The sequence below is a fragment of the Sphingomonas natans genome (assembly GCF_030546695.1).
Taxonomy (GTDB): Bacteria; Pseudomonadota; Alphaproteobacteria; order Sphingomonadales; family Sphingomonadaceae; genus Sphingomonas_I; species Sphingomonas_I natans.
Genome location: NZ_JAUOTP010000005.1, coordinates 345,271 through 392,663, shown reverse-complemented (window position 1 = coordinate 392,663; position 47,393 = coordinate 345,271). Strand labels below are relative to the sequence as shown.

52 protein-coding genes and 1 pseudogene (1 of these 53 running past the window's edge) are annotated in these 47,393 nt (G+C 65.2%); 23 read left to right on the top strand and 30 right to left on the bottom strand.

From position 1 onward, the window contains the following. Nucleotides 1-234: 234 nt before the first annotated feature. The 4 genes from Q4F19_RS13535 to Q4F19_RS13520 all read right to left on the bottom strand — a co-directional run bounded on the left by Q4F19_RS13535 (nucleotide 235) and on the right by Q4F19_RS13520 (nucleotide 5,621). A complete protein-coding gene (locus tag Q4F19_RS13535; protein WP_303543388.1) occupies nucleotides 235-1,008 on the bottom strand; it encodes an alpha/beta fold hydrolase in 774 nt (257 codons plus the stop codon). Nucleotides 1,009-1,157: 149 nt separating this feature from the next. After that, nucleotides 1,158-2,333: a zinc-dependent alcohol dehydrogenase gene (locus tag Q4F19_RS13530; protein ID WP_303543386.1), complete on the bottom strand. Its 1,176-nt coding sequence runs from the start codon at nucleotides 2,331-2,333 to the stop codon at nucleotides 1,158-1,160. Between the two features lie 284 nt (nucleotides 2,334-2,617). Then, a complete protein-coding gene (locus Q4F19_RS13525; RefSeq protein WP_303543384.1) occupies nucleotides 2,618-4,363 on the bottom strand; it encodes a transglycosylase domain-containing protein in 1,746 nt (581 codons plus the stop codon). A 493-nt stretch (nucleotides 4,364-4,856) separates the two neighbouring features. After that, the gene (locus tag Q4F19_RS13520; RefSeq protein WP_303543383.1) at nucleotides 4,857-5,621 is read right to left on the bottom strand and encodes a TetR/AcrR family transcriptional regulator; all 765 of its coding nucleotides are present in this window, start codon (nucleotides 5,619-5,621) and stop codon (nucleotides 4,857-4,859) included. Here Q4F19_RS13520 and Q4F19_RS13515 point away from each other — a divergent pair, their 5' ends adjacent. After that, nucleotides 5,622-6,740 carry an FAD-dependent oxidoreductase gene (locus Q4F19_RS13515; RefSeq protein ID WP_303543381.1) on the top strand — a complete coding sequence of 373 codons (1,119 nt, stop codon included), beginning with the start codon at nucleotides 5,622-5,624 and terminating at the stop codon, nucleotides 6,738-6,740. A 248-nt stretch (nucleotides 6,741-6,988) separates the two neighbouring features. Here the strand turns inward: Q4F19_RS13515 and Q4F19_RS13510 are convergent, their stop codons facing one another. The 3 genes from Q4F19_RS13510 to Q4F19_RS13500 form a co-directional block, all read right to left on the bottom strand. After that, a complete protein-coding gene (locus tag Q4F19_RS13510; RefSeq protein ID WP_303543379.1) occupies nucleotides 6,989-7,303 on the bottom strand; it encodes a hypothetical protein in 315 nt (104 codons plus the stop codon). Nucleotides 7,304-7,815: 512 nt separating this feature from the next. Then, entirely contained in the window at nucleotides 7,816-9,414 is a 1,599-nt protein-coding gene (locus tag Q4F19_RS13505; protein ID WP_303543378.1) for an ABC-F family ATP-binding cassette domain-containing protein, read from the bottom strand. 5 nt (nucleotides 9,415-9,419) lie between these two features. Beyond that, on the bottom strand, nucleotides 9,420-10,079 hold the full coding sequence (locus Q4F19_RS13500; protein WP_303543377.1) for a TetR/AcrR family transcriptional regulator: 660 nt from the start codon (nucleotides 10,077-10,079) through the stop codon (nucleotides 9,420-9,422). 5 nt (nucleotides 10,080-10,084) lie between these two features. Between Q4F19_RS13500 and Q4F19_RS13495 the strand changes: the two genes are divergently transcribed. From Q4F19_RS13495 to Q4F19_RS13475, 5 genes are all read left to right on the top strand, one after another. Further along, nucleotides 10,085-10,825: an SDR family NAD(P)-dependent oxidoreductase gene (locus tag Q4F19_RS13495; RefSeq protein WP_303543374.1), complete on the top strand. Its 741-nt coding sequence runs from the start codon at nucleotides 10,085-10,087 to the stop codon at nucleotides 10,823-10,825. After that, nucleotides 10,818-11,918, top strand: a complete 1,101-nt coding sequence (locus Q4F19_RS13490; protein WP_303543372.1) for a cytochrome P450 — start codon at nucleotides 10,818-10,820, stop codon at nucleotides 11,916-11,918. The genes Q4F19_RS13495 and Q4F19_RS13490 overlap by 8 nt, the downstream gene beginning before the upstream one ends. A gap of 40 nt (nucleotides 11,919-11,958) precedes the next feature. Next, on the top strand, nucleotides 11,959-12,771 hold the full coding sequence (locus Q4F19_RS13485) for a MipA/OmpV family protein (protein WP_303543371.1): 813 nt from the start codon (nucleotides 11,959-11,961) through the stop codon (nucleotides 12,769-12,771). A gap of 37 nt (nucleotides 12,772-12,808) precedes the next feature. After that, a complete protein-coding gene (locus tag Q4F19_RS13480; RefSeq protein WP_303543369.1) occupies nucleotides 12,809-13,594 on the top strand; it encodes an alpha/beta fold hydrolase in 786 nt (261 codons plus the stop codon). 472 nt (nucleotides 13,595-14,066) lie between these two features. After that, nucleotides 14,067-14,300 (top strand): hypothetical protein, encoded by a 234-nt coding sequence (locus Q4F19_RS13475; protein WP_303543367.1) that lies wholly within the window; start codon nucleotides 14,067-14,069, stop codon nucleotides 14,298-14,300. A gap of 137 nt (nucleotides 14,301-14,437) precedes the next feature. Here Q4F19_RS13475 and Q4F19_RS13470 read toward each other — a convergent pair whose 3' ends face one another. The 3 genes from Q4F19_RS13470 to Q4F19_RS13460 are packed head-to-tail and all read right to left on the bottom strand — an operon-like array spanning nucleotide 14,438 to nucleotide 16,358. Beyond that, nucleotides 14,438-14,800: a helix-turn-helix domain-containing protein gene (locus tag Q4F19_RS13470; protein ID WP_303543365.1), complete on the bottom strand. Its 363-nt coding sequence runs from the start codon at nucleotides 14,798-14,800 to the stop codon at nucleotides 14,438-14,440. Further along, complete coding sequence (locus Q4F19_RS13465) at nucleotides 14,800-15,729, bottom strand: phytanoyl-CoA dioxygenase family protein (RefSeq protein WP_303543364.1); 930 nt, start codon at nucleotides 15,727-15,729, stop codon at nucleotides 14,800-14,802. The genes Q4F19_RS13470 and Q4F19_RS13465 overlap by 1 nt, the downstream gene beginning before the upstream one ends. 2 nt (nucleotides 15,730-15,731) lie before the next feature. Beyond that, the gene (locus Q4F19_RS13460) at nucleotides 15,732-16,358 is read right to left on the bottom strand and encodes an acyl-homoserine-lactone synthase (protein WP_303543361.1); all 627 of its coding nucleotides are present in this window, start codon (nucleotides 16,356-16,358) and stop codon (nucleotides 15,732-15,734) included. A 223-nt stretch (nucleotides 16,359-16,581) separates the two neighbouring features. On the opposite strand from Q4F19_RS13460, the gene Q4F19_RS13455 reads away from it, so the two are divergent. The 5 genes from Q4F19_RS13455 to Q4F19_RS13435 all read left to right on the top strand — a co-directional run bounded on the left by Q4F19_RS13455 (nucleotide 16,582) and on the right by Q4F19_RS13435 (nucleotide 21,102). Next, on the top strand, nucleotides 16,582-17,043 hold the full coding sequence (locus tag Q4F19_RS13455) for a hypothetical protein (protein ID WP_303543358.1): 462 nt from the start codon (nucleotides 16,582-16,584) through the stop codon (nucleotides 17,041-17,043). Between the two features lie 157 nt (nucleotides 17,044-17,200). Continuing rightward, nucleotides 17,201-17,965 (top strand): DUF7146 domain-containing protein, encoded by a 765-nt coding sequence (locus Q4F19_RS13450; protein WP_303543356.1) that lies wholly within the window; start codon nucleotides 17,201-17,203, stop codon nucleotides 17,963-17,965. Nucleotides 17,966-18,064: 99 nt separating this feature from the next. Then, nucleotides 18,065-20,071, top strand: a complete 2,007-nt coding sequence (locus Q4F19_RS13445) for a ParB/RepB/Spo0J family partition protein (protein WP_303543354.1) — start codon at nucleotides 18,065-18,067, stop codon at nucleotides 20,069-20,071. Between the two features lie 435 nt (nucleotides 20,072-20,506). Continuing rightward, on the top strand, nucleotides 20,507-20,905 hold the full coding sequence (locus Q4F19_RS13440) for a thermonuclease family protein (protein ID WP_303543352.1): 399 nt from the start codon (nucleotides 20,507-20,509) through the stop codon (nucleotides 20,903-20,905). Further along, entirely contained in the window at nucleotides 20,884-21,102 is a 219-nt protein-coding gene (locus Q4F19_RS13435) for a DUF6961 family protein (RefSeq protein WP_303543351.1), read from the top strand. The genes Q4F19_RS13440 and Q4F19_RS13435 overlap by 22 nt, the downstream gene beginning before the upstream one ends. Before the next feature lie 254 nt (nucleotides 21,103-21,356). On the opposite strand, the gene Q4F19_RS13430 is transcribed toward Q4F19_RS13435, so the two are convergent. Next, nucleotides 21,357-21,845, bottom strand: a complete 489-nt coding sequence (locus tag Q4F19_RS13430; protein ID WP_303543349.1) for a Ros/MucR family transcriptional regulator — start codon at nucleotides 21,843-21,845, stop codon at nucleotides 21,357-21,359. Between the two features lie 205 nt (nucleotides 21,846-22,050). Between Q4F19_RS13430 and Q4F19_RS13425 the strand changes: the two genes are divergently transcribed. After that, nucleotides 22,051-23,241, top strand: coding sequence for a DUF932 domain-containing protein (locus Q4F19_RS13425; RefSeq protein ID WP_303543347.1), 1,191 nt, complete (start codon nucleotides 22,051-22,053; stop codon nucleotides 23,239-23,241). A 39-nt stretch (nucleotides 23,242-23,280) separates the two neighbouring features. After that, the gene (locus Q4F19_RS13420; protein ID WP_303543344.1) at nucleotides 23,281-23,829 is read left to right on the top strand and encodes a DUF5983 family protein; all 549 of its coding nucleotides are present in this window, start codon (nucleotides 23,281-23,283) and stop codon (nucleotides 23,827-23,829) included. A 108-nt stretch (nucleotides 23,830-23,937) separates the two neighbouring features. Here the strand turns inward: Q4F19_RS13420 and Q4F19_RS13415 are convergent, their stop codons facing one another. The 5 genes from Q4F19_RS13415 to Q4F19_RS13395 all read right to left on the bottom strand — a co-directional run bounded on the left by Q4F19_RS13415 (nucleotide 23,938) and on the right by Q4F19_RS13395 (nucleotide 30,999). After that, nucleotides 23,938-24,789 carry a Ros/MucR family transcriptional regulator gene (locus Q4F19_RS13415; RefSeq protein WP_341850189.1) on the bottom strand — a complete coding sequence of 284 codons (852 nt, stop codon included), beginning with the start codon at nucleotides 24,787-24,789 and terminating at the stop codon, nucleotides 23,938-23,940. A 194-nt stretch (nucleotides 24,790-24,983) separates the two neighbouring features. After that, nucleotides 24,984-25,262 (bottom strand): hypothetical protein, encoded by a 279-nt coding sequence (locus Q4F19_RS13410; protein ID WP_303543342.1) that lies wholly within the window; start codon nucleotides 25,260-25,262, stop codon nucleotides 24,984-24,986. A 1-nt stretch (nucleotide 25,263) separates the two neighbouring features. After that, nucleotides 25,264-28,524 carry an error-prone DNA polymerase gene (locus tag Q4F19_RS13405; protein WP_303543339.1) on the bottom strand — a complete coding sequence of 1,087 codons (3,261 nt, stop codon included), beginning with the start codon at nucleotides 28,522-28,524 and terminating at the stop codon, nucleotides 25,264-25,266. Next, a complete protein-coding gene (locus Q4F19_RS13400) occupies nucleotides 28,521-29,966 on the bottom strand; it encodes a Y-family DNA polymerase (protein WP_341850188.1) in 1,446 nt (481 codons plus the stop codon). Before Q4F19_RS13400 ends, Q4F19_RS13405 begins: the two co-directional genes overlap by 4 nt. Before the next feature lie 268 nt (nucleotides 29,967-30,234). Continuing rightward, complete coding sequence (locus tag Q4F19_RS13395) at nucleotides 30,235-30,999, bottom strand: ImuA family protein (RefSeq protein ID WP_303543337.1); 765 nt, start codon at nucleotides 30,997-30,999, stop codon at nucleotides 30,235-30,237. Between the two features lie 175 nt (nucleotides 31,000-31,174). Between Q4F19_RS13395 and Q4F19_RS13390 the strand changes: the two genes are divergently transcribed. After that, nucleotides 31,175-31,483 carry a hypothetical protein gene (locus Q4F19_RS13390; protein ID WP_303543335.1) on the top strand — a complete coding sequence of 103 codons (309 nt, stop codon included), beginning with the start codon at nucleotides 31,175-31,177 and terminating at the stop codon, nucleotides 31,481-31,483. Nucleotides 31,484-31,792: 309 nt separating this feature from the next. Here the strand turns inward: Q4F19_RS13390 and Q4F19_RS13385 are convergent, their stop codons facing one another. The 12 genes and pseudogenes from Q4F19_RS13385 to Q4F19_RS13330 form a co-directional block, all read right to left on the bottom strand. Further along, entirely contained in the window at nucleotides 31,793-32,356 is a 564-nt protein-coding gene (locus tag Q4F19_RS13385) for an alpha-ketoglutarate-dependent dioxygenase AlkB (RefSeq protein WP_303543405.1), read from the bottom strand. Beyond that, complete coding sequence (gene dinB / locus Q4F19_RS13380) at nucleotides 32,356-33,483, bottom strand: DNA polymerase IV (protein ID WP_303543333.1); 1,128 nt, start codon at nucleotides 33,481-33,483, stop codon at nucleotides 32,356-32,358. The genes Q4F19_RS13385 and dinB overlap by 1 nt, the downstream gene beginning before the upstream one ends. A 162-nt stretch (nucleotides 33,484-33,645) precedes the next feature. Continuing rightward, on the bottom strand, nucleotides 33,646-34,218 hold the full coding sequence (locus Q4F19_RS13375; protein WP_303543331.1) for a 3'-5' exonuclease: 573 nt from the start codon (nucleotides 34,216-34,218) through the stop codon (nucleotides 33,646-33,648). Between the two features lie 256 nt (nucleotides 34,219-34,474). Beyond that, on the bottom strand, nucleotides 34,475-34,657 hold the full coding sequence (locus Q4F19_RS13370; RefSeq protein ID WP_303543329.1) for a DUF3606 domain-containing protein: 183 nt from the start codon (nucleotides 34,655-34,657) through the stop codon (nucleotides 34,475-34,477). Nucleotides 34,658-34,783: 126 nt separating this feature from the next. After that, the gene (locus Q4F19_RS13365) at nucleotides 34,784-34,975 is read right to left on the bottom strand and encodes a hypothetical protein (RefSeq protein ID WP_303543327.1); all 192 of its coding nucleotides are present in this window, start codon (nucleotides 34,973-34,975) and stop codon (nucleotides 34,784-34,786) included. Nucleotides 34,976-35,089: 114 nt separating this feature from the next. Then, entirely contained in the window at nucleotides 35,090-35,782 is a 693-nt protein-coding gene (locus tag Q4F19_RS13360; protein WP_341850191.1) for an SDR family NAD(P)-dependent oxidoreductase, read from the bottom strand. A 14-nt stretch (nucleotides 35,783-35,796) separates the two neighbouring features. Continuing rightward, nucleotides 35,797-36,294 carry a DUF427 domain-containing protein gene (locus Q4F19_RS13355; protein WP_303543322.1) on the bottom strand — a complete coding sequence of 166 codons (498 nt, stop codon included), beginning with the start codon at nucleotides 36,292-36,294 and terminating at the stop codon, nucleotides 35,797-35,799. Further along, nucleotides 36,291-36,653 (bottom strand): DUF393 domain-containing protein, encoded by a 363-nt coding sequence (locus tag Q4F19_RS13350; RefSeq protein WP_303543320.1) that lies wholly within the window; start codon nucleotides 36,651-36,653, stop codon nucleotides 36,291-36,293. The genes Q4F19_RS13355 and Q4F19_RS13350 overlap by 4 nt, the downstream gene beginning before the upstream one ends. Continuing rightward, complete coding sequence (locus Q4F19_RS13345; RefSeq protein WP_303543318.1) at nucleotides 36,650-37,186, bottom strand: TspO/MBR family protein; 537 nt, start codon at nucleotides 37,184-37,186, stop codon at nucleotides 36,650-36,652. The genes Q4F19_RS13350 and Q4F19_RS13345 overlap by 4 nt, the downstream gene beginning before the upstream one ends. Further along, nucleotides 37,183-37,428, bottom strand: coding sequence for a glutaredoxin domain-containing protein (locus Q4F19_RS13340; protein WP_303543316.1), 246 nt, complete (start codon nucleotides 37,426-37,428; stop codon nucleotides 37,183-37,185). The genes Q4F19_RS13345 and Q4F19_RS13340 overlap by 4 nt, the downstream gene beginning before the upstream one ends. Nucleotides 37,429-37,549: 121 nt before the next feature. Continuing rightward, nucleotides 37,550-39,443: pseudogene (htpG, locus tag Q4F19_RS13335) on the bottom strand (molecular chaperone HtpG). Nucleotides 39,444-39,663: 220 nt separating this feature from the next. Further along, nucleotides 39,664-40,248: an SOS response-associated peptidase gene (locus tag Q4F19_RS13330; RefSeq protein ID WP_303543314.1), complete on the bottom strand. Its 585-nt coding sequence runs from the start codon at nucleotides 40,246-40,248 to the stop codon at nucleotides 39,664-39,666. Nucleotides 40,249-40,289: 41 nt separating this feature from the next. On the opposite strand from Q4F19_RS13330, the gene Q4F19_RS13325 reads away from it, so the two are divergent. From Q4F19_RS13325 to Q4F19_RS13315, 3 genes are all read left to right on the top strand, one after another. Then, on the top strand, nucleotides 40,290-40,814 hold the full coding sequence (locus Q4F19_RS13325; protein ID WP_303543311.1) for an SOS response-associated peptidase family protein: 525 nt from the start codon (nucleotides 40,290-40,292) through the stop codon (nucleotides 40,812-40,814). A 177-nt stretch (nucleotides 40,815-40,991) separates the two neighbouring features. Beyond that, on the top strand, nucleotides 40,992-41,138 hold the full coding sequence (locus Q4F19_RS13320; protein ID WP_303543309.1) for a hypothetical protein: 147 nt from the start codon (nucleotides 40,992-40,994) through the stop codon (nucleotides 41,136-41,138). A 6-nt stretch (nucleotides 41,139-41,144) separates the two neighbouring features. Next, the gene (locus tag Q4F19_RS13315; protein ID WP_303543307.1) at nucleotides 41,145-41,531 is read left to right on the top strand and encodes a hypothetical protein; all 387 of its coding nucleotides are present in this window, start codon (nucleotides 41,145-41,147) and stop codon (nucleotides 41,529-41,531) included. Between the two features lie 255 nt (nucleotides 41,532-41,786). Here the strand turns inward: Q4F19_RS13315 and Q4F19_RS13310 are convergent, their stop codons facing one another. Then, entirely contained in the window at nucleotides 41,787-42,143 is a 357-nt protein-coding gene (locus tag Q4F19_RS13310; protein WP_303543306.1) for a hypothetical protein, read from the bottom strand. 437 nt (nucleotides 42,144-42,580) lie between these two features. Between Q4F19_RS13310 and Q4F19_RS13305 the strand changes: the two genes are divergently transcribed. The 4 genes from Q4F19_RS13305 (at nucleotide 42,581) to Q4F19_RS13290 (ending at nucleotide 45,655) form a co-directional block, all read left to right on the top strand. Next, nucleotides 42,581-43,039: a DUF736 domain-containing protein gene (locus Q4F19_RS13305; RefSeq protein ID WP_303543304.1), complete on the top strand. Its 459-nt coding sequence runs from the start codon at nucleotides 42,581-42,583 to the stop codon at nucleotides 43,037-43,039. A 73-nt stretch (nucleotides 43,040-43,112) separates the two neighbouring features. Beyond that, on the top strand, nucleotides 43,113-44,147 hold the full coding sequence (locus tag Q4F19_RS13300) for an SLOG family protein (RefSeq protein WP_303543303.1): 1,035 nt from the start codon (nucleotides 43,113-43,115) through the stop codon (nucleotides 44,145-44,147). Further along, the gene (locus Q4F19_RS13295) at nucleotides 44,134-44,355 is read left to right on the top strand and encodes a DUF6117 family protein (protein WP_303543302.1); all 222 of its coding nucleotides are present in this window, start codon (nucleotides 44,134-44,136) and stop codon (nucleotides 44,353-44,355) included. Before Q4F19_RS13300 ends, Q4F19_RS13295 begins: the two co-directional genes overlap by 14 nt. A 328-nt stretch (nucleotides 44,356-44,683) precedes the next feature. Continuing rightward, nucleotides 44,684-45,655 (top strand): DUF2493 domain-containing protein, encoded by a 972-nt coding sequence (locus Q4F19_RS13290; protein ID WP_303543301.1) that lies wholly within the window; start codon nucleotides 44,684-44,686, stop codon nucleotides 45,653-45,655. An 86-nt stretch (nucleotides 45,656-45,741) separates the two neighbouring features. Here the strand turns inward: Q4F19_RS13290 and Q4F19_RS13285 are convergent, their stop codons facing one another. Further along, on the bottom strand, nucleotides 45,742-46,092 hold the full coding sequence (locus Q4F19_RS13285; RefSeq protein ID WP_303543300.1) for a hypothetical protein: 351 nt from the start codon (nucleotides 46,090-46,092) through the stop codon (nucleotides 45,742-45,744). Between the two features lie 540 nt (nucleotides 46,093-46,632). Here Q4F19_RS13285 and Q4F19_RS13280 point away from each other — a divergent pair. Both Q4F19_RS13280 and Q4F19_RS13275 read left to right on the top strand, forming a co-directional pair. Next, a complete protein-coding gene (locus tag Q4F19_RS13280; protein ID WP_303543299.1) occupies nucleotides 46,633-46,845 on the top strand; it encodes a cold-shock protein in 213 nt (70 codons plus the stop codon). A 395-nt stretch (nucleotides 46,846-47,240) separates the two neighbouring features. Beyond that, nucleotides 47,241-47,393, top strand: the 5' end (the start) of a protein-coding gene (locus tag Q4F19_RS13275) for a carbon-nitrogen hydrolase family protein (RefSeq protein ID WP_303543298.1). It continues 774 nt past the right edge of the window; 153 of the gene's 927 nt are visible here — the first part of the coding sequence; it begins with the start codon at nucleotides 47,241-47,243; the stop codon falls past the right edge of the window.

The window sequence follows — 47,393 nt, the reverse complement described above, 5'->3', positions numbered from 1 at the left end:
GACCTCGTCCGTCTGGCAGCTTTCGGTTGCGGATGCAGCCTGCCGGCCGATGCTGGCCAATCTGAGCCGATAGTCGCAAATGAACCAATGTCCGGTTTGGGACAGCGCTCAATCGGCCCTGAATGTCCGCAAATGGGTCGTACTGCATGTTGATCACGCGCGATCGGCTGGGCGAGAAGTAGCGGCGACGCCTAACCCAAGCCTCATCCCGCCTGGCCGGCCGATCCGTTACGTCTATCGTGTAGCGCCGAAGATGACGTCGACCGTCTCCTCCGGCATGTCCCACATCGGAAAATGGCCGCTGGACTCGAACCAGTGCAGTTCGGCGGACGGGAACGCAGCTTTTGCGCGCGCCGCCTGACCCGGCAGGCAGAGCCTGTCGTGCCTGCCCCATCCGATCACGATCCGGCCAGTGCTGTTGGCAGCAGGACCAGTTTGCTCGGGCCCGGTCGCAAGGCCATGGACCAGCGCGTCGAACGTCTGTGTCGTACTGAGACCGGTCAGCTCGGTCGCCACCATCTGCGGATCAAGCGCCCAGGGATGCGCGGACAATTGGGCGAGCAGGGCGGTGCGCGAGGCGACGTTATGGCTCAGCGTCGGCAGGGCGGGTCGGATCGCCCGCAACAAGCGGCCCGACACGCCGATCGTTGTCTTGAAGAACGTGCGCTCCCAACCACGCCAGAACCCACCTGGATCAAGTGCGACGACGTTGCCGACGACGCCACGCCTGGCAAGTTCGAGCACCATCCGGCCACCCATCGAGCTGCCGACGACGTCGATCCCGGTCAGATCGTGTTCCACGATATAGCGCTGGACGCTCCCGACCAGGCCGTCGAACGTCTCGCTATCGTGTTCCGCCGGGGTCGCGCCATGTCCGGGCAGGTCGATCGCGATCACCGTTCGACTGGCGCCGAGCGAGTCTAGAATGGGGCTCCATGATCGCGAGCTTCCGCCCAGACCGTGGACAAGCAGCAGTTTGCGGCCGGAGCCGCGGTTGATCTGGTGCATCTCGTTCCATTTCGGTTATCTGAAAAGACTCAACGAGCACCGTCCGTGCATGGCACCAGTTAATCTGCGAGCTGTCGTGCGCCGGTCGTCGCGGCGTTCGATCCTCAACGAGGGATCGCACGCCGCCACGACGATGAGGGTTGCGCCGTTCAGCCGTGCGGGCGCATGACCACCTTGATGACGCCGTCTTCCTTGTCGCGGAACTTGGCGTACATCTCAGGCGCATCCTCGAGGCTGGCCGGATGGGTGATCACGAAGCTGGGGTCGATCTCCCCGGCCACGATCTTCTCCAGCAGCGGCTTAGTGTAGCGCTGCACGTGGGTCTGACCGAGCTTGATGGTCAGCCCCTTGTTCATGGCCGCACCAATCGGCAGCTTGTCTCCCATGCCGACGTAAACGCCGGGTACCGAGACCGTTCCGCCCTTGCGGCAGCTCATGATCGCTTGCCGCAGCACGTGGACCCGATCGGTGGCAAGCATCATGCTTGCCTTCACTTTGTCCATGAGGGCGTCTGCCGCCCCGTGAGCGGCGGCCTCGCAGCCCACGGCATCGATGCAGCTGTCCGGCCCGCGCCCCTTCGTGCGCGCCTGCAGCTCTTCATAGACGTCGGTCTCGGCGAAGTTGATCGTCTCGGCGCCGCCGGCTTCGGCCATGGCGAGGCGCTCGGGAAGCTCGTCGATTGCGATCACGCGACCCGCGCCCATCATCAGGGCAGAGCGGATGGCGAACTGACCGACCGGCCCGCAGCCCCAGATGGCGACGGTGTCACCGCGCTCGATCTGGGCGTTCTCGGCGGCCATGTAACCGGTCGGGAAGATGTCGGAGAGGAACAGCGCCTGGTCGTCGGTGACGCTGTCGGGGATCTTGATCGGGCCGATATCGGCCATTGGCACGCGCAGATATTCCGCCTGCCCGCCGCAATAGCCACCCAGCATATGGCTGAAGCCGAACAGGCCGGCGGGCGAATGGCCCATAGCTTTGGCGGCCATCTCGGCATTGGGATTGGTCCGGTCGCACGCGGCGAACAGGCCCTTCTTGCAGAACCAGCAATCGCCACAGCTGATCGTGAACGGCACCACGACGCGGTCGCCGATCTTCAGATTGGTGACTTCCGAGCCCAGGGCCACCACCTCGCCCATATTCTCGTGGCCGAGGATGTCGCCCGCCTCCATCGTTGGCTGGTAGCCATCGAGCAGATGGAGATCCGACCCGCAGATCGCACAAGCGGTTACCTTGATGATCGCATCGCGCGGATGTTTGATCTCGGGGTCCGCGACGGTATCGACGCGGACGTCGCCCTTACCGTGCCAGCATAGTGCGCGCATGTCTCATCTCCGTGTGAGCAGGGGCTCCTCCGGGATCGGGAAAGCGACTGAACCACCTCAACGTCTCTGCGCGCCTGATGGGCTCGTACCTAGATCTGCCTAAGTGAACGAACGTCCAGTTCCCAGGAGCAGGTCGTTTGGTAGGAACGTCCGGATCTGGGTCAATTCAGCCGGAAGCCCCCGAATGACTGCCGCCCAAGTTCGCGCGCCGCGACCGTCCGTGATGCAACAACGATGTAGACGCCTGTGCGCCAGTGTGAGCGCAGCTGCAGCGGAGCCTCGTATTAGAAGTGGAAGACGTGGCGCAGCCGATCGAACACTGAGTCGATGACGCCTCCCAGGCCATCATCAGGATCGACAGATCGGGGCAATTTCGCCTTAGCGGGACGTGCCCCGATCGCATTGCCCATGAAGGTCTGCCATACGTGCGCGGGCAGTCCGCCGCCGGCCACTCCCGGAAGCGGCTTGTTGTCGTCGCGGCCTATCCAGACGGCGGTCACAAGTCCGCCAGCAAACCCGACGAACAGTGCATCGCGGTTGTCCTGGGATGTGCCCGTTTTGCCAAAGACCTGAGTGGTCAGTCCCGCGCCGCGGGCGGTGCCGGTGTTGACGGCAGCGGCGAGCAGATCGAGCAGCATCTCGCGCTCGCGCTCATCAAGATGTTGCAGATTTGCATGTGATCGATCCGAAGATTGTGCCGCGAGACCATAAGGGCGCACCGGGTACGCGCCTCCCGAGACAGCAGCATAGGCGCTTGCGAGCTCGATGAGCGTGGTTCCGGACGTGCCAAGCGCTATGCCGACATCAGGTTGCAGCGCGCTCCGAACCCCAAGATCGTGAGCAGCTGTGATGACCGCTCTGGGGCCAACACGCTGGCTGAGACGGACAGCGGCGACGTTGCTCGAACGGGCGAAAGCCTCTCGTAAGGGGATCTGACCGAGATACTGTCCATCGCTGTTTCTTGGTGACCAGTTCCCGATCGTGATCGGGCGATCATCGACCAGATCGTCCGGCGTCATGCCGGCGCGCAGTGCGGCGAGGTAGACGAAAAGCTTGAACGTCGAGCCGGACTGACGTTTCGCCTGGGTTGCCCGATTGAAGCTGCTCACCCGATAGTTGCGTCCGCCCACCATCGCGACGACCCTGCCATCGGGTCGCATCGCTACCAATGCGACCTGCGCGCCGGGCGCGCGGACCTGCTTCACAGCGGCTTCTGCCAAGCGCTGAAGGTGAACGTCTAGGGTCGTGCGGAGGATGGTCCGCGCGTAGACATCGTCAGCGTTGGCCGGGGCCGACGGGAGCACCCAATCGCTGAACCAGCTTCCTTGCACCGGCTCGTCAGCCGGCTTCAGACGAAGCTTGGCGGTAGCGCGTTCGGCCTCGACCCGGTTGATGAAGCCGGCCTCGACCATGGCGTTGGCCACGAGCGCGGCTCGCGCACGGGCACCGGCGAGGTTGGTGCTGGGCGCGAGCCGTGACGGCGCCTTCATGAGACCTGCGAGCAACGCGGCCTCGCCGACCGTCAAACGCTCGGGCGTTTTGCTGAAATAGTGACGGGCGGCGGCGCTCAGGCCATACACATTGTCCCCAAAATACGCGTCGGACAGATAGCGCGAGAGGATCTCATCCTTGTTGAGCCATGCCTCCAACCACAGCGCGATCAGTGCTTCCCGCGCCTTCCGGCCGACCGACCTGTCCGAACTCAGATACACCAGCTTGGCGAGTTGCTGAGTGATGGTGCTGCCGCCTTCGCGCATGCGGCGTTCGCGCAGATCATGCCATGCGGCGCGTGCCAGCCCACGCGGGTCGAGCCCGTGGTGATGGTAGAAGCGTCTGTCCTCGATCGCGACAAAGGCCTTGCCGACATGATCTGGCAAGGCGCGGACATCGACGGGCCGATCGGTGATTGCGCCTTTTCGCGCGATCACCGTGCCGTTCGCCGCCAGCAAGGTGACGCTGGGCGGTACGATTGGACGAGCGGTCTTGGATGGGCTGATTGTGAGGGCGAGCCACACGACGGTCGCGCCCATCGCGAATAAGAGAAGCCCCGCTATCCAGATTGCGATCTTCCGGCGAAAGCCCGGCCGTTTCGATGGCCCAGGACCGGCACGGACCGGATCAGGCGGTGCACTTTGCCGCACCGAGTTTGAGCGAGTGATCCCATCAACGCGTGGATCAGAACGATAGTCGTTTAACATCGGAGTGTTCTATAGGGATAGGACGCTCATCCCGAAAGCGCCGTCTTCCAAGCGCTTGGGTTGGCGGGGCTCGGTCAGAGCAACGCGGCACCGTGGGCGTACACAACCGCTATCCTATAGGGTTGGTCCACTTGGGAGCAGCCTCCGTTTGGATGCCGCTTTCGAGATGAACGAGTGGCAGAAGTTGGGAAGGGGCTAGGCGGCCTCGACGGTCCGATTTTGGGTCATCGGGGTGGGGTGGGGCTATAGCAGCTTCCGACCAAACCTGGTCGTTCACGTCCGTAGCTATGAACGTCGGGCCCTGACGAAAGCGGTCGTCGCCCGATCAGAACCAAATGCTTTGAATACCGGCCAGGACAAGATTGACGCCGGCGAGGAACTGTTCGCGGTCGTCATGCCCTGGCAATTGGGCCGCAAGCCGCCGTACGAAAGAGTACTCCAACGGGTCGAGCAGCGCCCAGCCCTCGGCGATCGCCGTGAGATGGGCAGATCGCTCGGTGTTGCGCGGCAGGCGGGCCGCCGCGGCGTGCTGTGCCGCTACGCCGAGCACGCAGTTCATGAGCGCGGTGGTGGCATTGAACAATGCGGCTTCAGGCATGCCGAGCAGTTGAACCTGCCGGCCGATGCTCTCCATGATACGCAGCACGGCGTGCTGCCATGGATCGCCCGATAGCTGCGCGCCGATCCATGGGTGCGCGTATATCGCGTCGAACGCGCCAAGCGCTATGGTACGGATCGCATCCTGCGGCTTTGAGCGCATTGTCACCTCGGACATTACGCCGGCAATGATATGGTCCGCGGCCGCTGCCAGCAGCGCCTGCCTGTCGGCAACATGCCAGTAGATCGCGCCGCTGCCGGTCGCCAGACGTGTCGCGAGCGCGCGAAAGGTCAGCGCGCCTTCTCCGTCCGCATCGAGGATCTGGATCGCGGCTTCGACGATCCTCGCTTTCGATAGTGCATCGGTGCGCCGCTCGGCGCGCTGGGAATTGAAAGGCATCGCCCAATCTTGACAGAAATGGAACGATGTTCCAACAGCCCAAATTTGGAACAATGATCCATTCTTGATCGAAAGGCTTATATGTCCGTTCATGTGGCAATCATCGGCGCGGGGCTTGGCGGCCTCGTGCTGGCCCGCGTACTTCACGTCCACGGTATCGTCGCAACGGTCTACGAAGCCGAACCGTCGGCGATGGCGCGTACCCAGGGTGGCCAACTCGACATACACGAGCAGGACGGACAGGTCGCGCTCGCTGCAGCCGGTCTAACTCGGGAATTCCGCGCGATCATCCATCCGGGCGGAGAAGCCACGCGCGTGCTCGATCGAAACGGCGCGGTGCTGCTGGACTCGCCTGACGACGGGACGACGGGGCGCCCAGAAGTGCTGCGCGGTGATCTGCGGTGCATCCTGCTGGACTCGCTGCCTGGCGGAACCGTTCAGTGGGGCAAGAAACTAGCCAGTCTCGCGGCGCTTGGCGGCGGACGGCATGAACTGCACTTCACCGATGGATCTACCGTGACGACCAGCCTCCTTGTCGGTGCCGATGGCGCCTGGTCGAAAGTCCGCCCGCTGCTGTCGAGCGCGACGCCCGACTATATTGGCACGACCTTCGTCGAAACCTATCTTCACGATGTCGATACCCGGCATCCCGCGACGGCTGTCGCGGCGGGCAGCGGTGCCCTTTTCGCGCTCGACCCAGGCCAAGGCATCTTCGCCCATCGCGAGGCGGGCGGCATCCTCCACGCCTATGTGGCGCTGAACCGCCCGGTAGAGTGGATTGCCGGTATCGACTCTAACGATACAGTCGCAGTCCGGGCGCGCGTCGCGGCGGAATTCGATGGCTGGGCGCCTGCGCTTACCGCGCTTGTCAACGATGGAGAGACGGCCCCGGCCCTGCGCCCGCTCTACACGCTCCCGACTGGCCATCGCTGGGAGCGCGTGCCCGGCGTGACGTTGCTCGGGGACGCCGCACATCTCGCGCCGCCGGCCGGCGAAGGTGCGAACCTCGCGCTGCTCGACGGGGCCGAGCTCGGCCATGCGATCATCGCGCATCCCGACGACATCGAGACCGCACTCGCCGTCTACGAAGCCGCGATGTTCCCGCGCAGTGCCAAGGCCGCCGCAGACGGGCACGACATGCTGGCGCTGCTGCTCGGCGCACGCGCGCCATTCGCGCTCCTCGATTTCTTCTCCGGCGCATTTGTCGCGTGACTGATCAGAGGAGCGATTCCATGCCTTACGATGTGGCGATTGCGGGTTGGCTCCTTGCCGGCGACCTGCGCTTCGCCCGCCTCTCGGTGTTGGCGCGCCGCTCCCGTCGAGAGCTGTTGAGATCCGGCACGCAGTTCCGGCAGAGGCCGCCCCAATCAAGACATTTGGCGGCACGCGCGGCAACGACCGCTACTGCCGCACGGCCGTTCCCGCGTCCAATAGCGCTACCAATTGCGCAGGTACGCTTGTCAGCGCCTTTCGTAAACCACGTCGAGCAGCGTCACAGGCATGGAGTTGACCGCCCGCCCGCTAAACCCGATTGACCAACCTCTGGCATCATCGGCATAACCTCGCCATTGACTGAGTACATCGGGTCGCTTCGAAAAGCACGCGATCACCGGGTGGCTGTTGAGTTGCTTAGGTGAGAGATAGTCGTCAACACGATCAAAGAAGTTGGCATCAAGTCTGTCGAGCGCAGCGCGATCAGGCACCATCTTGAGCAACGCCGTAGCGGCCTGTTGGAAGAGTCCGTAGCAATATCTCCCCTCGCGCGGGTCGATCATTATGTTAATATCACTAAAGCGAAGCTTTCCATGCTCCAAGATCGGAAGCAGCGTTGCTGTGCTACAATAGTGGTAGAGAACCGTCTTCGGACCTGAGCGCAGGATGCGATCGTAGGTCAGAGCAAATCTGCTATCCGAATTGTCTGTCAATGCCACCTCCCCAAACCCGCGATTTAGCCATTCCATCGCTGGAGTGTTGACGCAATAGCTTGCTCTGATGAGGCGATCGGACGACCGCTTTCGCAATCTGCTCGGAGCCTTCCGAATGACAAATTAGGGCGCAGGGATGCCCGGCATCGCCGCTGCTCGGAAATGGCGAATTTCGACAGAAGCTGACGTTGCGCGGTTGGTTTGGCAATGGCAGGAAAGTCCCAGTTCCCGCCGTCGCGGCCGGTCGAACAAGCCTGATGAATGAATGTCCGAAGTTGGGACGCGGGCAAGGCGGCCTGAACGACCGCGTATGGTCGATTCGGCCCGCGATAACCGGACCTTTGGGGGGGCATAATAGCAACTCAGGTTTGCACACCTGCCGGCAAACCGTCGATCTTGATTTTTCGCGTCACGCGCACGGCATCGAGGAACTGAAAATCATGACTGACAATGATCAGCGCGCCATCGAAGGCTTGAAGCGCCCGCTCTAGGATCTCCATCGAGGCGATATCGAGATGGTTAGTCGGCTCGTCGAGGATGAGCAGCCAAGGGGGCAGGGGGCCGGACAGGGCGGCCGCCAACCCCGCGCGCAGGCGCTCTCCGCCCGACAGGGTGCCGACGAGGCGTTCTGCATCGCGGTTCCGAAAAGCAAAACGGGCGCAGGCGGCGTGGGCCGCCTCGTCGTCGAGGGTCGGGTGCAGACGACGTAGGTTCCCAAGGATCGTGCCGCCGTCGTCGAGCAAGCCTATATGCTGATCAAGCATCGCCAGTCGCTCGCGCCGTCGGCGGACCGAGCCCGTCGCCGGCGCGATGTCGCCGATGGCAAGGCGGAGCAGGGTCGACTTGCCCGCGCCGTTCTGCCCGGCGATCGCGACGCGCTCGGGGCCGTGTAGGGCCAGCGTCCAGGGACCGAACCGGCGGCCGCCAAGGTCCACCGTCGCATTTTCCATTGCCAGAACCTCCGCCTGCGACGGCAAGCCGCTTGCGGGTAGCTCGATCGTCAGAGGCGTCAGCACCTCGATCCGGGCTCGCGCTTGATCGCGCGCGCGGGCGGCGTCCTCGATCTGCCGGTCGGCCAGACGCCGGACGTGTCCACCGCTATTCTCGGCTCGCTCCGCGCGCGCGCCGAGCAGGATTTTCGGCTCCGATCCTTTGGCGGCGAAGGCGCGGCCCGCCTTGTCGCGGCGCTCCTTCGCCTCACGCGCCGCTTGCGCGGCGAGGCGGGTAGATCGCAGGGCGAGGTCGCTGCGCTCGACCTCGGCCTCGGCCAGCGCCCGCTCGGCCTCGCGCGCGGCGGCGAAGGCCACCCAGCCTCCGCCGACGATGCGAATCCCGACGGGGTTCAGTTCGACAATACGGTCCATATGTTCCAGCAGAGCCCGATCGTGGCTCGCGACGAGCAAGCCGCCGTGCCAGCGGTCAATCAGTCGATCGATCGCGGCGCGCCCCTCGCGATCGAGATTGTTGGTCGGCTCGTCGAGCAACAGCAGATCGGGACGCTCGATCGCAAGACGGGCAATGCCGACTCGCGTCCGTTCGCCGCCCGACAGGGTGCCCATGCGCCGGTCGAGGTGCAGGCCCGCAAGCCCAATATCGGTGAAGACGAGGTCGATCGACGCGGGAAGCGTCCAGTCCGCCGCTTCCAGGTCGGTCGCGGTGCCGTTGCCGGCCTCAATCCGAGCAAGCGTCGCGAGGCGAACGACGACGCCGAGGGCTTCGGCGATCGTGTCGTCGTCACGCCAGCGCTGGACGAGCATACCGACGGTCCCTGTACGGCGCACGCGGCCGGAAAGCGGCGCGACCTCGCCTGCGGCGATCCGAAGCAGCGTCGATTTGCCCGATCCGTTACGGCCGACGAGGCCGATGCGCTCGGCTCCGACCGACAGCGTCAGATGGTGGAAGAGCGCTTTGCCCCCCGGCGTGGCGGCGGAGAGACCAGACAAGGTAAGGACCCCGGACAAGGTGGTCAGCCTTCTATCACCGACTGGATCGCAGCGGCGAGCAACTGCCTGGTCCGGTCCTGCGGCCCATTTTCGAACAACTCTGATCCGAGTGCGAAGCGGAGCGTCGCGAAGCCGAGCACCTGTGCGGCAATCAAGGCTGCCCGCACTTCACGATCAGGCCCCGTGAAATGCTTTGCGAGCCCTCCTATGAACTTCTCGTGGAGCGCCACAGATAGAAGGGGCGCGGCCGTCACGCTGGCGGCCGATCGGAGCAGCAGCAGCAGGTCGTTCGGCTCCGTTTCCTCTCGCTCAGGCTCCCGAGGAGCAGTGAGATAGGCAGCAAGAAGCGCGCCGAGCTCATCAATCGGGCTATCCAGCAGAGGCTCGTCACCGAATGCCTGGCTGATAACAGCGGTGAACAAGCCAGCCTTCGAGCCGAACAGCCGCACGATCATCGCCGCGTCGATTTCAGCCGCCGCCGCGATCTCGCGCAGGCCGACAGCGTCATAGCCCGCGCGACTGAAGATGCTCAGGGCGACTCGCACGACCTCTTCCCGTTTCGCGTCCGCACTCCGGCGCGCCCGTCGCGGCACCGATTTAACAACAAGTGTTGACATTGGCGCTCCGCGGTTCCATTTCATAAACAACAGTCGTTGCTGTTTGTCAATTTTATCGTGGAGCATCTCGGATGGACTTCTCCGGAAAGATAGCCCTGGTCACGGGGGGAACGAGCGGGATCGGTCTCGCGACCGCCGCCAAGCTGGCACAGGCGGGTGCGACCGTGATTGCGATCGGCCGTAACCCCGAACGTCTCGCTACGGCGGAGAGCGTTGTCAGTAGAAATGGCGAGACCATCGCTTGCGATATCTCGTCGCCGTCCGAGATCGTATTCCTGATGAGTCACGTAAAGGCGCGCTGGGGTCGGCTGGATGTCCTCGCCATCAACGCCGGCATTTCTGACGCGCCCGCGATCGGCGACCTCACACCCGCCACCTACAACGCGCTTATGGATATCAACTGCCGTGGCGCGACGTTCACGTTCGTACACGCCCTGCCGCTGCTGGCCGAGGGCGCTGCCGTCGTCTTCACCGGTTCGGTCGGCGGTCGGAAGGGCCAGCCTGGCGATCCGCTTTATGCGGGCAGCAAGGGCTTCATTCGAGCTTTCGTAAGGAGCGCGGGCACGGATCGCGCGCTCCTGAAGCGCGGTATTCGCGTGAACGTCGTCTCGCCGGGCCCGATCGCAACTCCGCTGACGAGCGAAGCGACCCAGGACGAGGCTGCTCTGCACTGGATCGAGGACATGATCCCTATGGGACGATGGGGGCTGGCCGACGAGGTCGCCGACGCGATCCTGTTCCTGGCGTCGGACGCCGCCCGGTTCACAACCGGCGCGGAGCTGACCGTCGATGGGGGCATGGCCCATGCTTGAGCGTATCGACAAGCGCCCGCTGCACCCTTGCCCGCCGGTCCGCGCGACTGGGCCAAGCGGGGCGTCGCTCTGGTACATCAGCCGCAATGCCGACGTCCGGAAGGTTTTGTCCTGTCCGTTCGCCAGTTCCGATCCATCGAAACCTGGCTTCCCCGAACCCGAGGATCTGGACTCGCGCACTCCGTTCCTGATCGAACTGGACGCGCCGCGGCACGCAGATTTACGCCGACTGGTGCTGCCCGAATTCGGGACTCGCAGCGTAAACGCCATTGCTCCCCGCATCGAGGCGAGCGCGCAACGTCTGGTCGCAGCCATGCGCGCCAGCGGACCGACCGCATCGCTTCGCGACGATTATGCCAGGCCACTCGCATCGCTCGCTATCTGCCATCTGCTGGAAGTGCCGGAACTGGAAGGGCCGTGGCTCACGGAGATCGCCACCACCCTTGCTGACGATAGCCTGGATGCTGACGCGCAGGGCGCGGCGTTCGTCGCGGTTTCGGCTTATATGGAAGGCGTTGTTGATGATCGGATAACTCGCCCGGGTAGCGATCTGTTCAGCCGGCTCGCCAAAGGTGCGCTCGCCGAAGGGAGCATATCGCGGGCCGAACTCGTCGCCTTGGCGATCCTGCTGTTGATGGCGGGGCACGACACCAACGCGAAGATGATCGAACTGGGCGTCGGCACGCTGCTGGACCATCCGCGTGCGGTCGCGTGGATCGTCAGTACGCCGGAAGCCGCGTTCGCTGCGGTGGACGAGTTGGTCCGGCTGCACTCGATCGCCGATGACGATGGCTTCCGCGTGGCGACAGGAGACATCGAGGTCGGTGGGGTGCGTATTAAGGCCGGCGACGGCATCGTGCCGCTGGTGCGGCACGCCAATCACGATCCGGCAGTGTTCGAAGACCCGCATCTGTTCGATCTCGACCGAAACACGAACGCGCATCTCGGCTTCGGCTTTGGTCCACACCTGTGCCTGGGGCGCCCCCTGGCAAGGCTGACCCAGGCGACGGCCTATCGCATACTTTTCAGCGAAGTCCCCGGTCTTTGCCAAGCCAGCAAACGCGGCGAGCCACTCACCGTCTCAGGTTGGTGACGACGCCAGCGCCTTCCTTATCGAACAATTTCAGGAGACTATGATGCCGCAAACCTTGCGAAGCGTCTTGCCGGGCTTTGCCATGTTCATGGTTGCGATGCCAGCAGCCGCGCAGGTTCAAATCGGAACGGAAGGAAGCCACCCGGTGGCCGATGATGCGCCGACCCAAAGTGACGGGCAACTCAGCATCGGTGCCGGCGCGAGCTACGCCCCCGCTTACGAGGGTGCGCGACGTTATCGTCTGCAACCGCTGCCGATGATCGATCTGAGCTATGGGCGCTTCTTTGCAAATTTGTTCGACGGCGTAGGTGTCACCGCGATCCGCGCCGGCGCGGTCGATGCCGGAGCCAGCGTCACGATCATGCCCGGTTATCGCCGGCGAGACGCGCCCAAGGGCATCGGACGACTGCCGCTCGGCGCGGGCGGACGAGTATTCGTAAAGGCCGGCGTTGCCGGATTTCAGGTGACTGCGGGGGCCACAAAGGGCTTCGTCGGCAGCACGCGTGGCACGATCGCGGATGTGGCCGTTTCGCGTCCGATGGCAGTGTCGTCGCGGGTCGTCATCATTCCTTCGCTGGCGGCAAGTTGGGCGGATGCGAAGCACAATCATCGCTATTTCGGAGTAAGCGCCGCTCAGGCTGCGGCCTCGGGCCTGTCGCGGTATCGTCCTGGAAGCGGGGCAAAGGACGTCACGGCAAGCATCGCCGTGAGCTATAGCCTGACACCTGATGTTCGCGTGTCGGCATCGAGCAGCGTTGCGCGGTTGCTGGGCGACGATGCCGACAGCCCGATCGTATCACACAAAACGCGGGCGTCTGGCTTTCTCTCGGCCACGTACAGCTTCGGCCTCTGACTCCGCTATTGCAGTTCTATATTCCAGGAGACTAACCATGAGGAACCTCGCTCGTTTCGCCTTGGCTGCCTTCGTCCTTCTCATACCTGTCGGCTCATTTGCGCAATCCGTTCCTGCCGGGGCGATCAAGACGATCGTTCTCGTCCACGGCGCTTTCGTGGACGGATCAGGATGGAGGCCGGTCTATGATCGTTTGGTACGAGACGGTTACACTGTGGCGATCGTTCAGGAGCCGCTAACTGGACTGGCCGACGACGTCGGGGCGACGAAGCGCGTTATCGATCGCTCGAACGGCCCTGTCATTCTTGTCGGCCACAGCTACGGCGGCGCGATCATCACCGAGGCGGGAAATGATCCGAAAGTCGCCGGTCTTGTCTATATCGCCGCGCACGCACCCGATGAGGACGAAACGGAGACCGAAAATGGTCGCCGGTTCCCAGCGATTGGTCGCACCGCAATCGTGGAGACGCCGGACGGATACACAATTATCGATCCAGCCCGGTTCCATGCCGAGTTTGCGGCGGACCTGCCCAAAGACGAGGCGGACTACGAGGCGCAGGCTCAGGGCGTCACCGCCGCTGCCGTTTTCACCACCCCGATGACTAACCCCGCCTGGAGGAATAAGCCCGTGTGGTACATGGTCGCCAAGGCCGACCACATCATCAGCCCCGATCTCGAACGGATGTACGCGGCACGCGCCCGTAGCCGTCAGACAATCGAGATCGAAGGCGCTAGTCACTCGGGTTACCGATCGCATCCCGATGAGGTTGCCGATCTGATCAGGCTTGCGTCGCGGGAGGCGACCGCCCGACGTATTGAATGATACCTTCTCACAGCGTGCAACTCGCCAGAATCTTAGCGGAGGACGTTATCTGAATGATCGTCCGGTTCCGGGATGCGAACGGGCGCGGTTGAATGTCTAAGATTGGGTCAAGCACGCCACGACAGTCGTCGGTCGCCGCGGCTGGCGGGACCGCGAGTAAGCGGCGAGCGGCATGCCGATCCAGGCGTGAACGACGAATGTGCACTTGGACAAGGGCGATAAAGGCCTTCTTAGCCGCCGGCGCGAACCAGACTCAACGTAGGCTCCGGGCAGGGCTTCTACTCGCAACGGCCACCCTGACGAGCTGGCGTTTCATGGTTTCGGATGCTCCTTCAGCATTGGACTCCAGTGTTTCCGAAACTCGATAGCCACGTGCGAATGGACGAGCCGCAAAGCGACATTGCGCCAACGTGTCCTGATCGACGGCTCCTGCGATCTCGACATCCGTCGAGCGGCGCGACAATGGAGCGCGATGACTGCAACGGAGCTGAGAGACGTCATCGTGCGCCACCTCGCAAAAGCCAATGGCGGCGGCACGATCCGGTGGCGGAAGGCGATCGGCGAGCTGAAGGTCTATTCGCTGACGACGCATGCCCATTGTAACTGGGATGTCCGTCCCACCGGCACCGCCTTCGAAATGGATCAGGTCGAGCGTGCGGTCGATGCGCTCCGCCTCAAGCATCCGTTCGTCGACACCGGCTCCTGACTCCGAGCCAAACTGACCCGGTATCGCGCCCACACGACCGCTCCGATCTGCACGACATCGCGTTCGAGACCGGCGAGCTCAACCACCGTGGCTAGCATTGTCGGCTGGGCGCACACCGGCAATGCGCTGCGCTATGTCTACTTTCGGGGTCCCGCCTTCTCGTCGATCCTGTCCAACAGATCCTCGATCACCGGACGGAATGCCGGCGCCAGCGAGACGGTTACCCGGCGACCATCCTCAGGATCGGCGGAGCGTGCAAGCAGTCCGCGATCGATCAGCTCTATGATCTTGCGATGCGCGCTCGACACCGGGATGTTGGCCGCCACGCTGAGCGACCAAAGGTAGATCGGGCGCTGCTCGCACTCCGCGGCGTACAGGTCGAGCAGGATGTCCCACGCCGGGCAGGGGCAGAGGTTGAAGCCGATGTGCTGTCCGACCAGCTGGCGCTCGGTGATGAGCCTCCGGCAGGTTTCAAGCCGGCGCTCGGCGATCCCGTCCACTAGCCACCAGCGAAGCGCGCCAAACCAGACCGCGTCGCCATTGGCGTCCCCGGCTGCAGCGCCCCGTCGCGATAGAGCCCGATGAGCATCTCCTGCTCCGGCCGGAGCGCGTCGATCGCGCCGAGCGTTCCGTGAACGCCGAGCGCCGTCGACGGGCATTTGCCTTCGAACGTGCCGAGATTGGGCCGGTGCGCCCGATAGCCCGCCAGCGCGGCCAGTTCGGGCGGAAAGCTGCTCGCGATCCGGGGCGGGTAGGCCAGCCAGGGAAGCTCATATGGCTTCAGCCATCCAAGGCTGTAGCTGATGATCATGCCGCGCCGAGACGCCTCAGTCCGATTGACGCCCCCGCAGTGCAGCGTCGATCCCAGGAACAGGAGGGCGTCGCCCGGTGCCATCTCGACCGCCAGCGCGTCGTCATCGGCCATCACGATCTCGTCGAGGCGGTGATGGCTGCCCGGCCAGACGATCGTCGCTCCGTTGACCGCGGTATAGGCTGTGAACGGCCACATCACGTTGACCAGATACTCAACGCCTCTCGCATGAACCGGCCACATATCCTGGTCTCGATGCGGTGGCTGGGCGAGGCCGCCGGGCAGGATCTCGATCGCCTGGGTCAGGTTCAGCTGGATGATGTCGCAATAAGGCTCGAGGATGAGCTTCACGGCGTCGAGGATGGCGGGATGGAGCACGAACGCCTCCATGTGCCGACTGCGGCCCAGCAGGCCATGAAAGCGCTTGGTGTTGCCGCCATAAAAGGCGCCGACCGAGCGCGGCGTCGCATCGAAGGTCGGCGCCAGGGCGCTGGCCAGCGCTCCGGGAAGGCTCGGGTCGAGGGCACCCCGTACGACGCTATAGCCATGCTCGCGCAAATGGGCGGCGATCGACGCGGCATCGCGTCCAGCAACGCTGTCGGCGGCACGCGCCACCATGTTCACGCCGCTACCTTTTCGGGCAGGTCGGCGAGCGCGAGCGGAAGCGATCGATAGCTGCCAGCTTCCTGAAGTTGGTCGAGCGTGCCGGTGGTGATGTCGATCCGAAGCGCACCCGTCATCGCCCGGCCGATCCGGCGTGACGCGCCGAGCGCCCGACAGTCCCAGCCCAGCGACAGGATCTGCCTCAGCCATCCGGCATCCGCGATGCAGGTGAAACTCCAGATGCCATGCATCATCGCATATTGGACGGCAGCAGTGGTCAGTGCGTTGCGCACCTCCCGCCGCTCGGGCGCGCGCAACCGCGGCGAAAGGCAGCCCCGGCTGATCTCATAGATCCGCGGCGATCGCGGGACGGGCTGGTCGCACAGACCGGGGAAGATGCTGCCGAGGATGTGATCGCCATTCGTCGGCAATAGCCGGATCGAGCCGCGATGCTCGCCATCGGGCCCGGCCGCCACGAGGTAGACGGCCGCGTCGGTGTCGAACTGGTCGATTTCATAGTCGCCATCGATGACCGGTACCTCCCATTTGAGGAGATCGACGAAGATCCGCTTTCGGTCGCGGTGCATGTCGTCGACGAGCCCGCTCGTTCCCAGTTCGCGCGCGCCGTGGAATATCCTGATCATGTGAGCCTCCCTGTTCGGAGAGACCTTCGCGGATCAGCAAGCTACGCTCATCCCGCTACTTAGAGGGTTGTTTTCACGCGAATGCCGCGCCCAACGACGCCGGAGCGTCGCCAAATTGAGGCGATCCTTCGGTGTGCTGAGAGGGAGGGAAGGGGGAAGTGGGAGGCGAGCAGCGGTCGGGTCGAGGTCCGATCTCGCTGCGCCACTTTCCAAGGAACGGGCCATGTTCGGACGCGGCAGTCGCGCGACGATCGTTCGCGCGATGACAGGATGGCCCGGGCGGGCCGCTGCCGGGATCATGTCCCCATTGCCTGTCGAGAGGCATGGCCCTCCGGCGGTCGCGTTCGCCCGACGCCTCTCCGCCACGCGCGACGATATGACGATCGAGCCGCTCGAGACCATATTCAGGAGTGACGACACGGATCTTCTCGTGCGGGCCTGGCTGCGCATCCCTGGAGAGCGGGTTCCGTCATCGGTCCTCGCCAACATGGACGTTGCCGCCCGCGCCTTCGGTTCAGATCCGCTCATGCAGACGGTGTTTTTCCTCAGCGTATCCTATGGCCTCGATAGCCGCGAGATCGCCGATCAGCTCGGCCTGAGCCGAAGGCGCAGCCGCGCCGTTCTGCGTCGCGCGATCGCGCAGCTGGATCGCGCTGCCCGCCAATCTGTCGCGGCCGGCCTTTGATCGGAATGCCGCGAGCTGGCGCATGAACATGCTTGTCGGGCGTTCGGAGCTCGCCGCGCGCGGTCGACGCGTCGTTGAGGCGCTGGGCGGCGAATGGCTCGGCGAACGCGGCATGTGCCGCTGCCCGGCGCATGACGATCGGACGCCAAGCCTCTCGGTGCGCGTCGGTCAACAAGCCCTGCTCTTCAAATGCTTTGCCGGATGCCACCCGCAGGACGTGCTGCGATCGCTCTGGCACGTGGATCCGGTGGCGGCGAGCATGCGCCTGGCGGATCGGGCACGAGTGCGGGACGGGTCCTGGTCGCGGCAGAAAGTCATCACCTTATGGGCCGAAGCCTGGCCGATCGCGGATACGCCGGCACAAGCTTATCTGGCGGCGCGCGGCATTAGGACAGGTTCCGGCGCACTGCGCTTTCACCCGCACGCGCCGCTCAAGATCGGGCAGCGGCTGCATTTCCGCCCGGCGATGCTGGCAGCGGTTCGCGAGCATCAGCAACTTGTCGCTGTTCAACGCGCCTTCCTCGATGTTGCGCGACCCGGGCTCGCCCGCGACCTTGTAAATCCGCGACGCCTGCTCGGTCGACCGGGCCACGGTGCTGTCAGGCTCGCTGGCCATGGACCGGTGCTCGGCCTCGCCGAAGGAATCGAAACCGCACTGTCTGCGATGCAGCTCCTGCGCATCCCCGTCTGGGCGACGCTCGGCGCGGAGCGCTTCGCGCAGATCCGGATCCCCGCCGAGGTCGAGCAATTGATCCTGCTACCTGATAATGACCCGGCGGGTCGGGCCGCGTGCGACCGGGCGTTTGTCAACTACTCGGCCCAGATCCCGATCGTCATCGCCCGCATGCCGCCGGCACCCGCTTGCGACTGGAACGACGCGTTGCGGCTGAGCTCGCCGGCACTCGCGCGGGAGCGGGACTAGCCCGCTCGGCCGCCGCGCGCGGAACGAGGCAGGGAGGGAAGGGGGCGGGGATTGGTGCCGCGGTCTGGTGGTCAGTTCGCGTGCAATCGGAGCTTTTCCATGACCCAACTTCCCATTCTGGTCCCAGCCGCCAAGCTGGCGCCGTCGCCGCTCAATGTTCGCACCTCGTCCGATCCCGCGGCCGACGCTCAGCTTGAGGCGAATATCGCTGAGCGCGGCATCATCCAGAATCTGGTCGGTCTGCCCGTGCCGCGCAAGAAAGGGCATTACCGCATCACCGCGGGCGGACGCCGGCTTTCTTGCGTGCACCGGCTGATCGAGGCAGGCACTTTCCCGTCCGATTATCCGGTGCCTGTCCTGATACTGGCCGATGCCAATGACGCGATCGAGATCAGCCTCTCGGAGAATTTCTTCCGCCTTGCGCTCAATCCTGCGGATGCCTGCCGGGCATTCCAGGATATCATCCAGACCGAAAGAAAGTCGCCGGCCGATGTCGCCAAGCGTTTCGGCCTGACCGAGCGATTCGTCCTGGGGCGGCTGCGTCTCGCCTCGCTTGCGGACGCCATCTTTCAGGCTCTCGCCGCGGGCGAGATCACGCTCGATGTGGCGAGCGCTTATGCGTCCACCTCCGACGTCGAGCGCCAGGCGGTGATCTATGAGCAGCTGAACGGGACCTATTATAGCGACAATGTCGGTGAAATACGCCGCCGGCTCGCCTCCTACAGCTATCGCGCAAGTGATCCCCGGGCACTGCTCGTCGGCCGGGATGCCTATCTGGCGGCAGGCGGCCGCGTCGATTCCGATCTGTTCACGGACGTCGACACCGAGGCATGGCTCGACACCCAACTTGTCGATCGCCTCGTGGAGCAGCGTCTGGCCGATGCTGCCGCACAGGTGCGCGAGCGAGACGGTTTCGCCGAGGTTCGTGTCGTCAGCGCGACGCACGTGCCTTATGCCGTGACCTACGACCTCCAGCCGCTGCGCGGAGAGCTGCCGCCGCTCACCAGCGAGGAGGAGCTCCGCCAGAGCGAGATCGAACAGACGATCGAGGCGATCGAGGCGGCCGCCGGCGAAGACAGTCTGACGGACGACGAAGAGGCTCGCCTTGAGGCATTGGAGGAAGAACTGGGCGCGCTCGTCGACCGCGCGCCGATCCTGACCGACGACCAGCGGAATGGCGCGATCGCCTTTGTCGTGATCGGGCAGGATGGCACGCCTCGCGTCCATGAAGAGCTGTTCGTGGTCCCGCCGGCCGAGACCGTCCAGGATACGGTGGCGCTCGAGGAAGGGTCGGCGGCGGAAGAGCCGGTGCAGACCGTCGAGACCGAGAAGGGCAAGATCAGTCAGCGCCTGGGCGACGAACTGGCGATGATGAAGACCGAGCTCCTCGCACTCCATGTCGCCCGCAATCCGGCCTTCGCCGCCGATCTCGGCACCTTCCTCATGGTGGAGTCCGCGATGCTGACCAGCGCCAGCTGGGCGATCCCGAGCGATCTTCGCGCCAATGCTCCTTATCCCCGCGTTTCGGGTTTCGTCAGCGAGACGCGGGCGGCGCGGGACTGGACCTCTCTCGACGAGGCGCTCGACCGCTCCTGGCTGACCCTCGAGACGATCGAGGCGCGCTATGACGCCTTCTGCGTGCTGCCCGAGTCGACGCGCGCAGCCTGGCTCGGCTGGTCGATCGCGCGAACGCTGCATGCCGTGCCCGTCGGCCGGCCGGGCGCGGACTTCCTCGATCATCTCGGCCGGAAGCTTGAGCTTGATGTTTCCGCCTGGTGGCGACCGACCGCGCGGAATTATTTCGACCGTATCCCCAAGCCGGGCATTCTGGCGCTGTTTGAGGAGATTGGCGGCACCGAGCTGCGCGCTCGGCATGCGGGCGCGAAGAAGCATGATCTCGCATTTGCCGCACAACTGCTCTTCGCGGGCGAAACGATCATCGAGGCCGACCGCAAGGAGCGCGCATTACGGTGGGTGCCGGCAGAGATGCTCTTCGGTCCGAACGAAGATGCGGTCGCGGGCGACGTCGCTTCTGAATGTCGATCGGAGCCGGACGCGCCTGCGACCGATGACGAGCTGGACAGCGACATCGCCGACGCCGCCTGACTTTGATCGCTCGGGGCCCGCACGATGCGGGCTCCGGGCGTGCGCGTCATGCCGCTTCGGCGGCATGACGCGAGCCGACGAACCGAACTGTCAGGCGCGCTTACGGTTCAGCACGTCCGACCGACGTCGCTCCCGGACCTTTGCGATTGGCCTTGGCTCGACTGAACATCGCGCCGGGCCCGATCTGCGCTTTCTCGGCAGCGCGGGTCGCTCGAACAGGATGTGCAAACGCCGCGGCCATCAGGCCAACGCAGGCACCGACAGGCTCGATTGCCAGTAAGAGGAACGCCTAACGTCGGCTTGGGATCGAGCTCTGCACCGTGGCGGCAGGTGTCCGCCATTGATCGGCCGACCGGGATTTTGAGCGCTCTGCCGGATCGACGCCTGCTGCGACAATTTCGTGCGAATGTCCTGCAGCTCGACTAACCGACCATCATGATCGTGCTCTTTCTGCTTGCCGCCGCAGCCCTGTCAGGACCGGTCCGCGTCATCGATGGTGATACGCGTCGCGCCGGCTCCGAACGCATCCGTCTGCTCGGGATCGACGCAGCGGATAACCCGACAAATTCTCGCTGTCGGCGATTTCCTAAGCCAGGGGCGATCTGTGACCGCGCACGGTCGGCCGAAGCCACTGCGTCGTTAAGCGCTGCGATGACGCCGCATCTGACGATAGAACGCGTCGGTCGGGATCGCTTCGGGCGCGAACTCGCGGTCGTGTGGTCGAGCAAGGCCAATTTGAGTTGCTGGCAACTCCGCGGACATCAAGCCAGCTATCGTCGTCAACGGGATGACGGCCGCCGCATCGCCCGCGCATGCCCGGACGCCGCGCGATGATTTCCGAGCGAGAATTATGGGCGTGCGCCGCAACGATCCTCGAGCAGCATGGCGAACGCGCCATCGATCATGCCGCAGGCCGCGTTGCCGATCTGGCAAAGTCGGGCGACGAACCCGGTGTTAAAACCTGGATCGCAATCGCCGAACGGATCGGCCGCCTGACCGATTTTTCCAGCACGGGAATGAGCCCGCATTGAGCCGCACCCATCGATCGGCCGCGAACAGGCTCAACGAAGACCGTAGTTGGCCACCGACGAAGCTATGGCCTGATCGGCGCCGCGCTGCTTCAGAGATGTGACGCCGAGGCAGCGATGACCCACAGGCCGGGTTCTCACGATTGAAGGCCGCTTCGGATTTTACGTCCGGATCTGCGAACCCGCCCCGGCATCGATACTCTCGAAAGCGGAGGACGGGCTCGCGATCAAAGCTACGGCCCAACGGACCGGCCTCGTCAGCCTTCGAGATGATCCTTCGCGGCGCCCAGGGCTTCGCTGAGTGCCTTGGGCTTGCGGCCGCGTTTCACGGGCGCCTCGACCGCCTTTGGCTTACGGCCAAGACCGATTTTGTGCGCGAGAGCGCGGCGCTGTTCGGCATAATCGGCCGCCACCATCGGATAATCGCGGGGCAGGTCGAACGCCTCGCGGTAGCTTTCCGGCGTATAACCGCTCTGGCTGATGTGACGGCGCAGCATCTTGTAGGATTTGCCATCGATCATGCTGATCAGATGGCTCGGCTTGATCGACGCGCGCGCAGAGACAGCGCCCTTGGGTTTTTCCGGTGCCGCCGGCGCCGCTGGGACGCCGAGACCGGACAAGGCTGCATGAACCGTCGCAATCAGCGTTCCAATCTCGCCTGCATGGACCGCATTGTTGGCGACATGCGCCGATACGATGTCGGCCGTCAGCGTGACCAGTTCGTCGTCCTTATTGGTGTCGGGCATTCAATACTCCTGTGATGTTCCGGCGAACTTAGGCGCCCGCTTTCCTGAATGCACCCTGTAAAACCGTAGCGCCGCACTGCCATCGAACTAGATTGACTGCCGTGGCTTGCGAAAAGGACGCGCGAATAAACGTGGGAGGGGAGGGGGCAGGAAAGGGTGACTGCGTGCAGATGCCGCAGTTCCCCATGGACCCAGGAGTTTTGCTATGACCGGGATTACTGCGGAAACTCGCGAAGCTACGTCACCGTTCAAGGTTGATATCAGTCGGGGGCGCAACGTCAGTCGCGTCTCATCCGAATGGTTCTCGCGACCTGACGACGAGCGCTTCCTCTCGCTTGGCGATCTCTATGCCCGCGTGCGCGATCGCGCGGATACGGGGATGACGCGCGTGGTGGAAAGTCGCGCGCTTCGCGTGACTGCCCGCGCCGAGGAACCTGAGCGCCTCGCGCTCGTCGTCCCCGGCAGCGAGGCCGGGTCCGCACCGACCAACTGGTCTTTCGGCCAGCTTTGCGGGCTCGTCGGAGCGCCTGCCGCCTATTTGCGCGCGCTACCGGCGGCTCTCGCCGGCATCAATCTCCAGCATGGCCTGCTCGCGCATCGCGGCGAGCAGGTCAAACTGCTCGAGGCGAGCGACGGTCGAACCGAGTTGCGCGCCGTGACCGGTCCCGATTATGGTCGCATCTGGGATCACGAGCTCGTGTCGGCCGTGATGCGCTTTGCCGGCAATGGCACGGGCGACACGCGGTGGAAGGTGCCCGGCGTGCTCGACTGGAGCACGATGCATTACAATCCTCATGTCGACATCTCGCAGGACACGACGACCCTCTATGCGTCGGATCGCGATATCTTCCTGTTCCTCGTCGATGACACGCATCCGATCGAGGCGGGACGACTGCCCAATGGCGACCCGGATCTGTTCTTCAGGGGCTTTTATTGCTGGATTTCGGAGGTCGGTTCGAAAACCCTCGGCATCGCGACTTTCTATCTTCGCGCCGTGTGCATGAACCGCAACCTGTGGGGCGTCGAGAATTTCGAGGAGATCAATATCCGGCATTCGAAGTTCGCCGCCAACCGCTTCGCGCATCAGGCAGAGCCCGCGCTTGCCCGGTTCGCCGACTCTTCACCGTCACGGTTCATTGATGGCATCAAGACCGCGCAGGCTCGCATCGTGGCGCGCTCCGACGACGATCGGACGGCGTTTTTGCGCAATCGCGGATTTTCCAAACCCGATACGTCGAAAGTCATCGCGACCGTCCTCGCCGAGGAAGGGCATCCCCCCGCGTCGCTCTACGATTTCGTTCAGGGTATCACGGCCGTGGCGCGAACGAAGACGCATCAGGACGATCGCCTCGACTTCGAAGGGCGCGCCCGCAAGATCCTCGAAGCCGCGCACTGATCGCGCCGGGATCCTTGCCCCACATCGTGGAGGCCGATCATGGATATGCCTACGCCGGCATCCCGCACCTTCTTTGACGTCGTCGCAATTTACGCCAGCGACGGCGAACGCTTCGCGCGGGAGCAACTGCGCATCGACGTCGCAGATCATATCTCGCCTTATGCGGCCGCGCGCGCGTGCGCCGAGCGGCGCGCTTATGCCGACCCGCGCATTCCCGGCTTGGCCATCTTCCTCGTGGTCACGCCCGTAGCCGGTCCCAATGCCCGATCTGGCTTACGAAACGCTGCGTCGGCGCTCGCGTGCAATGTCGGTTGCTATCTGGTCCTGTCCACCGCGCATATCCGCTGTTCGACAGCCCAGATGCTCGACCATTGGGCACAACTCTATGCTCATCAACAGCCGCTCGCCGTCGCCCGGATGGGCTTTGGATGGCTTATCTCGACCTGCATTGTCAGTGAACGCATGGCGCAGAGCCTGCCCGAGGAGATCCCCGCGATCCTGGCTTTCGGTCGCGCCCAGGGGTGCGATCATGTCCTGCTGGACTGCGACGGACGCGAAGAGCGCAGGCTCCCTGTATATCCCTGGTGATCAGCAAGCGTCGTTTAAGGTCCGGAGGCTCGTATCCGGTCGGGGAGCGCGACACGGCTCCCCGACGGATGCGCGGAGACGTGTTTCACGTCCGCCGCTTCGGACCGGTCAAGCCGCCTTTGCCTTGCGCCTGCTTTTGGGCGCGGGCGTGGATGGTGCCGCGGACACATCCGCCTTGACGCTTTGCCGCTTCGCGCGCGGCGGCGACGCCGAGGAGATTTCGCCGGGCGCCGTCGGCGCGGGCTTGCGACCACGCGTCTTTGGCGTTGCAGTGGCCGCTTCGTTTTCGGCGAGTTTCGTCTCTCCCGCCGGAGGACGGCCGCGCCGCTTCGGTGCAAGCGCGATAGGGGAGTCGCCTTCCGGCTCTGCATTGACGGTGTTTGTTAAAGGCGCGGGCTTGGCGGCAGGCTTTGTCTGCCGCGGCTTGCCGGCGCGCGCGGCCTTGGCCTTCGGCGCGGTCGCCGGCGCATCGACGACCGGCTTGGGCGCCGGCGATTCCGCCGCCTCTGGTGATGCGACAGGGGTCTTGGCTCGTCGCTGTCCAAGGCCAAGAGCTTGCGCGACCGCACGCCGGTGCTCCGAATAAGCGGGCGCGACCATCGGATAGTCCTTCGCAAGCTTGTATCGCTCGCGATAGTCCGCAGGAGTGAGCCCATGATTGGAGAGATGGCGCTTCAAAGTCTTGTAGGGCCGACCGTCGATCAGGCTCAGAATATGCTCGCGCGATCCAAGACTTTTGCGCACGCTGACGGCAGGGAGATATTCGGCCTCAACCGGTACCTCTGGCGCGGACTCTCCGCTGAGTGCGCTTCGCGTCGTCTTGATCAGATCGGCCAACTCGCTACTTGGAATCTGATTGTTGGCGACATAGGCACTCAAGAGCTGAACGGTCAGGGTCGCCAGGTCCGTCTGTTCCGTGTCTGCCATGCTGATCCCTTTTTGCTTAAGCGCGTTCTGCAAGCACGTTTAGTTGCTCCAAATGAATGGTAAGTAAAGTCTCGCGCCGGAAGGCTTGGCATAGCCGTTCGTGGGTCGACCGCGATTTCGATCCGTTTCTTCGAGTTTTGCGATGAAGACGGTTTCGTCAGACGTGCGGCGACGCATCTGTTCGGCGGATTGGCAGTATCGTTTGAGCCGCCAAACGATGCCGCATGTCATTCAGCGTATCGGCCAGCCGCGCGAAGCTGTCGCACCACGCCGTTGAAAGCGGCCGTGCATCCTTGCGCCCGACCTATGTCATTCTCGCCCTTGGACGCGTCCCAAAACAATTCCAGCGGCCAGCGATCGGGGCAATGGTAAAGCAGGCAGCGCAGCGCCAGCCGCACCTCAACCGTGTCGACGCGGGCCTTCGTGGACCGGGTCATGGCCGCGCGCAGAACGCGCACCGAGAGTTCGATGACGAGGCGCTGGTGGCGCGAAAGCTCGGCGGCCACCCTAGTGGAAGTTCCGGGACTTGATCCTGACCACATCCTCGGGATCGCGGCAGTCGCCGTGCGCCGGCCAGTAGAGATCTCGCGGCTGCGGGCTCCACCCCTTGTCGCCACGATCCGGCGATCCAGGGTGCGTCGCGCCGTCGCCTGGCCCTGTGCGATGCGGGAAGGCCATGTCGCCGACCTGCCTGAGGAGATCGCCATAATCGATGATCTTCTGGATGATGACGTGGATGACCTCGCCCTCTTTCTGGACGATCCCGCGCATGCCGATCATCGACGCCGACATCACCGTGCGTCGCTGCGCCTCGAAGCGGTCCGGCCACAGGATGCCCTGCGCGACGCCGCTCTCGTCCTCGATCGTGATGAACAGCACGCCTTTGGCCGAGCCGGGCTTCTGGCGGACGAGAATGACGCCAGCGACCTCGACGAACCTGCCGTCCCGGATGCGCGTCAGATCTGCACAGCGTCGGATCCCGCGGCGGGAAAGATCGTCCCGCAGGAAGGAGAGGGGATGGGCGCGCAGCGACAGCTGCAAGGTCCGGTAATCCTCCACGACCTCGCGACCGTCCGTCATCGGCCGCAACGCGACCTCCGGCTCCAGGCCTTCGGGGCTGAATACCGCCTCGCGTGCGTCCGCGGCCGCGAATAGCGGCAGCGGCGCTTCCCCTAAGCCCTTCACTTTCCAGATGCCCTGGCGGCGATCTTCGCCAAGCGAATGGAACGCGTCCGCTTCCGCCAAGCGTTCGATCGCCGCGGGCGGGACGCCCGCGCGACGCCAGATTTCTTCAACGGACCCGTAAGGCGCATCTCCGCGTGCAGCGACGATCGCCGCGCCATGCAGATTAGCAAGACCCCGGACCTGACGAAAGCCGAGCCGGACGGCCTTGTAGCGACCGCGGCTTTCCTCGAGCGTGCAATCCCAGCGGCTCGCGTTCGCGCAGACCGGCCGCACCTCGACGCCGTGCTCGCGCGCGTCGCGCACGATCTGGGCAGGCGCGTAGAAGCCCATCGGCTGGGCGTTCAGCAGCGACGCGCAAAACACGTCCGGATGATGGTGCTTCATCCACGAGGACGCATAAGCGATCTTGGCGAAACTGGCGGCGTGGCTCTCGGGAAAGCCGTAGGAGCCGAAGCCCTCGATCTGCTTGAAGGTGCGCTCGGCGAAGTCGCGCGGATAGCCACGCTCGACCATGCCGTCGACGAGCTTGTCGTAAAAGTGGCTGACCCCGCCTGTCACCTTGAAGGTCGCCATCGCGCGGCGGAGCTGGTCGGCCTCGATCGCCGTGAAGCCAGCCCCGACGATCGCGACCTTCATCGCCTGCTCCTGGAACAGCGGGACGCCGAGCGTCTTCTCGAGCACAGCGCGTAGTTCGGGGCGCGGATATTCCGGCTTCTCGCGGCCTTCGCGGCGACGCAGATACGGATGGACCATGTCGCCCTGGATGGGCCCTGGCCGCACGATCGCGACCTGCACGACGATGTCGTAGAAATTGGCGGGCTTCAGCCGCGGCAGCATCGACATCTGCGCCCGGCTCTCGATCTGGAACACGCCCAATGTGTCAGCCTTCTGGATCATCGCGAAGACGTCGGGATCGTCGTCCTGGAGATCAGCGAGCCCCACCCGAACGCCTTTGATTTCTTCCAACATGTTGAAGGCGCGGTTCATGCAGCCGAGCATGCCCAGGCCCAGCACATCGACCTTCATGAACTTGAGCAGATCGATATCGTCCTTGTCCCATTCGATGACCTGCCGGTCGACCATCGCCGCCGGCTCGATCGGCACGAGATCGTCGAGCCGGTCATGGGTCAGCACGAACCCGCCGGGATGCTGGGACAGATGGCGCGGCGTGCCGATCAGCCGCGTCGCAAGATCCAGTGCGAGCCGTAGCCGACGGTCACCGAGATTGAGGTTGAGTTCTCTGGCCTGCTTCTCGCTTACGCCGTCGACCGACCAGCCCCAGATGAGACCGGCGAGCGCCACGGTCATGTCCTCGGGCAGACCCAGCGCCTTGCCGACCTCCCGCACCGCACCGCGCGCGCGGTAGCGGGTGACGACCGCCGTCAGCGCGGAATGTTGGCGACCATAGGTCTCGTAGATCCACTGGATGATCTCTTCGCGCCGCTCATGCTCGAAATCGACGTCGATATCCGGTGGCTCCCGGCGCTCGCCTGAGACGAACCGCTCGAACAAAAGCTCATGCTTGATCGGATCGATGCTCGTGATGCCGAGCACGAAGCAGACGCAGCTGTTGGCGGCCGATCCGCGGCCCTGGCACAGGATGCCGCGCCGCCGGCTCTCGGCGACGATCGCGTTGACGGTCAGGAAGTAAGGCGCATAGCCGAGCTCGCCGATCAGCCGCAGCTCGTGCGCGATCTGGTCGCGATAGGCCTGCGGGACGCCCTCCGGGAACAGCCGCGCAACGGCCTCACAGGACAATTGTTCAAGTGCCTGCTGGGATGTCAGCCCATCGATCACCTGCTCGTGCGGATACTGGTAGCTCAGCTCGCCCAGATCGAACGTGCACCGCCGCGCAATGTCGGCGGTCGCGGCGATCGCGTCGGGGAAGGCGGCGAAGCGGCGCTCCATTTCGGAGGGCGCCTTGAGGTTACGATCGCCATGCCGCTCGCGTCGATGCCCGAGCGCGTCGACCGTTGTCTTCTCGCGGATCGCAGTGACCACGTCCTGAAGCAGGCGACATTCGGGCGCGTGATAGAGGATATCGCCCGTCGCGACGGCGCGCACGCCGGCGTCCCGGGCCTGCGTCGCCAGCGCATGCAGTCGCACGAGATCGTCGGGCCTGCGCCGGAACGTCAGCGCCATATATCCGCGCGCGCCGAACGCGCTTCGCAGCTCGCCCAAGTCGCGCGACACGGTCTCGCCAGCGGCGTCGGGCAGGAGAATGGCGATCATGCCGTCGGAGTGCGCGACGACCTCTTCCCACGCGAGCGTGCAGCCGCCCTTGCCGAAGCGCGCTTTCCCGATCGTCAGCAGCCGCGTCATGCGTGACCAGGCGGGGCGATCGGTCGGGTAAAGAAGAAGCTGCCGGCCGTCGTCCAGCGTCAACCTCGTGCCCGCGATGAGGCGCACCCCCGTTGTGCGCTGCCCATCCCAGGCGCGGACGATCCCCGCGACCGTTCCCAGATCCGCAAGGCCGAGCGCGGTGTGGCCCTGCAGAGCGGCCGCCGCGAACAGCTCCTCTGGGCTGGAGGCGCCGCGCAGGAACGAGAAGTGGCTCGTGACCTGGAGCTCGACATAGGTCACCCGAACGCCCCGTGCATCCACCAGCTCAGGTCGCCCGTGTTCGCCTCGACACCGTCGCCGCGCCGGAAAAGCCAGAAGCGCCCGCCGGCGCGATCCTCCACCCGGAAATAATCTCGCACCGCCCAGACCTCGCCGTCACGCACCCACCATTCCCCATGGATGCGTTCGGGTCCGTCGCCGGCGACCACGTCATGCACCTCGCCGCGCCAGGAGAAACGTCGCGGAGGACTGTCGGGAAGGAGCGCAATGACGTTGGATAGCGGCTCGGGCCGACGCAGCAGGCGTGCCGGCCGCCGCCAGGCGGGCCAGCCTCGCGCCTCCGTGAGAGGACTGACGCGTCGGACCGCTCGCTCGGGAACATCGGTTTCGCACTCGCCCGTTTTGAAGATCGCGGCGTCCCCGACGCGACCGGCGAGTTGGTCGACCAGCTGCGCGATCTCCTCGCCCGGGGCGTCGACGAGCAAGCTGGTCGAAAGAGGCGTCGCGCCCAACGGCTCGGAGCGGATCGCCCGCAGTCTGGCGACCTCGATGCCGAGGCCGGGGTCGATCTTTTCCATGCGCAGATGAAGCAGTCGCACCAGGTGCCGGGCTTCTCTGCTCGCAGCGGCCGTCCCGATCAGGATGCACTGTTCGTCGCCGTCCACGCGCAGCATCATCATTTCAAGCCCACGCGCGCCGAGTCCGCGAGCCCGGAGCTCGATCACGAGGTTCGTCACGAGATCTGCGATCACCTGCGCGATCGCCTCCGGCGTCGAGATCGGCTCGAGCAAGCGCAGCTCGGCTGCGGGCGCCTGTTCGTCCACGACCGGTACGATCGGTTCGGCGACGCGTCCGATGGCTTGGTCGAGGCGCTTCACGGCGTCACGGCCCAGCCGACGGGCCAGGGGCGCGCGCGGCATCGGCAGCAGGTCCGCGATCCGTTCGATGCCGAAGCGCTTGCAGGCGGCCAGGGCACTGTCCTCGAGCCGCAGCGCATCGACCGGCAGCGGGGCGATCGCCTGCGTCGCCTGCCCGGGTGCGGAGATCTCGATCGCCTTCGTCCCGAACCTGGCCAGCGCGAAAGCGGCACCGGGCGTGTCGGCAATGGCGATCGTGCTCGTGAGACCAATACGGCGAAGGAAGCTCAGCAGCCGGCGGCAGAAAGGCTCTTCGCCACCGAACAGATGGGTGGTTCCGCTCAGATCGAGCCACAGGCCGTCGCTGCCGCACACCGATGCGGTCGGCGTCCATATCCGGGCGGCATGGAGGGCGAGGCGCGCGAGCAGAGCAACATCCCCGTCGGGATCGGCCGGGCGGACGTGCAGATCGGGGACCAGCGCGCGCGCTTGCGTCAACGCCATGCCGGGCGTGAGCCCGAGGGCCAGAGCGGCCGGGCACGCGGCGAACACGAGCTGCTTCTGCCCGTCCTGCGCGGCCAGGACCGTCGGCTGCGCGAAGGCCACGCCCGCCGCTCTCGGGGCTGCGGTCGCTCTCCCGCCCTCATCCGGCCGCATCGCCCGGAACGGATGCTCGGCGACCTCCGAGCGCCGGCCCAGCTCGCGCATGGCCGGCCGCTGGTGCGCGGGCAGGCGCTCGATATCGGCTGCGATCTGGCTCCGACTCGGCCGGGCGTCCTGCGCCCAGCGCGCGCCGGGGCGCCAGCCTCCGCCGCGCGGAACCGAGCAGGCGCCGGGCTTGTCATCGACCGGCAGTGACAGGACCGCAGGCGGCTCAGGCCGCGCGTGCGGCCGCTCCTGCCGCCACAGCCGCTCGATCGCGAGCAGCGGCAGGCAGAGCGAGGCGACCCGTGGCATCGCAGCCCTCCATGATGAATGAGAAAGGCGCGCCGTTGCGCTGCCGGACGAGCTCGATCGACCAGCGAGGCATCCCGACACCGGGAATGCCAAGCGGCGCCGACGGTGCGCAGCCAATCCTCCACCGCGTTGCTGCGGCAGAGGGCTCGGCGAGCGGACAAGCGCCGGATCGCCGCCAGCGTCGAAAGAGAAAGACGGGCACCGCTCGCTCGCCAGCGGCAAGCTGGAGGCGACGCGTCGCGATCATGTCCGCCCGGCGGACCTCTCCCACGACCGCCGCGAGCGTCCCGTGGCGGACGCCGTCCTCCATGACGGCGAGGACATCCTTATCCTCTTTGGCCTCGACGTAGAGCGTTCGGTCGGGAAGCAGGCCGACCTGCTCGAGCCCCGGACTGTAGAGATCGAAGCGGGTGACGGCCCATAAGACCGTGCCTCCGCCTTCGCTCAATCGTGCCGCGATGCCGGCCAGAAACAAAGTCGCAGCCGCGTCGGCAACCAGACTGGACGCGGCCGCTGCAACCTCGTGCAGCGCTGACCGATTGAGACCGCATCCCGACAGGCGCGCATCGAGGGCTTCGACGCCGAACGGTAGGCAGCCGACCGCGCGCGGCGGTGCACCCACGTCCGCGATTTGCGCGCGCAGCCGGTCGATAAGCTCGGGTCGTGGCGATTGCGCGTTCATCGATTTCCGTAAGAATCATGTTCGCCTTATGTTCCGACGATGGGCGGCGCGCGTCAACGATTCGAATCTCATATCGGGTGAAGCGCGTAGAGACGACAAGCGTACGCCTCCGTCGGGCGGAACGCGCGGGATGTCCGGATGTTGAGGGATCTCATTCCATAGCCAGGCGCAAATCATGAGCCGCATACCGACCGACGACCTCGCACCCGAAACTGACAATGACGAGCAGAGCGACGAGGGTCAGGCGCAGGACGTGGCCGACGACGCTTTGGGGCTCAGCAGCGATCTATCCGAGGATAGCGAGCATGGCGGAACCTCGAATCCTGCCGCTGTCATGCCCGACGACGTGCCGGATCTGGTCGATACAATGAACCAGATGGTCACGAGCGGGCGCATCGACAACGGAGCCTTTGCGGGCGAGCCGATGCATGACGACGAGGAAGACCGGTTGGGCCAGACGGACAGCGATGACGATGATGACTAAGCCGCGACCGGCTTGAAAGCGCCGCGATCGGTCCCACATCCTGTCCATCGTCAACAACGGAAAGGAGGTGGTCGAATGTCTCATTGTCATACGCCGTCCGCGGCACACGTTCTGAGCATGGCCTCCACCACGGGGGTCCGGCTCGTCTGAGCTGACCGCGTTCGGTCGACAATGGAAGGGCCGTCCCGCGAGGGGCGGCCCTTCGCATATCTAGCGCTCCCGCCGCCTGCGTTTGTCGTCTCCGCAAAGAGCATGGCGACCAGGAGAGGCGGCCTTTCCCTCGAATCCGGACGCCAGCGACGACTCCAGCTAGACGCGATCCGCGCGCAGGCTGCGAAACGTGATCGACCAGCGTGCCTCCTCCATCTCGACGATGCTGTGCTCCCAGTCGTGTCGCGCCTCGCCGCTCAGATGATAAACGCCGCGCGGCGCCAGAGGCGCGCAGGCGCGGTCGAAGCGCTCCGATCGGCGGCGGCGGAAGCGCATGACCGCAGGTGCGCCCATCGATATGCCGACGACATGCTCGAAAGCGGGACGGTCGCGATGCCAGCCGATCCCGGCCCCCGGATCGTAGCGGATCAGCAGCGCCTGGACCAAGGAATCGGGCGAAAGTCCGGCAAACCGGGCGGCGCGGTCCCGGATCGGCATCAGCCAGTCCGGCAGCGGCTCGCGTCGGTAAAGCCGCCCCGCGTCGAAGTCGTAGCTCCATCCGTACGACTTCGTCAGCCGCTTGCCTGTCCAACCCTGGAAACGGAACGGCGACAGCGCGGTCGCGTCGATCGCTTCGATGAGTATGCTCTCCTCGGCATCGGAGATTAGATCATCGGCTGAGACGAGGCCAGGAAGGGCCGGGGCCTCGAACAGATCGAGCATCAGCATGTCACCGCCATCTCGTGCGAAGACCGTTGCTGAACCTCGCCCGCGCCGAACAAGGGAAGCGCGTCCTCGGCCGGAGAGTTCGCAGGCTCGAAGTTTGAGACCGTCACGCCGACCAGGCGGATGCCGGTCTCAGGCGGGTAGATTGACCGCACGAGCTCCAGGCTGGCGGATTGCAGCCGCTCGCGGGTCGTTACGAGCCCTGCGTGACTCCTGCTTCGCGTGATCTGCCGGAAGTCCTGGAACTTGATCTTCACCGTCACCGTCCGACCAAATGCCTGGGCTCGCTCGCACCAAGCCCAGACGTCGTCGGCCATGCGCCGCACGCCGGCTTCGATCTCGGTCGTATCGGTTAGATCGCGGTCGAACGTCGTCTCCGACCCAGAGGATTTGCGGACGCGGTTCGGGTTGACCGCGCGGTGGTCCTCAGCGCGCGCGATGGCATGATACCAGCCGGCCGAACTGCCGAAATGCGCTTCGAGGAAAGCGAGCGACTTCGCCTTCAGATCCGCACCACTCTCGATGCCGAGCTGCTTCATCTTGGCGGCGGTCACCGGCCCGACCCCATGAAAGCGCGACACCGGAAGCGTCTCGACCCAGCTAGGCCCCATGTCCGGCGTGACTGCGAATTGACCATTGGGCTTGCGCTGGTCGGACGCGAGTTTGGCCAGGAACTTGTTATAGGAGATGCCGGCCGAGGCGTTCAGTCCGGTCTCTTCGCGGATGCGCGCGCGGATTGCCTTTGCGGTGATCCAGGCGGTCGGAAGACCGGCTTCGTTCTCTGTGACGTCGAGATAGGCCTCGTCGAGGGACAGCGGCTGGATGAGGTCGGTGAACTCGGCGAAGATGGCGTGGATCTGGCGCGACACCGCCTTGTATACTTCAAAACGCGGCGGCACGAAGATCAGGTCGGGACAGCGCCGCAGGGCGGTGACCGACGGCAATGCCGAGCGCACGCCGAACGCCCTCGCCTCGTAGCTCGCGGCTGCCACCACGCCACGGGCGGCGGCGTAGCCGACCGCCACGGGACGACCCCGAAGCGACGGTTCGTCGCGCTGCTCCACGGACGCGAAGAACGCGTCCATGTCGACATGGATGATCTTGCGAGTCGGACCGCTCTCCATGGAGCCACGTCTAGCAGGAAGAGAACGGATGAGGAACACGCGCACGGCGTGAAACCGTCGGATCGAGAATGAGCCGCGCGCAACGCGCAGCGATCTCGCTTACGAAATGACGCCGACAAAACGGGGAAAAGGCGTTAGCGCCGTCGATTAGCCGGAGCGGCGCTAGCGCGACCGACCGCAGGAACTCTCGCTATCGATCTCCTCTTGAGCCGCCGCCGCGACGGCGCGCCACTGCGTCAACTCGGCTTGAGCGTCGGCCAGCGCACGGTGAGCTGTCGGAAGCAGATCCTGCTGTTCTTCGCATTGCGCTACGATACGTTCGATCAACCGGCCGAGATCGTCACTCGGCACCGCCTCAGCCAGAATATGCTCGGCAATCTCTCGCTGGGCCTCTTCGCTGTCGCGCAACCGCAGTCCGTGCCGGGGCTGGCCGCCAGCTCTGAGAAGAGCGCTGAGCCATTTGCCGTCCCACGATGGCGCGCTCGCGAACAGGTGATGTCCGGACAGCGCCTGCATCATCCGGGCCGCGACCGTCGCGACCGGTTCGCCTTCGCTAAGAAGTGTGGCCCTCGCGATGCCGTGGACGGCTTCGGCCTTTTCATCCCAGTCCGTCCAGTTCGGCGCAGGCAGGATCAAATGGCCTTCAGACGTGCCATCCTCGAACACCCAGGCAACTTCGATCGGGTAGCTTTGCTTCCCAAGCGACGAAGCTTCGAAATCCAGGAAAGCCCTCAATTCATGCTCCTCGTTTCATGATCACTTTGCCTCGCGGCAGCAGACAGCTGTGCCCGAGGCACGTTCAGCCGCTTCGTCTCGGTGCCGTCAGACGCCCCTTGGCCAGGCCCGGCCGAACCTCGATATCGAGCCAGCGCCCATTTTGTCGGCATGGACGACCGCCGAGCATGGCGCGCGGGCTTCTCCTTGGCGCAGAGGTGATCAAGTCCGCGTCGGGACTTCGCTCTCTCAATAGCAAGGTCGGCCGGACAGGCGATCAGGCCGGTTTACCGAGGTAGACCGCGACCTTATCCGCGTCGGTTCCGACCTGCTTGACCGCCTCCGCCAGCGCGTCGCGCGTCACTTCATAGCGGTTGGTCCAATATTCGACCTGGTCTTCCTGCCCCATGTCGATGCGGTGAGAATAGGGCGCGCCTCGCTGCTTAAGATCGTCCGACATAACGCCTCCGTCCAATGGCGTTGCCTCAACGCACCAATAGGCGACTGGCTCAATCCCGACAGTGCAGCAGGTCCGTATCACCTGCTCATCCCGGCGAGAGCGACCATCGCTTTCCCGGCGGCGGCTCTATCGCAGATCGGCCTCCCGGCCGTCCGTCAGTTTCGCAAGCAGATCCGCCACATTCTCATTGAACGAGGCGATCTCCTCAACGGGAAATGCAGTGTGAGGAGCTTCGACGACGGCGCGTCGGACGGATCGCTCCACCTCGTCGCGACGCTGATTTCTGTTGTCCACGTCATCATCTGCGCCGCGCGCCATGTTGCTTGCAATGGGCAATCCGTTAGCTGACGCGCGTCAATCTCGATGCAAGCTCGTCCGTGGATCGACGGCTTGCCCATGGGCGCCCCTCGTCGGCACGGGCTCAATCGTGCATCAGGGAAAGATCTCGCTGCCGTCCCAGCCGAACATCTTTCCGGTCGATGCCGGTTTCAGATCCGCGAGCACATCAAGGAGCTGTCTGGCAGCACGCTCTGGAGGAAATAACCGGTCCGGCGGCACGCCCCGCTGGAAGGGCTGGCTGAGACCGGTGTCGACCGTTCCCGGGTGCAAAGCGACGCAGAGCGCCAAGGGGCGCGACCGCGCGATCTCGATCGCCGCGGACTTTATGATCATGTTGAGCGCTGCCTTGGAGGCGCGATAGCCATACCAGCCGCCTGTTCGGTTGTCGGAAATGCTGCCGACGCGCGCGGAGAGCGCCGCAATCACCGCCCGCCGATCTTTGGCGAGCAGCGGCGCAAAATGCTTCAGCGCCAAGGCTGGTCCGATCGTATTCAGCTCGAAGATCCGCGCGAGCGAGGCGCCGTCCAGCTCGCGCAGAGCTTTTTCGGGCATCCGGCCGTCTTCATGCAGGATGCCGGTCGCTATCACGACCAGATCGAGCGGCGAGCCGATGCGCTCTGCAGCGTGGCAGATACTGGCCTCGTCGGTCACGTCGATGACGCCGCCGACGATTCGGCCGTCGTCCGCGCGCGGTTGGCGGGAGAGGGCATGGACGCGCGCATAGCGACCGGACGCCGCGAGCGCTCTGACGAGCGCGCGGCCAATGCCGCCGCCCGCGCCGATCACGACGGCGGTCGCGTCTACCAACCGTGGCTTCCGGGATTGCCCTTGAACGGTCCGGCGATGCGCGACGTGATCCAGCCTCCATAAAAGCCACCCGGCTGTGGCACGACCAGTTCGTCGTCGACGAAGCAGGCGTCCATCGCGGCAGCATAAAAGGCCACATGGTCGCGGATGATCGCGAAAGGCGTCGTCGGATCGGGATAAGCCCAGGCCGCTTTAGCTCGAACCGCGGCGACGACCATGACGTCGAAATAGACCGCCGAGCCCTTCCACTCGCAGAAGCTGGACCCGCCGACAGGCCGCAACGCCTCGGGCGCGATGTCGTCGGGCGGAAAATAATATGTCGGCGGGTGGCTGGTCTCGATCGTGCGGATCCCGCGACTTGTCTCGGCGACGACCCGCCCATCCAGCACAACACGCAGATGCGCATCGGTGGGCTGGGCGACAGACGGTCGGGGAAAGGCCCAGACGCTCTCTTGTCCCGGCGCGATCGGATCGGGGATCGGGCGGATCATGCGGACCGCCTCTCAAGGCGACGGGCGAGCCGTTGGAGCGTCGGTCGCAAGGCCAGGAAGCGCCCGTAGAGCCATTCCAGCGAGCCCAGGACCAACGGCGTCCGCGCCGCAAGTCCCAATGGTCGCAGAAGGGGGATTGCTCGCCACATCGCGGCGAACGCGGCTGCGCCGGAAAGCATGTGGCCATCTTCTTCGGCATGGAAGCGGGCGAGCAGTTCCTGCCTGTCGCGCGGACACACGCTGCTAGCAACGCTTGCATCCACGAAGCTGATCGCGCCGCGACGATCCAGCCGCCGCATGAGCGCAATCTCCCGCCGGCATAAAGGGCAACCGCTATCGTGCCAGACGGTCAGGCTCATTGTGCCGAAACAGCCGGCGGATTGCGCTGCCACACCCGTGTCGCCAGCACGGTGGCGAAGGCCAGCCAGCCCAGCAGAGGGATGGCGGTTGCCTGCGCCACGCGGTCGACTTTGTTCGTCGTTGCAACATAGGCTGCTGTTGTCGCCAGCATCGCCCCCGAAGCGAGGGCGCTGGTCGCCAGAGCGCGCTCGCGGAAGAAGATCTCGGTCCAGCCACCGATCATGGCCGATGTTGCCAGCCACAGGCCGATCGATGCGTTTCGCCCAGGCGACGGCGCGCGGCGCAGCAGGCGGTAGCCCCCGACCGCCATGCCGGTCTCCAGCACCGGCCACACCGCCCCGAAGACCGCATCGGGTGGTGTGAAGCCCGGTTTGTCGAGGTGACGATACCAGGTCCGTATTCCGGGATGCGAGGGGGCGGGCGCATTCCGGCGTCCGATCAGCGCGCTCAGACCGAGTATGCCGACGACGATGCCGCCGGCGACAAGCGGCGACAGACCGGTGGACCCACGGCTGGCGGCGCGCTGGGTCATGCTGCGAGGGTGCGCTCGAGATCGTCGCTGCCGCCAATCCGCTCGCCATCGATGAAGATCTGCGGCGTCGTCTGGACGCCGTGCTTCTGTTCAAATGCGTCGACCTCGTCGCGTGATCGAAGGACATGCTCCTCGATCGCGTAGCCCTTCTCTTCGAGCAACGCCTTGGCGCGGACGCCGAACGGGCAGGTCTCCTCCGGGAGGATCATGCGGTAGAGCGTTGCTGTCTTGTTGTCCGTCATGGCGTGCTCCCGGGGCGGTCGAAGCGACCTTCCGGCTATAGCGAAGCGACAGCCTGGACGTTCCGGCGCCATACGCGGCCAAGCCCTCCGTCCGGGGACGGGGGTTGGGGAGGGCAGTGCCTCAGCTTGCCGATGACGGCAGTGCCCGCGTGATGACGCGCGCGAGCCGCGCCGAAAATCCGCGCGGATCGATCGGCTGCTCGCCGTCCGCGATCTGCGCCTCGTCGAACAACAGACGCGCCGCGTCCTCGCGCAACGCCTCATCCTCCTCGGCGAGGCCAGCAAGCCTGACGATAAGATCGTGGCGGGGATTGATCTCCAGCACGGGCTTCGCCGCCGCTGGCGCCCGTCCGGATGCCGCGAGCAGCCGTTCAAGTTGCCGATCCATGCCGGTCTCGGAGGCGACGAGGCATACCGCACTGTCGGTCAGCCGGCCCGAGGCGCGCACGTCCGAGACGGCATCGGCGAGCGTCGTTTTCACGAAGGCCAGGAAATCGGTCACCTCTGCGCTTGCGTCGGCCGTTGGGCCGGTTTTGCCCTCAGGCAGGGGGATCAGATCGAGATCTGCGGTACCCTGCGTCACGGACTTGAACGGCTTGCCCTTATAATCGAGCCCGGCCGTGACCCAGAAGCTGTCGACCTGGTCCGCAAGCAGCAGCACTTCGACGCCGCGCGCGCGGAACCCCTCTAGCTGCGGCGACGTCGCCAGACGATCGAGATCATTGCCGGTCGCATAATAGATCGCGGTCTGGTTTTCCTTGAAGGTCGCCTCGACATCGGCGAGCGAGCGCCAGCCGCCGTCCGACGCGGTCGTCTTGAAGCGGGCAAGACCGAGCAACGTCTCGCGCCGCTCATAATCCTCGTACAGCCCTTCCTTCAGCACCGCACCGAACGTCTCCCAGATCTGGAGATAGCCGTCGTTATCGTCTGAGGCGCGCTTGTCGAGTTCGGACAGAACGCGCCCGGTGACGCCCTTCTTGATCGCGGCCAGGATCGGGCTCTCCTGGATCATCTCGCGCGACATGTTCAGCGGCAAATCGGACGAGTCCACCAGCCCGCGCACGAAGCGCAGATAGCGCGGCAGCAGCTCCGCCTCGTCGGTGATGAAGACGCGATTGACATACAATTTCATGCGACCCGCGCGGTCGGGATCGAACAGGTCGAACGGCTTGGTCGACGGCACGAAGGCCAGCACCGAATATTCGTGACGGCCCTCGGCGCGGTAATGCAGCGTCAGCGCCGGCTCATCGAACTGACCCGACACGCTGCGGTAGAAGTCGGCATAATCAGCCTCGGACACTGCGGCGCGGGGCTTGGTCCACAAAGCGGCCCCGTCGGCAATTTCGACCGGCTCGGCATCGGGCGTCTCGCGCAGGAAGATCGGCACGGGGACGTGGCCCGACTGCGACTTGATCGTCTGCTCGATCCGGGAGCGCTCGGCATAGTCCGTGGCGTCTTCCATGAGGTGGAGCACCACGCGCGTGCCGCGCGCGGGCGCGTCGTGCAGATCCACGGGCGCGATCGTGTAGCTGCCCAGGCCGTCCGACGACCAGATTGCTGCCTCGTCCTCGCCGGCCTTGTGCGAGATCACATCGACCTTCTCGGCGACCATGAACGCCGAATAGAAGCCCACGCCGAACTGGCCGATCAGCTGCGTGCCTTCGGTGCCGCCACCGGCCGCGATCCGCTCCATGAAGCTCTTCGTGCCCGAGCGCGCGATCGTGCCCAGCGCTTCGGCCAGATCATGCGCATTCATCCCGATGCCATTGTCTTCGATCGTCAGCGTGCGCGTGTCGCGATCGAGCGTTACCGTGATCCGCGGCAGCGGGTCCTCGCCGAGCAAAGCCGGGCTCGCAATGCCTTCGTAGCGCAGCTTCTCACAGGCGTCCGCCGCGTTGGAGATCAGCTCGCGAAGGAACATTCTTGTCCGAATAGACCGAGTGCACCATCAGGTGCAGCAGCTTGGCGACATCGGCTTCGAAAGCGTGCGTTTCGGGTGCGGTGGCGGTCGTCATGATATTCGTCACGTCCTTGTTACTGCTCGCGAGGAATTGGTAATGCCTGCGCTACAGGTCAAGCTCGCCGCCGCGTCGCGATGCGATCGACCTCGCGATGGATGCACGGGCACAGAGTCGGCGGCCACCCTTCGGTCAGGCTCGACGCTGGATGGGGGGAACCTGCTCGGGTGCCGCTCGATCAGACGGTTCGAACGCCGCTTGCGGCCTATCGTTCTGGCTAGCCGACCTGTTCAACCTGAAGCGAGCCCGCCGGAAGTGGCTTCAGCAGCTCGCTTGCTGCTATTCTCGGGTCCAGCCAGTCGATCCAGACCGAACGATCCAGGATCGCGATCTGGCGATCATGATAAGGCGCGATGTCTGGTCCCGGCGGCATCGTCAGCATCGTGAACGCCTCGCCGACCTTCGGATCGGTTCGCCATATCCCGGCAATGCAGAAGAGGGGCTGGTCTCTCCGCGTGAACAGCCATTTGTCCTTTCGCTTCTTCGTCGGATCAGAGGGCGTCGTGAACTCGTAGAAGCCATCCGCCACGATCAAACAGCGCCCGGCCTCGAATTCTCGTCCATCCGATCGGAAGTTGTAAACCGGTTTGCCTGTCGGCCCGGGCCAGCTCCAACGCCGCTGGACGAGATCGCCGCTCCCACGCTCGTGCGTTCGGACGATGGGCGCCATGTCCGTGATCTTGATATCCTGCCGGGCCTCTATGTTCGGGACGCCTTCTGAAAAGTCGATGCGGATCTTGAGATCGGCAAAATCCTCGACGATCGACGCGGCATCCACCAGCAGGCGATAGTCGTTGCACATCTAGGCCTCCGTCGAGTCTTGCATCCAAGCGCGTTCCTATTATGTTCGCGGCCATGCAGGCAACGGCTTTCGAGTCCGATGCGCCGTTGGGCGCTAGACGCGCTGTCATACGACGCGACGCCGTCGACGGAAGTCCCGAGCTCGTCGAACTGGCCTGGGGCCTTGCGGCGGCGGATCCCAGCGAACTTCCGTTCCGCTTCGTCCGCTCCGAAGGCAGGACTTTCCCAACGCACCGCTGCCTGGTGCCGGCCTCCGAGTTTCATGTAAGCTATCGCGACCGCCGTTATCGTTTCACCCTCGAGGACGGAAACTGGTTCTACCTCGCCGGTATCTGGCGGCCATCCGTCCGCGGGTTCCCCGAGGCCTATGCGATCCTAACCGTCGCGGCGAACCCCGAGGTCGCCCGATATCAGGACCGCCAGGGCGCGCTGATACGGCGCAACCGGCATCTGCACTGGCTCGATGGCACGTTGCCGGAGGATGAGATCCTCCAGACGCCGCCGCCGCGGACGTTCCTCTGCGAGGAGATCGATCCGAAGCCGGAGCTGACATGCTTGGGTCTCTAGGGACCGCGGGATGCCTGTCGGCGAGTCCGCTGCGGCGCTTAAATATCGCGCCGAGGTGCAGGAGCGTCGTCGTCACGTTGGTGCGACCCGGGGTGCATCGCGCTGCAGGAACGGGTCTGGGCCATTGTCGTTTCCTTGGGACAAGCACGATGTCGCTTGAAACCGAGGAAAAGAATGATGGCGGAGAAGCAGGGGCGTGGCAGCGCGACCGCGCAGAAGGCGAATGCCAAGGCCGCCAAGGACGGCAAGACGAATCCGCGGACATCTTCCGCTGCCCAGGCTGAGCTCGGCAGGAAAGGTGGGAAAGCCGCCGCGAAAAAGTAACGGTCGTTGGCCGGGTCGGTCGCGACAAAAGACCCGAAATGGGCGCCGAAACGTTATCCTCCGCATGGCGGCGGTCGCGGCGCAGCCTACATGATGCGCATGGTTTTCTCGCATCTCGTCGATCCGCCCAGGCTTGTCTCAGGCGGCGTCCTGTTCACGATGGACACGCACGATCTGCAGCGGACGGTGTGCGTCACCGACGCCGCGCTCGCCCTCTTCGCGCCTGCCGCCGAGGAAGCTCGCCATCGGCTACGCTATGTCATGGAGAATATCGAAGCCTTGACCATCATTGCGAAGCGCAAGGCGATTTCGAGGGTACCGGAACTCGTCGTCATCGATGCATCGGATGCCCAATCGAGCGGCGGGCCAATCCGGGCGGACGCGGTGGACTAGCATCGGCACCATTTCTCATTGGGTCCGCGAAAGCGGCTTCGGATCAGGGAAATTAGCCAGAGACGATTAGCGCGTTCGACCCACCGCTGCGCAAGGTCCGGCACCGCGGGACGTTTACGGGACTGTCGGTCCGCATCCCCGCGTCCGGCATGGGGAGGAGCGCGGCTGGGTCTCCATGCCGCGCTCCGACCGGCAGCACTCAGTCCCGCGCTGCTTCGGGCAGCCTGTCCTGTCGTCGATCGGCACCGCGCGCCGTCAGGACCCTGCATCCGTATTGCGGCGCACGAGGCTCTCATACCATTGCGCGTAGCAGCTATTCTTGGCCATTCGTCGGTTGAGATCGGGAGCGCCATCCGTCCACCAGGGAGGTCCCCGCTCACCGAGCGCCATTTTCGCCCTATGGACGGCATCGTGCGCCGCCGCCGCTGCTGCGGCATCGCCCATCCGCTCGGCCTGGCCGACGGCGCGCCGGGCGGCCATCAGCGCGTTCACGAGCTCCTGCCGCCGATCAGGCGCCAGGTCGGGGTTGGCGGCACGCCACAGTCGCCCCCGCACGACAATATAGCGACCGTCGGGCGTGAGCGGCGGAGCGGCCGCGTCGGTGGCTTTCATAGGCTCCAACGGCGCGGTGCGGCGTTGTGCGGACGCCGTCGGTTCGCGGATCTTGATCCATCCGGGCGCATGATCGCGGGTCGTCTCCCGTCAGCGGACGTGACGGTCCACTTGAGCGTCCTCGCGCCTCTTTGCCAAGTGCGGACGCGGCAAGAGCGGATCGACCCGAAGGCCGGCGTCTCGTTCATGGTGGCCGCAGGACGATGCATCGCCCACCGCATGGTGCGTGCAGGCGGTGACGAGCGCGTCCGCGGCTGAAAGCGCAGGTGGGTGGGACGAATGAGCAGGGAGACGCTTCCGCGGCGGGGCGAATGAGGCGCGCGATACCCCGATGGGCGCCGGCGCGCGGGTGATGAGGACAGCGCAAGAGAGGAGAGGGGGCTTTGGCGGGTGTCGCCTCGGATGGTCCGGAGCGACGAACGTCGAAGGATCATGTCATGAATATCGGTGAGTTCAAGATGAGCAATGGTCGTCTGCTGGGGTCGATCGCGACCCGGACAATCGATCTGCCCCGACTGGGTCTGCGCCCGGTCGAGAGCAGCAACGACAAGGCGCCGACCTATGAAATCGTCGCGCTCAATGTCGGCAATCGCTGGGTCCAGGTTGGCGCCTTGTGGGAAGCCGTCGCCAACAGCACCGGCGAAACCTTCCTCCAGGGCTCGATCGATGATCCGAGCCTCCCGGAGCCGCTGCCGGTCGCTCTGTTCGGCACGGATCAGGACGGCATGCGCGTCGCCTGGCGACGGCCGCAACGGCGCGACGACTTCGGTCCCGCGATCCGCACGAGCCGACGCGAGGGACCCGAAGAGCCCGGCGGCTTCGGCGACAGCACCGCCGGCGCCGACGGACAGATGATGGGTGGGGGCGCGCCGTTTGGCGACGAGGTGCCCTACTGATCCATCACATGCGGTCGGGGGGCGCTTGGCAACAAGCGTCCCCCGTCTTCTGTCCCGTTTCAGGAGATGTCCGATGTCCCATGCCATCCGTCGGTTCGCGGATCTGCGCGACCTCTATGCCGCAACCATCGCCACCCCCGAATTCCAGGCGGCCTTTGGCGATCCCATGCCGCTGTCGATCCTCGAGCCCGGCGACGGCCCCGGCGAATATGCGATGCCCGAGCCCGTCGCCGCGCAAGCCGATTGCGCCGCCATCATCGCCACGCTGTTCGACCTGTTCTGCGACACGCGGCTCGAGCCGCTCGCGCCCGACATCGCCTGGGGCTTCGTCAATTCCTTCCACTTCGTCGCCGGCAAGCTCGCCCGGCGCGAGGACGCGCTCGCCGACGAGATTGGCGAGATGGCCCGCGCGCAGGACCAGAGCGAGGTGTTCGTGCGCCAACTCGAGGACCGACAGCTTCTGTGCCGCAGCCTCGCCGAGCAGCGCGACGCGCTCGAATGCATGCGCGACTACGCCGCCGAAATGTACCGCGCGCTGTCGGGCTGGCCCTGGTCGCCGGCCCGCGGAACCCGTGCGTCTTCGGCCTCATCAGCAAGCCAGATCGCGGCACAGGATTTTCTACGCGAGCGCGCCTTGGCCGCGCGCGAACGCCATCTGCCGCAGGGCCCGATCATCGTCTTTTCAGGACCGGCCGTCTGGCATGACTGGGCGCCGATCTGGGAGCGGCTCGACCAGATCCGCGCGCGCATACCGCACATGACGCTCGTCACGACCGGACAGCGCAAGGGCGCCGATGCGATCGCGGCCGCCTGGGCGGCGCGCCCCGAAATTAACGTGCCTCTGGTCGCTTACGGTCTCTACGGGACGGGGCGCAAAGTCGCCTTCACCCGCAACCGCAAGCTCGCCGAGCTGAAGCCCGCCGAGGCGCTCTTGTGCGAGGGCTCGGGGCTCCAGGCCAATCTCTACCAGCTCCTGCGTGCCGGCGGTGTGCCCATCCACGCGTTCCGCCGGGCGGACCAGGCGCCGCACCCGATCGACCGGCTCGCCGGCGCTCGGTCGGTCGCCAGCGTCTCTGTCGCGGAGGGGGCAGGCCATGGCCATTCCTGAACCCTATCGGCGCAATTTCGACACGCTCCTGCGCGCCGCCGCCGAGGGCAATCTCGCGCTGCTGGAATGCACCGACGCGCACACGGGCGGGACGCGCTACGTCATCTGCGCGGTCGGCCGCGCGAAGAAGGGAGACTTTATCCTGACGCCCTTCGGCCATCTGTGCGACGACAATCCGTTCGACCAGTATCTGCCACCGTCAGGATAAGACGCCAGTCCAACTTCTCACGCGGTCGCCTCTCGCAGGCGGCCGCTTTTGTTTGGGGCTTCGCCCGGCGCCCAGTGGCGAGGTGCCGCTCTGTGTCTTGCCTTGGCGGAGGCATCGAGCCCCCGCCAAGGCAGCTCTTTCTCTCTCTCAAGTCGTCTTAGCGTGGCACGGGGCCGCACCGGCCTCAAGGACGACGGGGCCCCACCATTTTGCTTCGCAAAATCGTGACCCCCATCGCCGCTGCCGCGGTCGGGCATGCGCCCGATCCTTGACCCCGCCGCTCGGAGCCCGTGCCGAATTGGGGACCTCTTGAACGAAGGAGGTCATCATGACGATCAGCCGCTCCACGCACCATTTCGCCGACATTGCCGACCTCGTCGCCGCCGAGGCGCACGAGCCCAGCGACACCTACCGGACCGCCTTTGCCGAGACCGTCCCGACGGTCAGGCTGGTGGCCAGCGACGAGACGATCACGGTCGGCATGCCCGACGCCCGACAGATGGAGCTGGGCGTCGACTTGCTGGTGGCGACGCTCTTCGATCTCCTGCGCGACACGCGGCTGGAGGCCATCGCCGACCGCCTCGCCTGGGGGATCGTCCACAGCTTCCACAAGGTCGCCGGCCAGCTCGATGGAGAAGCGGACCGGGCCGCGCGCCAAGTTGGGGAGCTTGCCCGGGACAATGATGGCAGCGAGATCGCCTCGACCGAATTGGAGGAGGCGCAGACCTTGTGCCACGGGCTCGACGAGGCGCGCGAAGCGGTGGCGTGCATGCGCGACCATGCCGTCCAGATCTACCATTCCGAAACCGGACGGCCCTGGTCCGCACCGCGCGCGACCCTCGTCTCAGGCAAGCGCACGGCCTCGGTGATTGCCGCCCAGGATTTCCTCGCCGCGCGCCGCCAGCGCCGCACCGAAGCGAACGCACCGACCGGACCGCTCGTGATCGTCTCGGGCGGACAGATCTGGGAGGATCATGCCCAGATCTGGGACCGGCTCGACCAGATCAAGGCGCGCATTCCGACGATGGTGATCGTCTCCACCGCGCAGGACAAAGGGTGCGATGCGATTGCCGCGGCCTGGGCCGCATCACGCCGGGTCAAGCTGATCGCCTTCCATCTGGATCGCCGGCTGGGACAGCGCGCCGGCTTTGCCCGCAACGAGGCGATGCTGAGATTGAAGCCCGTCGAGGCTCTCGTCTGCGAAGGGTCGGGGCTCCAATCGCACCTGGCGCGGATGGTGCGGCAAGCGGGGGTGCCGGCGCACTTCCTGCCGCGCATGGGACAGGCACGTCGTGCCTGAACCGCCGCGATTGCGCGGGCAGGGGGAGCCCCTGTCCGCGCTTTTTTTGTCGGGCGGGGACAGGTCGGCGCGCTCGGGAGCCCGGCCTAGCGGCCGGGTCCGTCGCCCGCCGACGCGGCGTCCTGTCCGGACGCCGGCCGACTGCGCGCGGCTTGGCCGTGCTCGTCGCTGGGTCGCCGTTCCGGCGAGATTTTGGTGGAAGAAAGTGCAGGGGGCAACGCCTTGAGCGCGGCAATCGACGCCGCTCCACCGACCCGGATGGCGTGCCCGATCAGCTCGCGAAACTCGCGCTCGGACAAAGTCTCGATGGCAAGATCCGCGACCAGCTGGCCATAGCCCGCGCGCACCGTCTTGCGGACCCGGTCCGCCTCCTGGGCGAGGGCGCGCTGGTCTGCCTCGAGTTTCGCGAGACGCTCGCGTTCCGTCAATTTGGGCATGATCGTCTCCGTCAGGAGGTCTGCCCGCCGCGCCCCTTATCGCGTCTGCGCGTGAGGCGAGCAAGATGCCGATAGGCCGGCGTGCCGCCGGCCGAAGAACAAGACCCTACCGGGAAGCCCCGCGCCTTCCGGCACGAGGCGGCGCAGCGGGCAAGCCGCTGCGAAAGACTGGACGCACGGCCAGGGCCGTTTTGTAATGCACCGTACGCACGGGTGCTGCGGCGCATCTGTCGAGTGGAATCAATGGGTTACCGCAGTCGGACGTGTCGGACGGACGCGCCGCAATCTGTCTGACATGTCACTCCGGGGCTCGGCGCGGGCGCATAAGTTCTTGATCTTGCCTCGGCCTCCGCGTCAGACATGGCCGACACCGGGCTCCGGGCGGCCCTGATTGAAATCCGGACGGCACGGCCCATATCAGGGTCCTAGCGTCGCCTGCGACGGAATGCTGTCGCCGCTCCGCGCTGCCGGATTTCCCTTTCGCGCTTCATCGGCGCCTGACCATTCGGTCCGGCGCCTCTTCGTGAGAGAGAGTCCCAGATGCCCGTCGGCACCGTAAAATTTTTCAACGGCGTCAAAGGCTTTGGCTTCATCACGCCGGACGGCGGCGGCAAGGACGATTTCGTCGATGTCGCGGCTGTTAGCAAAGCGGGATGGGCCACGCTCAAGCAGAGGCAGAGGATCGAATATGATCTCGTTGCCGACGAACGGGGCAAGGACAGCGCCGTCAATCTGCAGAACCTCCGCCGGTGATGACCGGCTCGCCCCGCGCGAGCCGTCAGTCGAAAATGGCGGTCGCTGCGGACGAAATTGCGACGCTAGAATAACGCAACACATGCTCGCGGGCCGGACGGCTCGCCCAAGGACTTTATGCACAATCTCAATTCTACCAGGACGCCCGAACCACGGCGCCGGCTTTCGCTTTCGCACCCCTCCGGCCCATCGGCCGATCTGGCATCTCGCTACCCCAAGTCGACGTTGTCACGCTCGGAGCTGCAGCGCATCGTTGCCGACATGGTCGGCTAAGCCCACCGCCGCCACTTCCACCACCTGGAGGGCCTCCAAGCCGCTCTTTGTCGTTGGTCCGCCCTAGATTTCGAGCGTTCGCCTATATTCCATGACGGTCGCGGCGGCCCTAATGACGGAGCATGAGCAAGGTTATCGTCGCCGCCCTCCAGATCGGATCCGACTATGCGGGCAAAGCCGCAACCCTCCACAATATCCTCGGCTTCGAGGATGCCATTGTGGCATCGGGTGCTCGCCTCGTGGTCCTCCCGGAGGCGGTTCTGGGCGGCTACCCG

Coding starts and splice junctions, on each gene's coding strand:
- Q4F19_RS13535 (WP_303543388.1), bottom strand. CDS start 1,008: ATGCACCAGATCAACCGCGGCTCCGGCCGCAAACTGCTGCTTGTCCAC.
- Q4F19_RS13530 (WP_303543386.1), bottom strand. CDS start 2,333: ATGCGCGCACTATGCTGGCACGGTAAGGGCGACGTCCGCGTCGATACC.
- Q4F19_RS13525 (WP_303543384.1), bottom strand. CDS start 4,363: ATGGGCGCGACCGTCGTGTGGCTCGCCCTCACAATCAGCCCATCCAAG.
- Q4F19_RS13520 (WP_303543383.1), bottom strand. CDS start 5,621: ATGAACGGACATATAAGCCTTTCGATCAAGAATGGATCATTGTTCCAA.
- Q4F19_RS13510 (WP_303543379.1), bottom strand. CDS start 7,303: ATGATCGACCCGCGCGAGGGGAGATATTGCTACGGACTCTTCCAACAG.
- Q4F19_RS13500 (WP_303543377.1), bottom strand. CDS start 10,079: ATGCTCCACGATAAAATTGACAAACAGCAACGACTGTTGTTTATGAAA.
- Q4F19_RS13495 (WP_303543374.1), top strand. CDS start 10,085: ATGGACTTCTCCGGAAAGATAGCCCTGGTCACGGGGGGAACGAGCGGG.
- Q4F19_RS13490 (WP_303543372.1), top strand. CDS start 10,818: ATGCTTGAGCGTATCGACAAGCGCCCGCTGCACCCTTGCCCGCCGGTC.
- Q4F19_RS13485 (WP_303543371.1), top strand. CDS start 11,959: ATGATGCCGCAAACCTTGCGAAGCGTCTTGCCGGGCTTTGCCATGTTC.
- Q4F19_RS13480 (WP_303543369.1), top strand. CDS start 12,809: ATGAGGAACCTCGCTCGTTTCGCCTTGGCTGCCTTCGTCCTTCTCATA.
- Q4F19_RS13475 (WP_303543367.1), top strand. CDS start 14,067: ATGACTGCAACGGAGCTGAGAGACGTCATCGTGCGCCACCTCGCAAAA.
- Q4F19_RS13465 (WP_303543364.1), bottom strand. CDS start 15,729: ATGGTGGCGCGTGCCGCCGACAGCGTTGCTGGACGCGATGCCGCGTCG.
- Q4F19_RS13460 (WP_303543361.1), bottom strand. CDS start 16,358: ATGATCAGGATATTCCACGGCGCGCGCGAACTGGGAACGAGCGGGCTC.
- Q4F19_RS13455 (WP_303543358.1), top strand. CDS start 16,582: ATGTTCGGACGCGGCAGTCGCGCGACGATCGTTCGCGCGATGACAGGA.
- Q4F19_RS13445 (WP_303543354.1), top strand. CDS start 18,065: ATGACCCAACTTCCCATTCTGGTCCCAGCCGCCAAGCTGGCGCCGTCG.
- Q4F19_RS13440 (WP_303543352.1), top strand. CDS start 20,507: ATGATCGTGCTCTTTCTGCTTGCCGCCGCAGCCCTGTCAGGACCGGTC.
- Q4F19_RS13435 (WP_303543351.1), top strand. CDS start 20,884: ATGCCCGGACGCCGCGCGATGATTTCCGAGCGAGAATTATGGGCGTGC.
- Q4F19_RS13430 (WP_303543349.1), bottom strand. CDS start 21,845: ATGCCCGACACCAATAAGGACGACGAACTGGTCACGCTGACGGCCGAC.
- Q4F19_RS13425 (WP_303543347.1), top strand. CDS start 22,051: ATGACCGGGATTACTGCGGAAACTCGCGAAGCTACGTCACCGTTCAAG.
- Q4F19_RS13420 (WP_303543344.1), top strand. CDS start 23,281: ATGGATATGCCTACGCCGGCATCCCGCACCTTCTTTGACGTCGTCGCA.
- Q4F19_RS13395 (WP_303543337.1), bottom strand. CDS start 30,999: ATGAACGCGCAATCGCCACGACCCGAGCTTATCGACCGGCTGCGCGCG.
- Q4F19_RS13390 (WP_303543335.1), top strand. CDS start 31,175: ATGAGCCGCATACCGACCGACGACCTCGCACCCGAAACTGACAATGAC.
- Q4F19_RS13385 (WP_303543405.1), bottom strand. CDS start 32,356: ATGCTCGATCTGTTCGAGGCCCCGGCCCTTCCTGGCCTCGTCTCAGCC.
- dinB (WP_303543333.1), bottom strand. CDS start 33,483: ATGGAGAGCGGTCCGACTCGCAAGATCATCCATGTCGACATGGACGCG.
- Q4F19_RS13370 (WP_303543329.1), bottom strand. CDS start 34,657: ATGTCGGACGATCTTAAGCAGCGAGGCGCGCCCTATTCTCACCGCATC.
- Q4F19_RS13365 (WP_303543327.1), bottom strand. CDS start 34,975: ATGGCGCGCGGCGCAGATGATGACGTGGACAACAGAAATCAGCGTCGC.
- Q4F19_RS13355 (WP_303543322.1), bottom strand. CDS start 36,294: ATGATCCGCCCGATCCCCGATCCGATCGCGCCGGGACAAGAGAGCGTC.
- Q4F19_RS13350 (WP_303543320.1), bottom strand. CDS start 36,653: ATGAGCCTGACCGTCTGGCACGATAGCGGTTGCCCTTTATGCCGGCGG.
- Q4F19_RS13345 (WP_303543318.1), bottom strand. CDS start 37,186: ATGACCCAGCGCGCCGCCAGCCGTGGGTCCACCGGTCTGTCGCCGCTT.
- Q4F19_RS13340 (WP_303543316.1), bottom strand. CDS start 37,428: ATGACGGACAACAAGACAGCAACGCTCTACCGCATGATCCTCCCGGAG.
- Q4F19_RS13330 (WP_303543314.1), bottom strand. CDS start 40,248: ATGTGCAACGACTATCGCCTGCTGGTGGATGCCGCGTCGATCGTCGAG.
- Q4F19_RS13325 (WP_303543311.1), top strand. CDS start 40,290: ATGTTCGCGGCCATGCAGGCAACGGCTTTCGAGTCCGATGCGCCGTTG.
- Q4F19_RS13320 (WP_303543309.1), top strand. CDS start 40,992: ATGGCGGAGAAGCAGGGGCGTGGCAGCGCGACCGCGCAGAAGGCGAAT.
- Q4F19_RS13310 (WP_303543306.1), bottom strand. CDS start 42,143: ATGAAAGCCACCGACGCGGCCGCTCCGCCGCTCACGCCCGACGGTCGC.
- Q4F19_RS13305 (WP_303543304.1), top strand. CDS start 42,581: ATGAATATCGGTGAGTTCAAGATGAGCAATGGTCGTCTGCTGGGGTCG.
- Q4F19_RS13300 (WP_303543303.1), top strand. CDS start 43,113: ATGTCCCATGCCATCCGTCGGTTCGCGGATCTGCGCGACCTCTATGCC.
- Q4F19_RS13295 (WP_303543302.1), top strand. CDS start 44,134: ATGGCCATTCCTGAACCCTATCGGCGCAATTTCGACACGCTCCTGCGC.
- Q4F19_RS13290 (WP_303543301.1), top strand. CDS start 44,684: ATGACGATCAGCCGCTCCACGCACCATTTCGCCGACATTGCCGACCTC.
- Q4F19_RS13285 (WP_303543300.1), bottom strand. CDS start 46,092: ATGCCCAAATTGACGGAACGCGAGCGTCTCGCGAAACTCGAGGCAGAC.
- Q4F19_RS13280 (WP_303543299.1), top strand. CDS start 46,633: ATGCCCGTCGGCACCGTAAAATTTTTCAACGGCGTCAAAGGCTTTGGC.